The organism is Streptomyces sporangiiformans (assembly GCF_005768555.2).
GTDB lineage: Bacteria > Actinomycetota > Actinomycetes > Streptomycetales > Streptomycetaceae > Streptomyces > Streptomyces sporangiiformans.
This window is the reverse complement of sequence record NZ_VCHX02000169.1, coordinates 1-50,572: the sequence shown is the minus strand read 5'-3', so window position 1 is coordinate 50,572 and position 50,572 is coordinate 1. Positions and strand designations below refer to the sequence as shown.

42 protein-coding genes, 2 pseudogenes and 1 riboswitch are annotated in these 50,572 nt (G+C 69.9%); of the genes and pseudogenes, 32 read left to right on the top strand and 12 right to left on the bottom strand.

The genetic code is table 11. The annotated features are described in order from the left end of the window. Both FGD71_RS29280 and FGD71_RS47555 read right to left on the bottom strand, forming a co-directional pair. Positions 1-2,278, bottom strand: a 2,278-nt coding sequence (locus tag FGD71_RS29280; protein WP_140935969.1) for a Tex family protein, incomplete at its 3' end; no start/stop codon positions are given. Between the two features lie 151 nt (positions 2,279-2,429). Beyond that, positions 2,430-2,573: an LPFR motif small protein gene (locus FGD71_RS47555; RefSeq protein ID WP_162931248.1), complete on the bottom strand. Its 144-nt coding sequence runs from the start codon at positions 2,571-2,573 to the stop codon at positions 2,430-2,432. 250 nt (positions 2,574-2,823) lie between these two features. Between FGD71_RS47555 and FGD71_RS29275 the strand changes: the two genes are divergently transcribed. Beyond that, positions 2,824-3,792: a GlxA family transcriptional regulator gene (locus FGD71_RS29275; RefSeq protein ID WP_119103552.1), complete on the top strand. Its 969-nt coding sequence runs from the start codon at positions 2,824-2,826 to the stop codon at positions 3,790-3,792. Between the two features lie 100 nt (positions 3,793-3,892). Further along, positions 3,893-4,528 carry a DJ-1/PfpI family protein gene (locus FGD71_RS29270; protein ID WP_119103551.1) on the top strand — a complete coding sequence of 212 codons (636 nt, stop codon included), beginning with the start codon at positions 3,893-3,895 and terminating at the stop codon, positions 4,526-4,528. Here the strand turns inward: FGD71_RS29270 and FGD71_RS29265 are convergent. Continuing rightward, on the bottom strand, positions 4,515-5,264 hold the full coding sequence (locus FGD71_RS29265; RefSeq protein ID WP_119103550.1) for an enoyl-CoA hydratase/isomerase family protein: 750 nt from the start codon (positions 5,262-5,264) through the stop codon (positions 4,515-4,517). The genes FGD71_RS29270 and FGD71_RS29265 overlap by 14 nt on opposite strands. A gap of 301 nt (positions 5,265-5,565) precedes the next feature. Between FGD71_RS29265 and FGD71_RS29260 the strand changes: the two genes are divergently transcribed. Next, positions 5,566-6,072 carry an ATP-binding protein gene (locus FGD71_RS29260; protein WP_119103549.1) on the top strand — a complete coding sequence of 169 codons (507 nt, stop codon included), beginning with the start codon at positions 5,566-5,568 and terminating at the stop codon, positions 6,070-6,072. A gap of 13 nt (positions 6,073-6,085) precedes the next feature. On the opposite strand, the gene idi is transcribed toward FGD71_RS29260, so the two are convergent. The 4 genes from idi to galE form a co-directional block, all read right to left on the bottom strand. After that, a complete protein-coding gene (idi, locus tag FGD71_RS29255; RefSeq protein WP_119103548.1) occupies positions 6,086-6,679 on the bottom strand; it encodes an isopentenyl-diphosphate Delta-isomerase in 594 nt (197 codons plus the stop codon). Positions 6,680-6,805: 126 nt separating this feature from the next. Beyond that, complete coding sequence (locus FGD71_RS29250; protein WP_119103547.1) at positions 6,806-8,047, bottom strand: bifunctional class I SAM-dependent methyltransferase/N-acetyltransferase; 1,242 nt, start codon at positions 8,045-8,047, stop codon at positions 6,806-6,808. A gap of 193 nt (positions 8,048-8,240) precedes the next feature. Further along, positions 8,241-9,179 (bottom strand): cation diffusion facilitator family transporter, encoded by a 939-nt coding sequence (locus FGD71_RS29245; RefSeq protein WP_119103546.1) that lies wholly within the window; start codon positions 9,177-9,179, stop codon positions 8,241-8,243. Between the two features lie 147 nt (positions 9,180-9,326). Continuing rightward, the gene (gene galE, locus FGD71_RS29240) at positions 9,327-10,325 is read right to left on the bottom strand and encodes a UDP-glucose 4-epimerase GalE (protein ID WP_119103545.1); all 999 of its coding nucleotides are present in this window, start codon (positions 10,323-10,325) and stop codon (positions 9,327-9,329) included. Positions 10,326-10,617: 292 nt separating this feature from the next. On the opposite strand from galE, the gene FGD71_RS29235 reads away from it, so the two are divergent. The 21 genes and pseudogenes from FGD71_RS29235 (at position 10,618) to FGD71_RS29145 (ending at position 32,179) form a co-directional block, all read left to right on the top strand. Continuing rightward, positions 10,618-12,453 carry a DUF5941 domain-containing protein gene (locus tag FGD71_RS29235; protein ID WP_119103544.1) on the top strand — a complete coding sequence of 612 codons (1,836 nt, stop codon included), beginning with the start codon at positions 10,618-10,620 and terminating at the stop codon, positions 12,451-12,453. Further along, positions 12,450-13,202, top strand: a complete 753-nt coding sequence (locus tag FGD71_RS29230) for a phosphocholine cytidylyltransferase family protein (protein ID WP_119103543.1) — start codon at positions 12,450-12,452, stop codon at positions 13,200-13,202. Before FGD71_RS29235 ends, FGD71_RS29230 begins: the two co-directional genes overlap by 4 nt. After that, positions 13,190-14,251 (top strand): iron-containing alcohol dehydrogenase family protein, encoded by a 1,062-nt coding sequence (locus FGD71_RS29225; protein ID WP_119103542.1) that lies wholly within the window; start codon positions 13,190-13,192, stop codon positions 14,249-14,251. The genes FGD71_RS29230 and FGD71_RS29225 overlap by 13 nt, the downstream gene beginning before the upstream one ends. Further along, positions 14,229-15,011 carry a CDP-alcohol phosphatidyltransferase family protein gene (locus FGD71_RS29220; RefSeq protein WP_119103541.1) on the top strand — a complete coding sequence of 261 codons (783 nt, stop codon included), beginning with the start codon at positions 14,229-14,231 and terminating at the stop codon, positions 15,009-15,011. Before FGD71_RS29225 ends, FGD71_RS29220 begins: the two co-directional genes overlap by 23 nt. Next, positions 15,008-15,901 (top strand): glycosyltransferase family 2 protein, encoded by an 894-nt coding sequence (locus FGD71_RS29215; protein ID WP_119103540.1) that lies wholly within the window; start codon positions 15,008-15,010, stop codon positions 15,899-15,901. The genes FGD71_RS29220 and FGD71_RS29215 overlap by 4 nt, the downstream gene beginning before the upstream one ends. 96 nt (positions 15,902-15,997) lie before the next feature. Next, entirely contained in the window at positions 15,998-16,930 is a 933-nt protein-coding gene (locus FGD71_RS29210; RefSeq protein WP_119103539.1) for an ABC transporter permease, read from the top strand. Further along, positions 16,923-17,726, top strand: coding sequence for an ABC transporter ATP-binding protein (locus tag FGD71_RS29205; protein ID WP_162931247.1), 804 nt, complete (start codon positions 16,923-16,925; stop codon positions 17,724-17,726). The genes FGD71_RS29210 and FGD71_RS29205 overlap by 8 nt, the downstream gene beginning before the upstream one ends. 424 nt (positions 17,727-18,150) lie before the next feature. After that, a complete protein-coding gene (gene hpnC / locus FGD71_RS29200) occupies positions 18,151-19,053 on the top strand; it encodes a squalene synthase HpnC (RefSeq protein ID WP_119103538.1) in 903 nt (300 codons plus the stop codon). Further along, positions 19,050-20,000, top strand: coding sequence for a presqualene diphosphate synthase HpnD (gene hpnD / locus FGD71_RS29195; RefSeq protein ID WP_119103537.1), 951 nt, complete (start codon positions 19,050-19,052; stop codon positions 19,998-20,000). Before hpnC ends, hpnD begins: the two co-directional genes overlap by 4 nt. Further along, complete coding sequence (locus tag FGD71_RS48040) at positions 20,000-20,140, top strand: DUF6380 family protein (protein WP_219925804.1); 141 nt, start codon at positions 20,000-20,002, stop codon at positions 20,138-20,140. Before hpnD ends, FGD71_RS48040 begins: the two co-directional genes overlap by 1 nt. Before the next feature lie 236 nt (positions 20,141-20,376). Then, complete coding sequence (hpnE, locus tag FGD71_RS29190) at positions 20,377-21,732, top strand: hydroxysqualene dehydroxylase HpnE (RefSeq protein ID WP_119103536.1); 1,356 nt, start codon at positions 20,377-20,379, stop codon at positions 21,730-21,732. Further along, a complete protein-coding gene (locus FGD71_RS29185; protein WP_119103535.1) occupies positions 21,729-22,859 on the top strand; it encodes a polyprenyl synthetase family protein in 1,131 nt (376 codons plus the stop codon). Before hpnE ends, FGD71_RS29185 begins: the two co-directional genes overlap by 4 nt. Before the next feature lie 111 nt (positions 22,860-22,970). Further along, positions 22,971-24,980 carry a squalene--hopene cyclase gene (gene shc / locus FGD71_RS29180; RefSeq protein ID WP_119103534.1) on the top strand — a complete coding sequence of 670 codons (2,010 nt, stop codon included), beginning with the start codon at positions 22,971-22,973 and terminating at the stop codon, positions 24,978-24,980. Then, positions 24,977-25,621, top strand: coding sequence for a phosphorylase family protein (locus tag FGD71_RS29175; RefSeq protein ID WP_119103533.1), 645 nt, complete (start codon positions 24,977-24,979; stop codon positions 25,619-25,621). The genes shc and FGD71_RS29175 overlap by 4 nt, the downstream gene beginning before the upstream one ends. Positions 25,622-25,626: 5 nt before the next feature. Then, complete coding sequence (gene hpnH / locus FGD71_RS29170; RefSeq protein ID WP_119103532.1) at positions 25,627-26,649, top strand: adenosyl-hopene transferase HpnH; 1,023 nt, start codon at positions 25,627-25,629, stop codon at positions 26,647-26,649. A gap of 4 nt (positions 26,650-26,653) precedes the next feature. Further along, positions 26,654-27,643: pseudogene (gene ispG, locus FGD71_RS29165) on the top strand (flavodoxin-dependent (E)-4-hydroxy-3-methylbut-2-enyl-diphosphate synthase); the annotation flags it as partial. Between the two features lies 1 nt (position 27,644). After that, positions 27,645-27,883 (top strand): annotated as a pseudogene (locus tag FGD71_RS49180) (flavodoxin-dependent (E)-4-hydroxy-3-methylbut-2-enyl-diphosphate synthase); the annotation flags it as partial. A gap of 153 nt (positions 27,884-28,036) precedes the next feature. Further along, complete coding sequence (gene dxs / locus FGD71_RS29160; RefSeq protein ID WP_119103531.1) at positions 28,037-29,932, top strand: 1-deoxy-D-xylulose-5-phosphate synthase; 1,896 nt, start codon at positions 28,037-28,039, stop codon at positions 29,930-29,932. Then, a complete protein-coding gene (locus FGD71_RS29155) occupies positions 29,929-31,338 on the top strand; it encodes an aspartate aminotransferase family protein (RefSeq protein WP_119103530.1) in 1,410 nt (469 codons plus the stop codon). Before dxs ends, FGD71_RS29155 begins: the two co-directional genes overlap by 4 nt. Positions 31,339-31,424: 86 nt before the next feature. Next, positions 31,425-32,057 carry a helix-turn-helix domain-containing protein gene (locus FGD71_RS29150; protein WP_119103529.1) on the top strand — a complete coding sequence of 211 codons (633 nt, stop codon included), beginning with the start codon at positions 31,425-31,427 and terminating at the stop codon, positions 32,055-32,057. Next, on the top strand, positions 32,054-32,179 hold the full coding sequence (locus FGD71_RS29145; protein ID WP_119103528.1) for a DUF6126 family protein: 126 nt from the start codon (positions 32,054-32,056) through the stop codon (positions 32,177-32,179). Before FGD71_RS29150 ends, FGD71_RS29145 begins: the two co-directional genes overlap by 4 nt. A 50-nt stretch (positions 32,180-32,229) precedes the next feature. Here the strand turns inward: FGD71_RS29145 and FGD71_RS29140 are convergent, their stop codons facing one another. Beyond that, positions 32,230-33,027 (bottom strand): tyrosine-protein phosphatase, encoded by a 798-nt coding sequence (locus tag FGD71_RS29140; RefSeq protein ID WP_119103527.1) that lies wholly within the window; start codon positions 33,025-33,027, stop codon positions 32,230-32,232. 168 nt (positions 33,028-33,195) lie between these two features. On the opposite strand from FGD71_RS29140, the gene FGD71_RS29135 reads away from it, so the two are divergent. From FGD71_RS29135 to FGD71_RS29120, 4 genes are all read left to right on the top strand, one after another. Continuing rightward, positions 33,196-35,265: an alpha-galactosidase gene (locus tag FGD71_RS29135; RefSeq protein ID WP_119103526.1), complete on the top strand. Its 2,070-nt coding sequence runs from the start codon at positions 33,196-33,198 to the stop codon at positions 35,263-35,265. Between the two features lie 302 nt (positions 35,266-35,567). Next, a riboswitch (cyclic di-AMP (ydaO/yuaA leader) is annotated at positions 35,568-35,731 on the top strand. Between the two features lie 2 nt (positions 35,732-35,733). Continuing rightward, entirely contained in the window at positions 35,734-36,687 is a 954-nt protein-coding gene (locus FGD71_RS29130) for a M23 family metallopeptidase (RefSeq protein ID WP_119103525.1), read from the top strand. A 195-nt stretch (positions 36,688-36,882) separates the two neighbouring features. Beyond that, positions 36,883-37,608 carry a DUF6250 domain-containing protein gene (locus tag FGD71_RS29125; protein WP_119103524.1) on the top strand — a complete coding sequence of 242 codons (726 nt, stop codon included), beginning with the start codon at positions 36,883-36,885 and terminating at the stop codon, positions 37,606-37,608. A gap of 122 nt (positions 37,609-37,730) precedes the next feature. Next, positions 37,731-38,516: an SGNH/GDSL hydrolase family protein gene (locus FGD71_RS29120; protein ID WP_119103523.1), complete on the top strand. Its 786-nt coding sequence runs from the start codon at positions 37,731-37,733 to the stop codon at positions 38,514-38,516. Between the two features lie 854 nt (positions 38,517-39,370). On the opposite strand, the gene FGD71_RS29115 is transcribed toward FGD71_RS29120, so the two are convergent. Continuing rightward, a complete protein-coding gene (locus FGD71_RS29115; protein ID WP_140935967.1) occupies positions 39,371-40,210 on the bottom strand; it encodes a hypothetical protein in 840 nt (279 codons plus the stop codon). 125 nt (positions 40,211-40,335) lie between these two features. Continuing rightward, positions 40,336-40,743, bottom strand: coding sequence for a hypothetical protein (locus FGD71_RS29110; protein ID WP_140935966.1), 408 nt, complete (start codon positions 40,741-40,743; stop codon positions 40,336-40,338). Between the two features lie 337 nt (positions 40,744-41,080). Here FGD71_RS29110 and FGD71_RS49745 point away from each other — a divergent pair, with 337 nt between their 5' ends. Next, positions 41,081-44,953, top strand: coding sequence for an nSTAND1 domain-containing NTPase (locus tag FGD71_RS49745; RefSeq protein WP_119103520.1), 3,873 nt, complete (start codon positions 41,081-41,083; stop codon positions 44,951-44,953). Positions 44,954-45,305: 352 nt separating this feature from the next. On the opposite strand, the gene FGD71_RS29100 is transcribed toward FGD71_RS49745, so the two are convergent. After that, the gene (locus FGD71_RS29100; RefSeq protein ID WP_181359301.1) at positions 45,306-45,929 is read right to left on the bottom strand and encodes a TetR/AcrR family transcriptional regulator; all 624 of its coding nucleotides are present in this window, start codon (positions 45,927-45,929) and stop codon (positions 45,306-45,308) included. A gap of 98 nt (positions 45,930-46,027) precedes the next feature. Further along, the gene (locus FGD71_RS29095; RefSeq protein ID WP_119103519.1) at positions 46,028-47,218 is read right to left on the bottom strand and encodes a Glu/Leu/Phe/Val dehydrogenase dimerization domain-containing protein; all 1,191 of its coding nucleotides are present in this window, start codon (positions 47,216-47,218) and stop codon (positions 46,028-46,030) included. A gap of 208 nt (positions 47,219-47,426) precedes the next feature. On the opposite strand from FGD71_RS29095, the gene FGD71_RS29090 reads away from it, so the two are divergent. From FGD71_RS29090 to eboE, 3 genes are all read left to right on the top strand, one after another. Then, complete coding sequence (locus FGD71_RS29090; protein WP_119103518.1) at positions 47,427-48,638, top strand: MBL fold metallo-hydrolase; 1,212 nt, start codon at positions 47,427-47,429, stop codon at positions 48,636-48,638. Between the two features lie 238 nt (positions 48,639-48,876). Beyond that, a complete protein-coding gene (locus FGD71_RS49160; protein WP_240436826.1) occupies positions 48,877-49,176 on the top strand; it encodes a hypothetical protein in 300 nt (99 codons plus the stop codon). A 7-nt stretch (positions 49,177-49,183) separates the two neighbouring features. After that, positions 49,184-50,341, top strand: a complete 1,158-nt coding sequence (gene eboE / locus FGD71_RS29080; RefSeq protein ID WP_119103517.1) for a metabolite traffic protein EboE — start codon at positions 49,184-49,186, stop codon at positions 50,339-50,341. The last annotated feature ends 231 nt before the right edge of the window (positions 50,342-50,572 follow it).

Genomic DNA, 50,572 nt, shown 5'->3' with positions numbered 1-50,572 from the left:
CGCCACCCCCGCCGCGGCCCTGCCGCTGCTGGCCCCGCTGCTGGGGCGGACGGCCGCCCCGCTGGGGCCGGCCCCCACCCTGCTGCCCCTGCGGAGCAGCCTCGTCGTCCAGACGCAGCGTCAGCGAGATCCGCTTGCGTGGGATGTCGACCTCGAGGACCTTCACCTTCACGATGTCGCCGGGCTTCACGACGTCACGCGGGTCCTTGACGAAGGTCTTGGACATCGCGGAGACGTGCACGAGCCCGTCCTGGTGGACGCCGATGTCCACGAAGGCGCCGAAGGCGGCGACGTTCGTGACGACGCCCTCCAGCACCATCCCGGAGGACAGGTCGGAGATCTTCTCGACGCCTTCCTTGAAGGTGGCCGTCTTGAAGGCGGGGCGCGGGTCGCGGCCCGGCTTCTCCAGCTCCTTGAGGATGTCCGTGACGGTCGGCAGACCGAACGTCTCGTCCACGAAGTCGGCCGGCTTCAGCGAACGCAGCGCACCCGTGTTGCCGATCAGCGAGGCGACCTCACTGCCCACCGTCTTCACCATCCGCCGCACCACGGGATACGCCTCGGGGTGCACGCTGGACGCGTCCAGCGGATCGTCACCTTCGCGAATCCGAAGGAACCCGGCGCACTGCTCGTACGCCTTGGGCCCCAGCCGCGCCACCTCCTTGAGCGCGGTCCGCGATCGGAACGGACCGTTCGCGTCGCGGTGCGCCACGATGTTCTCGGCGAGCCCGGAGGAGATGCCGGAGACCCGGGCGAGCAGCGGCGTGGAGGCGGTGTTCACGTCCACGCCGACGCCGTTCACACAGTCCTCGACCACCGCGTCCAGCGATCGCGACAGCTTCACCTCGGACAGGTCGTGCTGGTACTGCCCCACACCGATCGACTTCGGGTCGATCTTCACCAGCTCGGCCAGCGGGTCCTGCAGGCGCCGCGCGATGGAGACGGCGCCGCGCAGCGACACGTCCATGCCGGGCAGCTCCTGCGAGGCGAAGGCCGACGCCGAGTACACGGAGGCCCCGGCCTCGGACACCATCACCTTCGTGAGCTTCAACTCCGGGTGCTTGCCGATGAGTTCACCGGCGAGCTTGTCGGTCTCCCGGGACGCGGTGCCGTTGCCGATCGCGATCAGCTCGACCGTGTGCTCCTTGGCGAGCCGGGCCAGCTTGGCCAGGGACTCGTCCCACTTGTTCTGCGGGACGTGCGGGTAGATGACGTCCGTCGCGACGACCTTGCCGGTCGCGTCGACCACCGCCACCTTCACGCCCGTACGGAATCCGGGGTCGAGCCCGAGCGTCGTGCGCGTGCCCGCGGGGGCGGCGAGCAGCAGGTCGCGCAGGTTCGCCGCGAAGACGTTGACCGCCTCGTCCTCGGCGGCCGTCCGCAGCCGCAGGCGCAGGTCGATGCCGAGGTGCACGAGGATGCGGGTGCGCCAGGCCCAACGGACCGTGTCGGTCAGCCACTTGTCGGCGGGCCGGCCGCGGTCGGCGATCCCGAAGCGGTTCGCGACGATCCCCTCGTACGAGGAAGGTCCGTCCGTCTGCTCCTCGGGCTCCAGGACGAGGTCGAGGACCTCCTCCTTCTCGCCGCGCAGCATGGCCAGGATGCGGTGGGAGGGCAGCTCCGTGAAGGGCTCCGCGAAGTCGAAGTAGTCGGCGAACTTGGCGCCCGCCTCCTCCTTGCCGTCCCGCACCTTGGCCGCGAGCCGGCCGCGCACCCACATGCGCTCACGCAGCTCGCCGATCAGGTCGGCGTCCTCGGAGAACCGCTCGGTGAGGATCGCGCGGGCACCGTCGAGGGCCGCCTGCGGATCGTCGACGCCCTTGTCGGCGTCGACAAATGCGGCCGCCGCGGCCAGGGGCTCGACGGCCGGGTCACTGAGCAGCCCCTCGGCCAGCGGCTCCAGACCCGCCTCGCGCGCGATCTGCGCCTTCGTCCGCCGCTTCGGCTTGAACGGCAGATAGATGTCCTCCAGACGCGCCTTGGTCTCGGCACCGCGGATCCGCGCCTCCAGCTCGTCGGTGAGCTTGCCCTGCTCACGCACCGACTCCAGGACCGCCGTCCGTCGCTCCTCCAGCTCCCGCAGGTAGCGCAACCGCTCCTCGATCGTGCGCAGCTGCGCATCGTCGAGCATCTCGGTCGCTTCCTTGCGGTAGCGGGCGATGAAGGGCACCGTCGAGCCGCCGTCGAGCAAATCGACGGCAGCCTTGACCTGCCGCTCCCGTACGCCGAGCTCCTCGGCGATCCTGCCTTCGATGGACCCTACGAGGGGTGTCGTCACGATCCCGTACCGCCTTCTTCACTGAGGTTGCGCGGCAATTGTGGCAGGTGACACCGACAACGGGGGATCAGGGCGGCCTCACGGCACACGAAAGGCCGGGCACACCGTCGGTGCGCCCGGCTACGACGGCGGTTCGCGGTCACACGAGTGGTCACACCCGGCGGGCCCGCCCGGCGCGTCGCGTCGAGTGGGAGGCACCGCCGAACAGCCGGGCCAGCACCCGGAACGGCAATGTCACGACCGTGGCGAGCGCGCCTCCGATCTGCCTCAACACGTCTGCGATCGCACGGAACACGTGTCTTCCCCTTTCGTTTCCGGCCCTTTGGTCCGTGACCGGTGGCGTCCGGGTACCTCGGAGTCGGGTCCCGAATCCCGGGCCGCCCTGGCCGACCGTGACGTACACGGACGCACGCGCGCGTGCGTGCGTCCCCGGCCCTCAGCTCTTGCCGATCACCTCGCCGGCGGGTCGGGTGAGATTCGTGATGGCAGGAAAGGTGGGTTACTCGTCATTGCGGACGTCACGCTGCCCGCCAAGAATCGAGACCATGGCGCACCGAACCGTCCTGGTCGTTCTCTTCGACGGCGTACAGAGCCTCGACATCACGGGCCCCGTGGAGGTCTTCGCGGGTGCTGCCACATATGTCGGCGACTCCGGGAGCACGTACCGCATCCGCACCGCCTCACTCGACGGCGCACCCGTACGCACCAGCAGCGGTCTGACCCTCACTCCGGATCACGCGCTCGCCGACGCCCCGGCCCCGCATACCCTGCTCGTGCCGGGCGGGCAGGGCACCCGCGCACCCGACCCGAGCCTGATCGAATGGCTGCGCGTACGCGGCCCGCGCGCGCGGCGCCTGGTGTCCGTCTGCACCGGCGCGATCCTGCTCGCCGAGGCCGGCCTCCTGGACGGGCGCCGGGCGACGACCCACTGGGGCTACTGCGAGACCCTCGCCCGTCACCACCCGGCGATCGAGGTCGACCCGGACCCCATCTACGTACGCGACGGGAACGTGGCCACCTCGGCGGGCGTCACCGCCGGCATCGACCTCGCCCTCGCGCTCGTCGAGGAGGACCTCGGCCGCGAGGTGGCGCTCACCGTCGCCCGCCACCTGGTCGTCTTCCTGCGCCGTCCGGGAAGCCAGGCCCAGTTCAGTGCCCAGCTCGCCGCTCAGACGGCCCAGCGCGAACCGCTCCGTGAGGTCCAGCAGTGGATCACCGAGCACCCCGGCGAGGATCTGACCGTCGAGTCCCTCGCCGCCCGCGCCAGCCTCTCACCACGCCACTTCGCCCGTGCCTTCCAGGCGGAGACGGGCATGACCCCGGGGCGCTTCGTGGACCGCGTGCGCCTCGAGCACGCCCGCCGTCTCCTGGAGGACACCGCCGACGGTGTCGAGGAGATCTCCCGCGCCTGCGGCTACGGCACCCCCGAGGCGATGCGCCGCGCCTTCGTGCGCACCCTCGGCGCGGCCCCGGCGGAGTACCGCCGCCGCTTCCGCCCCGCGCTCACCCCCTGAAGCCACCGCTCACCCCCTGAAGCCACCGCTCGCCCGCAGAAGCCGCCGAGCGCCCCGCCGAAGTCACCGGATCACCCGCCGAACCCACGAAAGGCCTGCGATGCAGATAGCCATCGTCCTCTTCGACCGCTTCACCGCCCTCGACGCCGTCGGCCCGTACGAGACCCTCGGCCGCCTCCCGGACGCGGAGACCGTCTTCGTCGCCGAGCGCACCGGCCCCGTCCGCACGGACACCGGTGCCCTGGCGATCACCGCCGACAAGACCCTGGCCGAGGTTCCGAGCCCCGACATCGTCGTGGCCCCCGGTGGCCCCGGCCAGACCCCGCAGATGGAGAACGAGGTGCTCCTCGACTGGCTGCGCACCGCCGACGCCACGAGCGCCTGGACGACCTCCGTGTGCACCGGCTCCCTCCTGCTCGCCGCGGCCGGACTGCTGGGCGGCCGTCGCGCCACCTCGCACTGGCTGGCGCTCGACTTCCTCAAGCGGTTCGGCGCCGAGCCGACCGGAGAGCGGGTCGTGACCGACGGCAAGTACGTCACGGCGGCCGGCGTGTCCTCCGGCATCGACATGGGACTCACCCTGGTCGGCAGGATCGCGGGCGACGAACACGCGCAAGCCGTACAGCTGTTGACGGAGTACGACCCGCAGCCGCCCTACGACGCGGGGTCCCCGCGGAAGGCACCCGCGCATCTCGTCGAGGAGTTCCGCTCGAAGAGCCGCTTCATCCTGGCGTAGTCCAGGTGAAGTCCGGCTGCCGGCGCTCCAGGAAGGCGGCGACTCCCTCCGCGGTGTCGCCGCTCGCGCGCGCCTGCTCCGCCCAGTAGGCGTCCCGGTCCGTACGGCCGTTCGCGAACTCCTTCGCCGCGGCCTGCGTCAGCTGCGAGCGTGCTGTCAGTACCCGAGTGAACTCCGCCACGCGCTTGCCGAGTTCGCCGTCCGGCAGCACCTCGTTCACGAGACCGGTCCGCAGCGCGTGCTCCGCGTCGATCAACTCGCCCGAGAACAACAGGTACTTGGCGGCGGACGGTCCCACCAGGGACACCAACCGCCGGGTGGAGGAGGCCGCGTACACGATCCCCAGCTTCGCCGGAGTGATCCCGAACAGCGCGCCCTCGTCCACGAAACGCAGATCGCACGCCGCCGCCAGCTGGCACCCGCCGCCCACGCAGTAGCCGCGCACCGCGGCGAGCGTCGGCTTGGGAAAGGCGGCGAGCGCGTCCTCGGCGCGCACGGCCAGCCCTTGCGCCTGGGCCGAGGAGCCCCGCAGCGCCGAGATGTCGGCCCCGGCGCAGAAGGTCTCGCCCTCGCCGGTGAGTACGAGCGCACGCACGGCGGGGTCGGCGGCCAGCACGTCGAGCAGGGGCGGCAGCGCCTCCCACATACCGGCCGTCATGGCGTTGCGCTTCGCCGGATGGTGGATCACGACGGTGGCGACCCCGTCGGCGACGCTGTGCAGCAGCTGCGGCTCCATGAGCCGGATGGTATCCGCACGCTCGAACGCACGATCAAGAGGGACGGTCGCACGATCAAGACAGACGGTGCCGTGCCGTCGGCACCGTGACGTTGGTCTCGTCCTGGGCCAAACCGTACAACCCGAAGAGTCTGAATTCGACACAAGAAGGGCAGCGGCGGTCTCTCGTCCGACCGTGTCGTACATGGACGGTCGGAAGCCGTCGATACTCGCTGACTTCTGTTCAGTTCCTCGGTCGGGACAGCGCGTTACCAACACTCGACGTGTGGTGACAATCGAGCGCAAGGGTAGGGACCGGACGATGGACGATCATGGGCGTGGGCCCGGCCCACGCCCTGAAGGCGGCGGGGACGTACCACCCGCCGGGGCACCGCCTGGCCCGCTGCCGTACGAGGGCGTCTGGCGGTTCACCGCTCCCGCCGTCGACGTCTCGGTGCCGCAGGCGCGGCACGCCGTCCGTGACCTGCTGGCCCGGCAGGGCGTGCCCATCTCCGACGACCTCGCCCAGGGGCTCCTGCTGATCGTCTCCGAGCTGGTGACCAACGCCGTCCGGCACGCGGCGCTCCTCTCCCCGATGCTGGCCGTGGAGGTCGCCGTCGGTGCCGATTGGGTGCGCGTCTCCGTCGAGGACAACCACCCCTACCGCCCGACCGCCCTGGAGGCCGACCATGGGCGGACCGGCGGCCGCGGTCTGCTTCTGGTGCGGGAGATCGCGGCGGAGGCGGGCGGCGTGTGCGACGTCGAACACACCGCGAGCGGCGGCAAGGTGATCTGGGCCGCCCTGCCGCTCAAACCCGCACAGGCCTGACAAGTGCCGGCGGTCACCAGCCCGCGGACGAACCCGTCAGCTCCCTGATCGCCGGGCGCGCCGCGTCCAGGACGGTCATGAACCACGCGGAGAACGGGTCCCGCGCGTGCCGTTCCGCCAGCTCGGCGGCCGTCACGAAGGCCGTCGAGCCGACCTCCTCCGCATCCGGCCGCAGCGGAGACTGCACCATGCCCACGAACAGGTGGTTGAACTCCTGCTCCACCAGCCCCGAGTGCGGGTCCGGGTGGTTGTAGCGGACCGTGCCCGCCTCGGCGAGCAGCGACGGAGAGACACCGAGCTCCTCGTACGTGCGCCGCGCGGCGGCCGCGAAAGGTGCCTCACCCGGATAGGGGTGGCCGCAGCAGGTGTTGGACCAGACACCGGGGGAGTGGTACTTGCCGAGCGCGCGCTGCTGCAGCAGCAGCCGGCCCTGCTCGTCGAACAGGAAGACGGAGAACGCCCGGTGCAGCTTCCCGGGTGGCTGATGGGCGGCGAGCTTCTCCGCGGTGCCGATCGTCGTGCCGTCCTCATCGACCAGTTCCAGCAAGATGGCTTCGGCGGTGCCGGTGGACGAACTGTGCGTCGCGGTGGCAGGAGTGATCGGCATACCCATCCTTCGCATCGGTCTTCGAACCTCAAGTCTGCCGTAAGAAACCGCTACTCCTGGCACCACGCGGTGTCCCGCATGTCCGGTTCCGCCGCGCGGACGAACCGGACATGCGGGAGCCGTCGATCAGACGCCGAAAGCGGCCGGATACTTGATCGTGCCCGTCGGCACCGGCGCGGAATCGCCCAGGACAAGTGCCATCATCGCCTCGTCCGGGACCTCGAACCCGGCCCGGATGCCGTACCCCGAGGCGGGCATGAAACCGAACCTCGGGTAGTACTCGGGATGGCCGAGCACGAGCACCAGCCGCTCCCCACGCGCGCGTGCCGCCCGCAGCACCGCGCGTACGACGGCCGCTCCGGCGCCCCGCCGCTGATACGGCGGCCGCACGGCCACGGGCGCCAGGGCGAGCGCCGGCGCCCCGTCGACATGGCAGCGGGTGATCAGCGCGTACGCCGCGACCGTGCCGTCCGGTGCCTCGGCGACGTACGAAAGTCCCGGCAGCCACGCCCCGGAGTCGGCGCGCAGCGCGTCCACCAGGTCCGCCTCCGCCTCGGTCGGGAAGGCCGCGGCGTTGACCGCGTGCACCTCGGCGCGATCGGCGGTGGTCTCCGGACGGGTGAGCCAGCCGGGCGCGCCCTCCGGCAGCCGCAGTACGTATCCGGTGTAGCCGTACTCGTCGCCGTGCTCCCGGCGCAGCGTGATCTCCTCGCGGGCACCCGCCACGGCCTCGGCCATGCCCGGCACGGCGAGGTCCGCGGTGTCGGCCTTGGCGCCCAGCGGGCCGTAGTACTCGTCCCAGTCGGACTCCGGCTGGGGGTGCACGCCGATGACGGTGTATCCCGCGGCCTCGGCGGCCCGGCTGTTTCCCTCGGTCGTGCGCAACTCGCACTGGCCTTCCCAGAAGGCGCGGGCCCGGGGCGAGGGCGAGTCGGTGGTCCACACGCCCTCGGTGATCACCAGAGTGCCGCCGGGCGCGAGGAGGCGCCGCCAGGAGCGCAGCGCGGTGTCGAAGCCGATCGAGTAGGCCGAGCTCTCGGCCCAGACAAGGTCGAACGAGCTGTCGGGGCAGGGGAGTTCGCCCATGTCCGCGTTGAGCGTGCGGATCGAGTCGGCGAGCCCGCGCGCCTCGGCGGACGCCCGCAGCTCGGCGATGAACGGCTCGTGCAGATCGACGGCGGTCACCTCCGCGCCCGCCTCGGCGGCGAGCAGCAGCGCGGCGCGGCCGGGCCCGCATCCCAGGTCGAGTACGCGCGGCCGGGCGGGCAGTGGGCCCGCGAGCGAGAGGAGGTGACGGGTGGTGGCGTCGGAGCCGGGGCCCTGGCGCGGAAGTCCGTGGTGCAGGGTGAAGAAGGCGTTGTCGGTCAACGTGAAAACCCTTGAGTGAAGGGCCCGGCCGACGATTCCCTGAACGTCAGCCGCGGGCCCGGGAGATGGGGATGCCTGAGTCGCTGCGCACAGCAGCGCCGAACGCGACAGTCATCAACCCACCTCCTCGATCGCCGGCCACGGTAGCACCGAGACGGATGACTCCGCCCGGCAATTGCTGCCCATCGGGGCTTCAGTGGCAGAGCCTCGCCTCGTGCTCCGCATGTCCGCCCGGTTCCAGCTGAAAGGTGCAGTGCTCCACGTCGAAGTGATCCCCGAGGCAGCTCTGCAGTTCGTGCAGCAACTTCTCGTGGCCGATGGCGCTGAGTGTCCCGGAGTCCACGACCACATGCGCGGAGAGGACGGGCAGCCCCGAGGTGATCGTCCAGGCGTGCAGATCGTGGACGTCCTCGACACCCGGGAGCGCCCGGATGTGGGACCGCACCTGAGCCATGTCCACGTTCTCGGGAGCTGCCTCCAGAAGCACGTTGAGCGTCTCGCGCAACAGCTTCCAGGTACGCGGCACGATCATGAGAGCGATGACGATCGAGGCGATGGGGTCGGCGGCCTGCCAGCCCGTGGCCATGATGAGGACCGCGGAGACCAGCACGGTCAGCGAGCCCAGCGTGTCGGCGAGCACTTCCAGGAACGCGCCGCGCACGTTCAGGCTGTCCTTCTGGCCCCGCATCAGCAGCGTGAGCGAGATCATGTTCGCGACCAGACCGATCAGGCCGAATATTACGGTCAGTCCGCCCTTGGTCTCCGCCGGCGCCACGAAACGCTCGATCGCCTCATACAGGACGTACCCGCCGACGCCGACCAGCAGCAGACAGTTGGCGAGCGCGGCGAGGATCTCGGCGCGCGCATAGCCGAAGGTGCGGCTGCCGCTCGGTGGCCGGTTGGCGAAGTGGATCGCCAGCAGCGCCATGGCCAGGCCCAGCGCATCCGTCGTCATGTGTGCGGCGTCCGCGATGAGCGCGAGCGAACCCGTGAGGATGCCGCCGACGATCTGGACCGCGACGACGGTGAGCGTGATCGCCAGCGCGGCGCGCAGTCTCCCTTGGTGGGCGGCTGCCGCCGTGCCCCCCGCGGCGACGCCGTGCGTATGACCGTGGTCGTGTCCTGCCCCCATGAAAACCGCCCTCCCGGATCGGCCCCGAAACCCTTTCGGCGGCCCCCAGTGAACTACCGGTGGGGGGTATGTGCAACGCGGCACTGAACACCGTTGTCATATGCTCTGACCTGCGGAAACGATCCGCAGGTCAGAGCACTGGCGTGATCAGCCGGAGTGATGGAGGCGCCAGCCCTGCCAGGCCGACTCGACCATCTCGCGCACCCCGCGACGCGCGGTCCAGCCCAGTTCCTCGGCGGCGCGCGCGGCCGAGGCGACCGCGCGCGGGGCGTCGCCCGGGCGGCGTGGTTCGACGAGCGCGGCGCGGGTGTCGCCGGTGACCTCGCCGATGAGGGTCACGAGTTCGCGTACCGAGACACCCTCACCGCGGCCGATGTTCACCGTCAGGTCGCGCGTCGCGTCCGTGGCGCCCGTCACGCCTGGGGTGCCCGTCGCGGCCAGTCGCCTGGCCGCCGCGAGGTGCGCGTCGGCGAGGTCGGCGACGTGGATGTAATCGCGTACGCAGGTGCCGTCCGGCGTCGGATAGTCGTCGCCGAAGATCCGCGGGGCCTCGTCGCGGGTGAGCCGGTCGAACACCATCGGGACCACGTTGAAGACGCCGGTGTCGGCCAGTTCGGGCGCGGCCGCCCCCGCGACGTTGAAGTAGCGCAGACAGACCGTCGCGATGCCGTGCGCCCGGCCCGCCGCCCGCACCAGCCACTCGCCGGCGAGCTTCGTCTCGCCGTACGGGCTCATGGGGGCGCACGGGGTGTCCTCCGTGATGAGCTCCACATCCGGATTGCCGTAGACGGCGGCGGACGACGAGAAGAGGAACCGCCCGATGCCCGCCTCGGCGACCGCGTCGAGGAGGGTCGCGAGGCCGCCGACGTTCTCCTGGTAGTAGCGCGCGGGCTGTGCGACGGACTCGCCGACCTGCTTGCGGGCGGCGAGATGCACCACACCCGTCACCGTGTGTTCGGCGAACGTCCGCTTCAGCAGATCACCGTCGAGCGATGAGCCCTGTATGAGAGCTATGTCCGACGGCAGTCGGTGTGCGACGCCGGCCGAGAGATCGTCGAGCGCGACGACCCGCTCTCCCGCGTCGGCCATGACGCGTGCCACATGCGCCCCGATATATCCAGCTCCACCTGTGATCAGCCATGTCATGGTCGTTCACCCTATGCCGGGCCCATCGGTTCCGGTCCGGAGTGCGAACCTTGCCCCGGAAAGTTCTGTTCTGCGTCCGCGATTTGGGGCGCGGGCCCCGGATCCACGATGATGATCGCAGCAGGCGCAGCACTCAGCCCGTGCTGATCGGGCCGTTAACGGGCGGTGAACGGCAGCTTCTCATCATCCGATAGCCTCTGCCGACACGCCGCCCGGCCGCCCCCGGCCTGGGTGCCCCATCACGCACATGCCCGGCGCCATGGACGCGTCGGAACCCAGGGAGTGAGTTCGTCTGTCGACCGCCATCCTCACCGGTCAGCCGGTTCCCGGATCGTCCCTCGAGGGCGATCTGCGGTCGCTCGGCTTCGACGTGCGGGTCGCCACCGACGCGGCCGACGCCGAGACGCTCCTTGCCGCCGTGCCCGCGGACCAGCGGGTCGCCGTCGTCGACACCCGCTTCGTGGGGCATGTCCACGCTCTGCGCATCGGGCTCACCGACCCCCGCTTCGACGCCTCCGCGATCCCCGGAGCAGTGACCGTCCGGCCCGCGGCCCGTTCGGCGCTCGCCCGCGCGCTGCACGCGGCCGCCGGTGACGCGTCGAACGGCTCCGTGGTGGTCGGCATCGTCGCCGACCGCGTCGCGGAGCTGCTCGACACCACCGAACTGCACCGCCCCGATCTCGGCGAACTCGTGGCCGCCGTCCCCCGGGACCCCCAGGCCCGCAACGAGGCCCGCCAGTCCGTGGTCGCCATCGACGACGAGGCGATCAGGCTGCGTACGGCCGTGAAGTCCCGCGACGGCTTCTTCACCACGTACTGCATCAGCCCGTACTCCCGCTACATCGCCCGCTGGTGCGCCCGCCGCGGTCTGACCCCGAACCAGGTCACCACTGCCTCGCTGTTCACCGCGCTGATCGCGGCCGGCTGTGCGGCGACCGGCACCCGCGCCGGCTTCGTCGCGGCCGGTCTGCTGCTCCTCTTCTCCTTCGTCCTGGACTGCACGGACGGACAACTCGCCCGCTACTCGCTGCAGTACTCGACGCTCGGCGCCTGGCTCGACGCGACCTTCGACCGCGCCAAGGAGTACGCCTACTACGCGGGCCTCGCCCTCGGCGCCGCCCGCGGCGGCGACGACGTATGGGCCCTCGCCCTCGGCGCGATGATCCTGCAGACCTGCCGGCACGTCGTCGACTTCTCCTTCAACGAGGCGAACCACGACGCCACCGCCAACACCAGCCCCACGGCTGCCCTGTCGGACAAACTCGACAGCGTCGGCTGGACGGTCTGGGTGCGCCGGATGATCGTGCTGCCCATCGGCGAGCGCTGGGCGATGATCGCCGTGCTCACGGCGGCCACGACGCCTCGTATCACCTTCTACGCACTGCTCATCGGCTGTGCGCTCGCGGCCACTTACACCACGGCGGGACGCGTGCTCAGGTCGCTGACCCGCAAGGCACAGCGCACCGACCGCGCGGCCCAGGCACTCGCCGACCTCACGGACTCCGGCCCCTTCGCCGCGGCCTTGACCCTCCCCCGCGCTCGGCTTCGCTCGCGCGGGGGGACCCCCACCGCTCCCGGCGCCGCGAGCCTCGGCCCGGCCTACGTCGCGTTCGCCGCCGGAGCCCTGGTGGTGCTGGTCTCCTGGCTTGCCCCGTACGGCAGTTGGTGGCCCGTCCTGGGCGCCGCCGGGTACGTACTCCTGTCGCCCGTGGCCCTCGCGCGGCCCCTCAAGGGCGCCCTGGACTGGCTTGTTCCGCCGTTCTTCCGGGCGGCCGAATACTGCACCGTACTGATACTGGCCGCCAAAGCCGAGGTGAACGGAGCCCTGCCCGCGGCTTTCGGCCTGGTGGCCGCCGTCGCCTACCATCACTACGACACGGTGTACCGCATACGCGGCAACACCGGCGCACCGCCGCACTGGTTGGTGCGGGCGATCGGCGGGCACGAAGGCAGGACGCTGCTGGTCACCGTTCTGGCCGCGCTGCTCGCCGCCACTGATTTCACGTTCGCGCTCGCGGCGCTCGCCGCGGCCGTGGCACTAGTGGTGCTCGTGGAGAGCATCCGCTTCTGGGTGACCGCCCACCGACGTGGCGCACCCGCCGTACACGATGAAGGAGAACCCGCATGATCGGCCTCGTGCTGGCGGCCGGCGCCGGACGGCGTCTGCGCCCCTATACCGACACCCTGCCCAAGGCACTGGTGCCGGTGGGACCCGAAGGCGACGAGGACAGCATCACCGTGCTCGACCTCACTCTCGGCAACTTCGCCGAGATCGGCCTGACCGAGGTCGCGATCATCGTCGGGTACCGCAAGGAGGCCGTCTACGAGCGCCGCGAGGCGCTCGAGAAGAAGTACGGCGTCAAGATCACCCTGATCGACAACGACAAGGCCGAGGAGTGGAACAACGCCTACTCCCTCTGGTGCGGCCGTGACGCCATCAAGCACTCGGTGATCCTCGCCAACGGCGACACCGTGCACCCGGTCTCCGTGGAGAAGACGCTGCTCGCCGCGCGCGGCGACGGCAAGAAGATCATCCTTGCCCTCGACACGGTGAAGTCCCTCGCCGACGAGGAGATGAAGGTCGTCGTCGACCCCGAGAAGGGCATGACGAAGATCACCAAGCTGATGGACCCGGCCGAGGCCACCGGTGAGTACATCGGCGTCACCCTCATAGAGGGTGAGGCTGCCGACGAGCTCGCCGACGCGCTGAAGACGGTCTTCGAGACCGACCCGCAGCAGTTCTACGAGCACGGCTACCAGGAGCTCGTGAACCGCGGCTTCCGCATCGACGTGGCCCCCATCGGCGACGTCAGCTGGGTCGAGATCGACAACCACGACGACCTCGCCAAGGGACGTGTGATCGCGTGCCAGTACTGACGAGGCTCATCCCCTCGCCGGTCGTCGTCGACATCCGTCCGGGCGCCCTGGACGATTTGGCGGGGGTCCTCGCCGACCAGCGCATCTCGCACTCCGGCAAGCTGGCCGTCGCGATCAGCGGCGGCTCCGGGGCCAAGCTGCGTGAGCGGCTGGCTCCGGCCCTGCCGGGCGCGAGCTGGTACGAGGTCGGCGGCGGCACCATCGACGACGCGATCAAGCTCGCCGACGCCATGAAGTCCGGGCACTACGACGCGGTCGTGGGTCTCGGCGGCGGCAAGATCATCGACTGTGCGAAGTTCGCCGCGGCGCGTATCGGCCTCCCGCTGGTCGCCGTCGCCACGAACCTCTCGCACGACGGTCTGTGCTCGCCCGTCGCGACCCTCGACAACGACGCGGGCCGCGGCTCCTACGGTGTACCGAACCCGATCGCGGTCGTCATCGACCTCGACGTGATCCGCGAGGCCCCGGTCCGCTTCGTGCGCTCCGGTATCGGCGACGCCCTGTCCAACATCTCCGCGGTCGCGGACTGGGAGCTCGCCAACCGCGAGCAGGGCGAGGCGATCGACGGTCTGGCCGCCGCCATGGCACGCCAGGCGGGCGAGGCCGTGCTGCGGCACCCGGGCGGCGTCGGCGACGACGCCTTCCTCCAGGTGCTCGCCGAGGGACTGGTGCTCACCGGCATCTCCATGTCGGTGGCGGGCGACTCCCGCCCGGCCTCCGGCGCCTGCCACGAGATCAACCACGCCTTCGACATCCTCTTCCCCAAGCGTGCCGCCAGCCACGGCGAGCAGTGCGGCCTGGGCGCGGCCTTCGCGATGTATCTGCGCGGGGCGCACGAGGAGTCGGTGTACATGGCCGAGGTGCTGCGCCGCCACGGGCTGCCCGTCCTCCCGGAGGACATCGGCTTCACCGTGGAGGAGTTCGTCCAGGTCGTGGAGTTCGCACCGAAGACCCGGCCCGGCCGTTACACGATCCTCGAACACCTCGACCTCAACACCGATCAGATCAAGGACGCATACGCCGACTATGCCAAGGCCATCGGTAGCTGAACTGCGCCCCGTCGTGCACCCCGAAGGGGTGAAGGACCGGCGCAGTGGTGAGCACTGGGCGGGACGCCTGTACATGCGAGAGATCTCGCTGCGCTGCGACCGGTACCTGGTGAACACCAGGATCACGCCCAACCAGCTCACATATCTGATGGTCGTCGCGGGCATCCTGGCGGGCGCGGCACTCCTCGTGCCCGGGCTCGCCGGGGCGCTCCTCGGCGCCGTCCTCATCCAGATCTACCTGCTGCTCGACTGTGTCGACGGCGAGATCGCCCGCTGGCGGGGCCAGACCTCGATCACCGGCGTCTACCTGGACCGCATCGGCCACTACCTGTCCGAGGCGGCCCTCCTCGTGGGCTTCGGCCTGCGCGGCGCCGACCTGTTCGACGGCTCCGAGAGCCCCGAGTGGCTGTGGGCCTTCCTCGGCACGCTGGCCGCGCTCGGCGCGATCCTGATCAAGGCCGAGACGGACCTGGTCGACGTGGCCCGTGCCCGCAGCGGACTGCCCGCCGTCAAGGACGAGGCCGCCACGCCCCGCTCCTCGGGTATCGCCGTGGCCCGCCGGGCCGCGGCCGCGCTCAAGTTCCACCGCCTGGTCGGCGGTGTCGAGGCCAGCCTGTTCATCCTGTTCGTGGCGATCCTCGACCTGGTGGGCGGCGACCTGTTCTGGACCCGTCTGGGCATCGCGGTCCTGGCCGGCATCGCGATCCTGCAGACCCTGCTGCACCTGGTGTCCATCCTGGCTTCGAGCAGGCTGAAGTGAGCACGGGCATGAAGATCGGCGCGGTGATCATCACCATGGGCAACCGCCCCGATGAACTCCGCGCCCTCCTCGACTCGGTCGCCAAGCAGGACGGCGACCCGGTCGAGGTCGTCGTGGTCGGCAACGGCTCCCCGGTGCCGGACGTCCCCGAAGGCGTCCGCACCATCGAGCTGCCGGAGAACCTCGGCATCCCGGGCGGCCGCAACGTCGGCATCGAGGCGTTCGGCGCCGGCGGCGCGGACGGCTATGACGTCGATGTGCTCCTCTTCCTCGACGACGACGGCCTGCTCGCCCGCCATGACACCGCCGAGCTGTGCCGCGAGGCCTTCGAGGCCGACCCGGAGCTCGGCATCATCAGCTTCCGCATCGCCGACCCGGACACCGGTGTCACCCAGCGCCGTCACGTCCCGCGCCTGCGGGCCTCCGACCCGCTGCGCAACTCGCGTGTCACCACCTTCCTCGGCGGCGCCAACGCCGTCCGCACGAAGGTCTTCGCCGAGGTCGGCGGCCTGCCCGACGAGTTCTTCTACGCCCATGAGGAGACCGACCTCGCCTGGCGGGCCCTCGACGCGGGCTGGATGATCGACTACCGCTCGGACATGGTGCTGTACCACCCGACGACGGCCCCCTCGCGGCACGCGGTCTACCACCGGATGGTCGCCCGCAACCGGGTCTGGCTGGCGCGCCGCAACCTGCCCACCCTCCTGGTGCCGGTCTACCTCGGCGTCTGGATGCTGCTGACCCTGGCCCGCCGCCCCTCGCGACCTGCTCTGAAAGCCTGGTTCGGCGGCTTCAAGGAGGGCTGGACGACCGCGTGCGGCCCCCGCCGTCCCATGAAGTGGCGTACGGTATGGCGCCTGACGCGACTGGGCCGACCACCCGTCATCTGACAAGCTCGATATCTGAGAGCATGCGGCCGTACCCGGTCCCGGGATCCTGCCCGGGGCCGATCCGGCCGCGCACTTTGAGGACGAAAGTTTCCACTTGTGAGTGAGACAACGCATGACGGCGGAGGAGTCGCGGTGAGCGCCCCTCCGTCGCCCGATGACGGGCTCTCCGCGGCGAACCTCGCCGCCAAGTACGGGCTCGCCGTGAGCGGTGCCCGGCCAGGACTCGTCGAGTACGTCCGCCAGCTCTGGGGACGGCGTCACTTCATCCTCGCCTTCTCCCAGGCGAAGCTCACCGCCCAGTACAGCCAGGCGAAGCTCGGCCAGCTGTGGCAGGTGGCCACGCCGCTGCTGAACGCGCTCGTGTACTTCCTGATCTTCGGCCTGATCCTGGGCGCCGACCGTGGCATGTCCCAGGAGGTCTACATCCCGTTCCTGGTGACGGGTGTGTTCGTCTTCACCTTCACGCAGAGCTCGGTGATGGCGGGCGTACGCGCGATCTCCGGCAACCTCGGTCTGGTGCGGGCGCTGCACTTCCCGCGCGCCTCGCTGCCCATCTCGTTCTCGCTGCAGCAGCTCCAGCAGCTGCTCTTCTCGATGCTCGTGCTGTTCGCCGTGGCGGTCGGATTCGGCAGCTACCCCAGGCTGTCCTGGTTGCTGATCCTCCCGGTCCTGGTCCTGCAGTTCCTCTTCAACACCGGCCTCGCGATGATCATGGCCCGGGCGGGCGCCAAGACCCCCGACCTCGCACAGCTCATGCCGTTCGTGATGCGCACGTGGATGTACGGGTCCGGCGTCATGTTCTCCATCCCGATCATGCTCGAAGGCAAGCCGGAGTGGATCGCCGATGTCCTCCAGTGGAACCCGGCCGCCATCTACATGGACCTGATGCGCTTCGCACTGATCGACGGCTACGGCTCCGAGAACCTGCCCCCGCACGTGTGGGCGGTCGCCGGTGCCTGGGCCGTCCTCGTCGCCATCGGCGGGTTCGTGTACTTCTGGAAGGCGGAGGAGCGGTACGGCCGTGGCTGAGCAGAACACCACCGGGCCGGACACCGAGTCCCGGATCCCCACTGTCATCGCGGACGAGCTGCACATCGTCTACCGCGTCAACGGAGCCAAGACCGGCAAGGGCAGCGCCACCGCCGCCCTCAGCCGCATACTCAAGCGCGGCTCCGACGACGCGGCGCGGGGTGTCCGCAAGGTGCACGCCGTTCGGGGCGTCTCCTTCATCGCCTATCGCGGTGAGGCCATCGGCCTGATCGGCTCCAACGGCTCCGGCAAGTCCACCCTGCTGCGCGCCATCGCGGGACTCCTCCCCGCCGAGAAGGGCAAGGTCTACACCGACGGCCAGCCCTCGCTCCTCGGCGTCAACGCGGCGCTGATGAACGACCTCACGGGCGAGCGGAACGTCATCCTCGGCGGCCTCGCGATGGGCATGTCCCGCGAGCAGATCCGGGAGCGCTACGAGGAGATCGTCGACTTCTCGGGCATCAACGAGAAGGGGGACTTCATCACGCTCCCGATGCGCACCTATTCCTCCGGCATGGCGGCGCGCCTGCGTTTCTCCATCGCGGCCGCCAAGGACCACGACGTCCTGATGATCGACGAGGCCCTCGCCACGGGCGACCGCAAGTTCCAGAAGCGCTCCGAGGCCCGCATCCGGGAGCTGCGCAAGGAAGCCGGCACCGTCTTTCTGGTGAGCCACAACAACAAGTCGATCCGCGACACCTGTGACCGCGTCCTGTGGCTGGAGCGTGGCGAGCTGCGCATGGACGGCCCGACCGACGAGGTCCTCAAGGAGTACGAGAAGTTCACGGGGAAGTAGGCCCCGGCACCACCTCTGGGCCCCGCCGGAACGCCTCCGGCGGGGTCCTGCCGCGCAACCGGAACGCCTCCGGCGGAGTCCTCTCGGGCAAAGAGGCGCCCAGGGGAGATCCACTGGGCAAAGAACGATCCAACTCTCCACCACATTAGGAATCTTGGCGGCAATCGGTGTGTTGTTGTGATGTGCAGGACACCCTGACGCGTCATGTCACGTTGTACAACGTAAGCTGTACCGGTGCTGATTCGCGGCAAGTAGGGCGATAATGCGCGACACCGGCACTGGCGTGTCGCGTCAGTGGCCGGGCGGCGTGTCCGAAATGGGATGTATTGGGTCGGCAGTGTAGAACGGGAGATGTGACGGCAATGGCTACGGGAACTCTCCAGCTCCACAACGCGTGTGCCGTCCGCGTACCGGGCAGCGAGCGGTGACGGCAGCCGGGACGGCGCGCGCCGGCGGCCCGGAGCGCACCACCCTCGACAAGGCCGCGGGCGAGAACTTTCCCGTGGCGCCGTTCTTTCTGCCCAAGCCCTGGCGCGCCGATCTCATGGCCGTGTACGGCTTCGCCCGTCTCGTCGACGACATCGGTGACGGCGACCTGGCGCCCGGCGGCGCCGATGCCCGCCTCCTCGGGGTGTCTCGTGAAGAGGCCGAGGACCGGATGGTCCTGCTCGACGCCTTCGAGGCCGACCTGCGCAAGGTGTTCGACTCGACCCCGCGTCACCCGCTGCTGCGCCGCCTCCAGCCGACGGTCCGTCGCGCCGGCCTCACCCCCGAGCCGTTCCTCGGTCTGATCGCGGCCAACCGTCAGGACCAGCTGGTCAAGCGGTACGAGACCTACGACGACCTGCTCGCCTACTGCGAACTGTCCGCCAACCCGGTCGGCCGCCTCGTCCTCGCGGTCACGGGCTCCTCGACCCCTGAGCGCGTCCGCCGCTCGGACGCCGTCTGCACGGCCCTGCAGATCGTCGAGCACCTCCAGGATGTCAGCGAGGACCTCGGGCGCGACCGCGTCTATCTGCCCGCCGAGGACATGAAACGGTTCCATGTCCAGGAGGCGGATCTCGCTACGGCCACAGCAGGCGCGTCGGTGCGCGCACTGGTTGCATACGAAGCAGAACGTGCCCGGAACCTCCTGAATGAAGGTACCCCCCTGGTGGGTAGCGTCCACGGCAGACTCAGGCTGCTGCTCGCAGGGTTCGTGGCGGGGGGAAAGGCGGCGATCCACGCGATTGCCGCCGCCGAATACGACGTACTTCCCGGCCCGCCCAAGCCCGGCAAGCTCCGGCTGCTGCGTGAGGCGGGCGTGACTCTGCGAGGAGAGGGGTGATCCGGACCGTGGAGTCTCCATCGCACGTGTCCGCACCGGTACTCGCCGCATACAGCTACTGCGAGGCAGTGACCGGACAGCAGGCCCGTAACTTCGCGTACGGCATCAGGCTCCTGCCGACGCCCAAGCGCCGCGCGATGTCGGCGCTCTACGCGTTCTCGCGGCGTGTCGACGACATCGGCGACGGCGCGCTCGCACCGGAGGTCAAGGCGGCCCGTCTGGAAGACACCCGGAAGTTGCTCGCCCGGGTCCGCGACGGCTCCGTGGACGAGGACGACATCGACCCGGTCGCGGTCGCCCTCCGTCACGCGGCGGACCACTTCCCGATCCCGCTCGGCGGCCTCGACGAACTCATCGACGGCGTCCTGATGGACGTACGCGGCGAGACCTACGAGACCTGGGAGGACCTGAAGATCTACTGCCGCTGTGTGGCGGGGGCGATCGGACGGCTCTCGCTCGGGGTGTTCGGCACCGAACCGGGAGCGCGCGGAGTCGAGCGTGCGCCCGAGTACGCCGACACGCTCGGCCTCGCGCTGCAACTCACCAACATCCTCCGGGACGTTCGCGAGGACGCCGAGGGAGGGCGCACCTATCTGCCCGCGGACGATCTCGCGAAGTTCGGCTGCTCCGCCGGGTTCAACGAGGCACGTCCACCGGCCGACTCGGACTTCGCGGGCCTCGTGCACTTCGAAGTGCGAAGGGCCCGCACGCTTTTCGCGGAGGGCTACCGACTGCTGCCGATGCTGGACCGGCGCAGCGGCGCCTGCGTCGCCGCGATGGCCGGCATCTACCGACGTCTCCTCGACCGCATCGAGCGCGAACCGGAGGCGGTTCTGCGGGGCCGCGTCTCGCTGCCCGGGCGCGAGAAGGCGTACGTCGCCGTGCGCGGCCTCTCCGGCCTCGACGCCCGGCATGTGTCCCGCCGGCCCGTCAGGAGGCGCGTCTGATGGACACCCTGGGCCACGGTGACGCAGCTCCCGGGAAACGGCGCGCAACCCTCCGGTCGGCGACGGCGTCCCTGACTGCGACGGCCTGCCGTGCACCGTTCCATCACCACGGCCGGGCCGCGGGGGAGGGCGCACGATGAGCGACACCACACAGCCCGAGGGGCTAGACGCGGAGAGCCCAGGCTGTTCCGCGAGTGAGCCGAAGGGGCGCGCCGGTGTCGAGGACGCATGGGGGTCCCCCCTGCTCGAGCGAAGCCGAGAGCTTGGGGGGGCGCGGAGGCCCGACGAAGGAGGGTCGAGCACGGTCGCGGCCTCGACACCGGCTGTAGCGCCCCGGAGGCGAACCGAGCCTCAAGAAAAGAGGACAGCCGTCGTCGTGGGTGGAGGTCTCGCGGGGATCACCACCGCCCTTGCGCTCGCCGACGCGGGCGTACGTGTCACGCTGCTCGAAGGCCGGCCGCGGCTCGGCGGACTCGCCTTCTCCTTCCAGCGGGGCGTGCTCACCGTGGACAACGGCCAGCATGTGTATCTGCGCTGCTGCACCGCGTACCGCTGGTTCCTCGAGCGCATCGACGCAGCGGCGCTCGCGCCCTTGCAGGATCGTCTCGACGTGCCCGTTCTCGACGTGACGAAACCCGCGGGGGGCCGGCTCGGCAGACTACGACGCGACGCGCTGCCCGTACCGCTGCATCTCGGGCGCAGCCTCGCCACCTACCCGCATCTCTCGCTCGCCGAGCGCGCCAAGGTCGGACGTGCCGCGCTCGCGCTCAAGGCACTCGACCTCGCCGATCCCGCCCTCGACTCCGAGGACTTCGGCAGCTGGCTGACCCGGCACGGTCAGTCGGCGCGTGCCGTCGAAGCGCTGTGGGACCTCGTCGGAGTCGCCACCCTCAACGCGGTCGCCGGCGACGCGTCGCTCGGGCTCGCCGCGATGGTGTTCAAGACCGGCCTGCTGTCCGAACCGGGCGCGGCCGACATCGGCTGGGCACGCGTCCCGCTGGGTGAGCTGCACGACCGGCTGGCCCGCAAGGCGCTCGACTCCTCGGGCGTCCGTACCGAACTCCGTACCCGCGTCACCTCCATCTTGCCCAACGGGAAGGGCCGTTGGAGCGTTCAGGTTCCCGGCGAGACGCTTGACGCGGAGGCGGTCGTCCTCGCCGTACCACAGCGCGAGGCGCACGATCTGCTGCCCGAAGGCGCACTCGACGCGCCCGAACGGCTGCTGGAGATCGGCACCGCGCCGATCCTCAACATCCATGTCGTCTACGACCGCAAGGTGCTCAAGCGGCCCTTCTTCGCCGCGCTCGGCACCCCGGTGCAGTGGGTCTTCGACCGCACCGAGGCGTCCGGGCTCTCGGAGGGCCAGTACCTCGCGCTGTCGCAGTCGGCCGCTCAGGACGAGATCGACGAACCCGTCTCGGCGCTGCGCGAGCGCTATCTGCCGGAGCTGGAGCGGCTGCTGCCCGGCACGCGCGGCGCCGAGGTCAGGGACTTCTTTGTGACCAGGGAGCGTACGGCGACGTTCGCCCCCACCCCAGGCGTCGGACGGCTGCGGCCCGGCGCCCGCACCAAGGCACCCGGCCTGTACCTGGCCGGGGCGTGGACCGCCACCGGGTGGCCCGCGACCATGGAGAGTGCGGTCCGCAGCGGTGTCAGTGCGGCGGGCGCCGCGCTGAGCGCCCTGGGCCGGCCCCGCGATCACCTCTTCGAACTCTTCGAGGAGGCGGCGTGAAGCTCGATCTGAGCGCGGCAGGCTCCCGCACTCCCAGTACCGCAACAAGAGGAGAGACTGTGCCCACTGTGCCCCCGGCATCGAAGGCTGCCGACGCGGTGGACGTGACCGCGCTCCTGGAGCGCGGCCGGACCCTGGCCACACCGGTACTGAGGGCGGCCATCGGCCGCCTGGCACCCCCCATGGACACTGTCGCCGCCTACCACTTCGGCTGGATCGACGCCGAGGGCAACCCCGCGGAGGGCGACGGCGGCAAGGCCGTGCGCCCCGCGCTCGCCGTACTGTCCGCGCAGGCCGCCGGTGCCGCCCCCGAGGTGGGCGTGCCGGGTGCGGTCGCCGTCGAGCTGGTGCACAACTTCTCGCTGCTGCACGACGACCTGATGGACGGCGACGAACAGCGCCGCCACCGCGACACCGTGTGGAAGGTGCACGGCCCCGCCCAGGCCATCCTCGTCGGCGACGCCCTGTTCGCGCTGGCCAACGAGATCCTTCTGGAACTCGGGACGGTCGAGGCGGGCCGTGCCACGCGCCGCCTCACCACCGCCACCCGCGCACTGATCGACGGTCAGGCGCAGGACATCTCGTACGAGCACCGCGACCGGGTCACCGTCTCGGAGTGCCTGGAGATGGAGGGCAACAAGACGGGCGCCCTGCTCGCCTGTGCCTGCTCCATCGGAGCGGTGCTCGGCGGCGGTGACGACCGCACGGCCGACACGCTGGAGAAGTACGGATACCACCTCGGCCTCGCCTTCCAGGCCGTGGACGATCTGCTGGGCATCTGGGGCGACCCGGAGGCCACCGGAAAGCGGCCGTGGAGCGATCTGCGTCAGCGCAAGAAGTCCCTGCCGGTCGTGGCCGCGCTCGCGGCGGGCGGCCCGGCCTCCGAACGCCTCGGCCAACTGCTCGCCGAGGACGCCAAGAGCACCGAATTCGAGAACTTCTCCGAGGAGGAGTTCGCCGCGCGAGCCGCGCTCATCGAGGAGGCGGGCGGCCGCGAGTGGACCGCCCAGGAGGCGCGCCGCCAGCACACCATCGCCATCGAGGCGCTCGACACGATCCACATGCCGGAAGAGGTACGGGCCCAGTTCGTGGAGCTGGCCGACTTCGTCGTCGTACGAAAGAGATGATCACTATCGGTCGAATAAACCTCGCGTAGTCGCCGGCCGGTCCTGCGGGAGAAGCGGACCGGCCGACGGCGGACCCACAGCAGAGACATGCCACTGCACGAAGGGGAAGCCATGACAGCGACGACCGACGGAAGCACCGGGGCCCTCCCGCCCCGCGCTGCCTCGGCCAGCGAAATCCACACCACGACTCCCACGGCGACCGGGGCAGCCGATACCCGAGACGCCGCCGCGCGCGCGATACAGCGCGCCACCGATTTCCTGCTGTCCACTCAGGCCCCCCAGGGCTGGTGGAAGGGCGACCTCGAGACGAACGTCACGATGGACGCCGAAGACCTGCTGCTGCGCCAGTTCCTGGGCATCCGCGACGAGAAGACCACGCACGCCGCCGGCCTCTTCATCCGCGGCGAGCAGCGCGAGGACGGCACCTGGGCCACGTTCTACGGCGGCCCCGGCGAACTCTCCACCACCGTCGAGGCATACGTCGCCCTGCGGCTGGCCGGTGACGCGCCCGACGAGCCGCACATGGAGAGGGCGGCCGCGTGGATCCGTGACCAGGGCGGCATCGCCGCGGCCCGGGTCTTCACCCGGATCTGGCTGGCCCTGTTCGGCTGGTGGAAGTGGGACGACCTGCCCGAACTTCCCCCGGAACTCATCTACTTCCCGAAGTGGGCCCCGCTCAACATCTACGACTTCGGGTGCTGGGCGCGGCAGACCATCGTGCCGCTCACCGTCGTCTCCGCGAAGCGGCCCGTACGTCCCGCGCCCTTCCCGCTCGACGAGCTGCACACCGACGCCCGCGACCCCAACCCCGTCAAGCCGCTTGCCCCGGTGGCGAGTTGGGACGGGATCTTCCAGCGGCTGGACAAGGCACTGCACGCGTACCGCAAGGTCGCGCCGCGCCGGCTGCGCAAGGCCGCGATGAACACAGCCGCCCGCTGGATCATCGAGCGGCAGGAGAACGACGGCTGCTGGGGAGGCATCCAGCCGCCCGCCGTCTACTCGGTCATCGCGCTGCATCTGCTCGGCTACGACCTCGAACACCCGGTGATGCGCTCCGGGTTGGAGTCCCTAGACCGGTTCGCGGTGTGGCGCGAGGACGGGGCCCGGATGATCGAGGCCTGTCAGTCGCCGGTGTGGGACACCTGCCTGGCGACCATCGCGCTCGCCGACGCCGGCCTGCCCGCCGACCATCCGCAGCTCGTCAAGGCGGCGGACTGGATGCTCGGTGAGGAGATCGGCCGGCCCGGCGACTGGGCCGTACGCAGACCCCAGCTTCCGCCCGGCGGCTGGGCGTTCGAGTTCCACAACGACAACTACCCCGACATCGACGACACCGCCGAGGTCGTCCTCGCGCTGCGCCGCGTCAAGCACCACGATCCGGAGCGCGTGGAGAAGGCCATCGGGCGTGGAGTGCGCTGGAACCTGGGCATGCAGTCGAAGAACGGCGCGTGGGGCGCCTTCGACGTCGACAACACCAGCGCCTTCCCCAACCGGCTGCCTTTCTGCGACTTCGGCGAGGTCATCGACCCGCCGTCCGCCGACGTCACGGCGCACGTCGTGGAGATGCTCGCCGTCGAGGGGCTCTCCCATGATCCCCGCACCCGCCGGGGCATCGAGTGGCTGCTCGCCGAACAGGAGGCGGACGGCTCCTGGTTCGGCCGCTGGGGGGTCAACTACGTCTACGGCACCGGGTCGGTGGTGCCCGCGCTCACCGCCGCCGGGCTGCCCGGCTCGCATCCGGCGATCCGTCGGGCGGTGGCCTGGCTGGAGACGGTGCAGAACGACGACGGCGGCTGGGGCGAGGACCTGCGCTCCTACCGCGACGTCGCCCAGTGGAGCGGCCGGGGCGCATCGACCGCCTCACAGACGGCCTGGGCACTGCTCGCGCTGCTCGCGGCGGGGGAGCGGGAGTCCAAGGCCGTGGAGCGCGCGATCACCTGGCTCGCGGAAACCCAGCGGGCGGACGGCTCCTGGGACGAGCCGTACTTCACCGGCACCGGCTTCCCGTGGGACTTCTCCATCAACTACCACCTCTACCGGCAGGTCTTCCCGCTCACCGCGCTCGGCCGGTACGTCCATGGCGAACCGTTCGCCGGCCGGCAGGCGACGGAGAGTCGATGAGTACGACACCCGCCGCCGCCCCGCTGCTGATCGCCTGCGCGCTCGGCATCGAGCGTCTGGCCCTGCGCAGCGGCGACCGCGGCGGCGGTGCGGACGGCCCGGTCACCGTGCTGCGTACCGGCATGGGCCCCATGGCCGCCGAGCGCGCGGTCACCCGGGCGCTCGCCGATCCGGCGCTGGCCGACGCGGCCGTCCTGGCCACGGGCTTCTGCGCCGGACTGGCGCCCGGCATGCACCCCGGCGATCTGGTCGTCGCCGAGGAGACCTGCGACGCGCGCGGACGAACCCCGTGCGTGGGAACCGACCTGCTCGTGAAGGAGCTGGTGCGTGCCGTGCCCCGGCACACGGTCCACACCGGACCGCTCACCGGTTCCGACCACGTCGTCCGCGGACACGAGCGGTCGGATCTGCTCGCGACCGGTGCCATCGCGGTCGACATGGAGTCGGCGGCCACGCTCCACAGCGCCGTCCGCGCGGGCGCACGCCCGGTTGCGGCCGTACGAGTGGTGGTGGACGCTCCAGAACATGAACTCGTCCGGATCGGCACGGTGCGCGGTGGAATATCAGCCTTCCGTGTTCTTCGTGCCGTTCTCCCCGCTTTCTTCGAATGGCACCGTAATTTGCTGCTCCCCAGGAGGTGAGCCAGATGGCCATGCCGCTTCGCCAGACCATCAAGGTGGCGACGTATCTCGCTGAACAGAAACTCCGGAAGCGGGACAAGTTTCCGCTGATCGTCGAGCTCGAACCGCTTTACGCGTGCAACCTGAAGTGTGAGGGCTGCGGCAAGATCCAGCACCCGGCCGGAGTGCTCAAGCAGCGCATGCCGGTGGCCCAGGCCGTGGGGGCGGTGCTGGAGTCCGGTGCCCCGATGGTGTCCATCGCGGGCGGCGAGCCTCTGATGCATCCTCACATCGATGAGATCGTGCGCCAGCTGGTGAGGCGGAAGAAGTACGTCTTTCTGTGCACCAATGCCATGCTGCTGCGCAAGAAGATGGACAAGTTCAAGCCATCGCCCTATTTCGCGTTCGCTGTGCACATCGACGGTCTGCGCGAGCGGCACGACGAGTCCGTTGCCAAGGAGGGTGTGTTCGACGAGGCGGTGGAGGCCATCAAGGAGGCCAAGCGGCGTGGCTTCCGGGTGACGACCAATTCGACGTTCTTCAACACCGACACCCCGCAGACGATCATCGAGGTCCTCAACTTCCTCAATGACGACCTGAAGGTGGACGAGATGATGATCTCGCCTGCGTACGCCTACGAGAAGGCACCCGACCAGGAGCACTTCCTCGGTGTGGAGCAGACCCGCGAGCTGTTCAAGAAGGCCTTCGCGGGCGGCAACCGGCGGCGCTGGCGGCTCAACCACTCGCCGCTGTTCCTCGACTTCCTCGAGGGCAAGGTCGACTTCCCGTGCACCGCGTGGGCGATCCCCAACTACTCGCTCTTCGGCTGGCAGAAGCCCTGCTATCTGATGAGCGACGGGTACGTCACGACGTACAGGGAACTCATCGAGGAGACCGACTGGGACGCCTACGGCCGCGGCAAGGACCCGCGCTGCGCCAACTGCATGGCGCACTGCGGCTACGAGCCGACCGCGGTCATGGCCACCATGGGCTCGCTGAAGGAGTCCCTGCGCGCCGTCCGTGAGACCGTCTCCGGAAACCACGGGTGACGTCGTGACCGCCATTTCCTTGGGTGTCCCCGAGGTACCGGTCCGGCCGATCGCGGAGCGCCGTCTCTCGCGGCGTATCCAGGTCGGCCCGGTGGCGGTAGGGGGAGGCACGCCGGTGTCCGTGCAGTCGATGACGACGACCCGTACGTCGGACATCGGCGCCACCTTGCAGCAGATCGCCGAGCTCACGGCGTCCGGCTGCCAGATCGTCCGGGTCGCCTGCCCCACGCAGGACGACGCGGACGCGCTGGCCACCATCGCCCGCAAGTCGCAGATCCCGGTGATCGCGGACATCCACTTCCAGCCGAAGTACGTGTTCGCCGCGATCGAGGCGGGCTGTGCGGCGGTGCGGGTGAACCCCGGCAACATCAAGCAGTTCGACGACAAGGTGAAGGAGATCGCGCGGGCGGCCAAGGACCACGGCACTCCGATCCGGATCGGAGTCAACGCCGGGTCGCTCGACAAGCGGCTGCTGAAGAAGTACGGCAGGGCCACACCCGAGGCGCTGGTCGAGTCGGCCCTGTGGGAGGCGTCGCTCTTCGAGGAGCACGACTTCCGGGACATCAAGATCTCCGTCAAGCACAACGACCCGGTGGTGATGGTGGGCGCCTACCGCCAGCTGGCCGCCGCCTGCGACTACCCGCTGCACCTGGGGGTGACCGAAGCCGGCCCCGCCTTCCAGGGGACCATCAAGTCGGCGGTCGCCTTCGGTGCGCTGCTGAGCGAGGGCATCGGGGACACCATCCGGGTGTCCCTGAGCGCGCCGCCCGCCGAGGAGGTCAAGGTCGGCATCCAGATCCTGGAATCGCTGGGGCTGCGGCAGCGTCGGCTGGAGATCGTGTCGTGCCCGTCCTGCGGCCGTGCCCAGGTGGACGTCTACAAGCTGGCCGACGAGGTCACGGCCGGTCTGGAGGGTATGGAGGTGCCACTGCGCGTCGCGGTCATGGGCTGCGTCGTCAATGGCCCGGGCGAGGCCCGTGAGGCCGACCTCGGGNGCTGCGTCGTCAATGGCCCGGGCGAGGCCCGTGAGGCCGACCTCGGGGTCGCCTCCGGCAACGGCAAGGGGCAGATCTTCGTCAAGGGCGAGGTCATCAAGACCGTGCCCGAGTCGAAGATCGTCGAGACCCTGATCGACGAGGCTATGAAGATCGCCGAGCAGATGGAAGCGGACGGCTCCGCGTCAGGCGAGCCGGGGAGCACAGCGCCGGGGAGGCCCTCCGTCACTGTGAGCTGACTGCGTCTTCCCGGGGGCCGTGACATCGGCGGCCGCCGCCGCGAGCCCCCGGACCCCCCGCCGGAAGCGCAGCACATGAGAGGTGCCTGCCCGGCGTGGAGGCAGACGACGCAAGTCCGAGTGGAACGGCACGGACCGAGAGGGGGCCCGAGCGTGACGATTCTGGAGAGTATCCGGGGACCACGTGACCTGAAGGCGCTGTCCGAGGCAGAGATCAGCCAACTGTCCGAAGAGATCCGGGAGTTCCTGGTGCACGCGGTCGCCAGGACCGGAGGTCATCTGGGGCCCAACCTGGGGGTGGTGGAACTCTCCATCGCGCTCCACCGGGTCTTCGAGTCGCCCGTCGACCGCATTCTGTGGGACACCGGCCACCAGAGCTACGTACACAAGCTGCTGACGGGACGACAGGACTTCTCCAAACTGCGCGGCAAGGGCGGCCTGTCCGGTTACCCGTCGCGTGAGGAGTCCGAGCACGACATCATCGAGAACAGCCACGCCTCCACCGCGCTCGGCTGGGCCGACGGGCTCGCCAAGGCCCGCGAGGTACAGGGCGAGAGGGGGCACGTCGTCGCGGTCATCGGGGACGGCGCGCTCACCGGCGGCATGGCGTGGGAGGCGCTGAACAACATCGCGGCCGCCAAGGACCGGCCGCTGATCATCGTCGTCAACGACAACGAACGCTCGTACGCGCCGACCATCGGCGGGCTGGCCAACCATCTGGCGACGCTGCGGACCACCGACAGCTACGAGAAGGTACTGGCCTGGGGCAAGGACGTGCTGCTCCGTACGCCGGTCATCGGGAACACGCTCTTCGAGTCGCTGCACGGCGCGAAGAAGGGGTTCAAGGACGCGTTCGCGCCGCAGGGCATGTTCGAGGACCTGGGCCTGAAGTACGTGGGTCCCATAGACGGGCACGACGTCGCGGCCGTGGAGTCGGCGCTGCGGCGCGCGAAACGGTTCCACGGGCCGGTCATCGTCCACTGCCTCACCGAGAAGGGGCGCGGTTGCGAGCCCGCGCTCGCGCACGAGGAGGACCACTTCCACACGGTCGGCGTGATGGACCCGCTCACCTGCGAGCCGCTCGCGCCCTCGGGCGGCCCCACCTGGACCTCGGTGTTCGGCGACGAGATCGTGCGGATCGGTGAGGAGCGCGAGGACGTCGTGGCGATCACGGCGGCCATGCTGCATCCGGTGGGGCTGGCGAAGTTCGCGGAGCGGTTTCTCGACCGGGTGTGGGACGTCGGCATCGCCGAGCAGCACGCCACGGTGTCCGCCGCCGGGCTGGCGACGGGTGGTCTGCATCCGGTCGTCGCGGTGTACGCGACCTTCCTCAACCGTGCCTTCGACCAGCTTCTGATGGACGTCGCGCTGCATCGCTGCGGCGTGACCTTCGTGCTCGACCGGGCCGGTGTCACGGGAGTGGACGGTCCCTCGCACAACGGCATGTGGGACATGTCCATCCTGCAGGTCGTGCCGGGGCTGAGGATCGCCGCGCCGCGTGATGCCGACCAGCTGCGGGCCCAGCTGCGCGAGGCGGTGGCCGTGGACGACGCCCCGACGCTGCTGCGCTTCCCCAAGGAGTCCGTCGGACCGGCGGTCCCGGCGGTCGACCGCGTGGGCGGTGTGGACGTCCTGCACCGGGCCGAGCGGCCCGAGGTGCTCCTGGTCGCCGTCGGCGTGATGGCGCCGGTGTGCCTCCAGGCGGCCGAGCTGCTGGCGGCGCGGGGCGTCAACTGCACGGTCGTGGACCCCCGTTGGGTCAAGCCTGTCGACCCCGCGCTGCCCGGCCTCGCCGCCGAGCACCGCATGGTCGCCGTCGTCGAGGACAACAGCCGGGCCTCCGGCGTGGGCGCGGCGGTCGCCCTCGCGCTCGGCGATGCCGAAGTCGACGTTCCCGTACGGCGCTTCGGCATTCCGGAGCAGTTCCTCGCGCACGCCAAGCGCGGGGAGGTGCTGGCCGACATCGGGCTCACGCCCGTCGAGATCGCGGGACGGATCAGCGCGGGTCTGGCCACCCAGGAGCACATGTCCAAGGAGAAACAGGAATGACGACCGCGGAACCCTCTGCGCAGTCCGAGGAGTTCGATCTCGGGAGACTCCTCGCCGCGCGGGGAGCCGAGCGCTACGAACTCCACGCACGCCACCTCAACCACCAGCTCCCGCGCATGCTGCACACCATCGGCTTCGACAAGATCTACGAGAGGGCCGAGGGCGCGCACTTCTGGGACGCGGACGGCAACGACTACCTGGACATGCTCGCCGGATTCGGGGTGATGGGCCTGGGCCGTCATCACCCCGTCGTCCGCAAGGCGCTGCACGATGTCCTCGACGCCTCGCTCGCCGACCTCACCCGCTTCGACTGCCAACCGCTGCCGGGCCTGCTCGCCGAGCGACTCCTCACCCACAGCCCGCATCTGGACCGGGTGTTCTTCGGCAACAGCGGTACGGAGGCCGTGGAGACGGCGCTGAAGTTCGCCCGGTACGCGACCGGGAAGCCGCGCGTTCTGTACTGCTCGCACGCGTTCCACGGCCTGACCACCGGCTCGCTGTCCGTGAACGGCGAGTCAGGGTTCCGCGACGGCTTCGCGCCGCTGCTGCCCGACACCGCGGTTCCACTCGGCGATCTGGACACCCTGGCCAAGGAGTTGAGGAAGGGCGATGTCGCCGGGCTGATCGTCGAGCCGATCCAGGGCAAGGGCGTGCACGAAGCGCCGCCCGGATATCTGCTCGCCGCCCAGGAGCTGCTGCACCGGCACAAGGCGCTGCTCATCGCGGACGAGGTGCAGACGGGCCTCGGACGCACCGGTGACTTCTACGCCTACCAGCACGAGGACGGTGTCGAGCCGGACCTGGTGTGCGTGGCGAAGGCACTGTCCGGCGGCTATGTGCCCGTGGGCGCGACCCTCGGCAAGGACTGGATCTTCAAGAAGGTCTACTCGTCGATGGACCGCGTCCTCGTGCACTCCGCGAGTTTCGGATCCAACGCACAGGCCATGGCCGCCGGCCTCGCCGTGCTCTCCGTGATGGAGAACGAGGAGATCGTCGCGAACGCCCGCGCCATGGGAGAGCGATTGAGGTCCCGGCTCTCCGCGCTCGTGGACAAGTACGAGCTGCTCAGCGAGGTACGCGGCCGGGGCCTGATGATCGGCATCGAGTTCGGCAGGCCGAGGTCGCTGAAACTGCGCAGCCGCTGGACGATGCTCCAGGCCGCGCGCAAGGGCCTGTTCGCGCAGATGGTGGTCGTGCCGCTGCTCCAGCGGCATCGGATCCTCACTCAGGTCTCGGGTGACCACCTGGAGGTGATCAAGCTGATCCCGCCGCTGATCATCGGCGAGCGGGACGTGGACCGGTTCGTGGACGCCTTCACCGAGGTGATGGACGACGCGCACCACGGTGGTGGGCTGATGTGGGACTTCGGGAAGACGTTGGTGAAGCAGGCGGTGGCGAACCGCTGAGAGGCGGTGGCCGAAGCCGCTGTCGGTCTTTTGCCTCAGAGGCAACAAATTTGCCGCTGGGGCAAGCCTCTGACTGAATCGGAGGCATGACGCCTGCCGAGGGTACGAACCCTGCCGAGCCGGAGGCGGCCGACGCGCTGCCCGCCGTCGCGCCGCAGCTGCGTGAGCTACGGCGCCGCGCCTCACTCACCCTGGAGACAGCGGCCCGTACCGCCGGGCTGTCGCCCGCCCACCTCTCCCGTCTGGAGACCGGGCGGCGCCAGCCGTCTCTGCCGATGCTCCTCGCGCTCGCCCGCACCTACGGTACGACCGTCTCGGAGCTGCTCGGCGAGACGGTCGCCGACCGGGACGCCGTCGTGCGCGCCGCCGACATGGAACCCACGCGGGCCGGCGGCTGGACGTACTGGCAGGCCGGCGCGGCGGGGCGGGGCATGCAGTCCCTGCGCGTGCACGTCCCGTACGGGGCGCAGGGCGACATCGTGCGTGTCCACCCGGGCGAGGAATGGCTGTACGTCCTCAAGGGACGGCTGCGGCTGCGTCTCGCCGACACCGCGCATCTGCTCGCGCCCGGCGACAGCGCGCACTTCGACTCGCTGACCCCGCACCGGATCGCGGCCGCGGACCGGGAGGGCGCCGACCTGCTCTTCGTACACACCCTGCTGCAGAGCCCCACGGCCACGCTGTGCCTGGGCCCGACGTCCACAGGAGACGACGTATGAGCAACATGGAAGAGAAGCTGCCGCGTGGTCTGTGGGTGCGGCTCATCATCTACGTGGCCGTCGGGCATCTCTTCGCGGCCTTCATCTACCTGCTGTTCACGCTCGGCGCGCAGAACCGGTAACGCGGGGCCCGGCATCGACGTGGTGCCGAGCCAGACGTGGCGCCGGTGCGTCAGTCCAGGAAACGCTGCCGCAGCCGCTCCCGTGTCTTGGGGGTTACGCCGAGGGCCTGCTCCAGATAGGCGTCGAATCCGCCCCAGGTCTCCTCGATCGTCTCGAACGCCGCCGCGAGATATTCGGCGCGGGCGTCGAAGAGGGGGTTGAGCAGCTCCATGACCTCGGGTGAGTAGCCGTCGGCCGCGGTGCTGCTGCGGCGTACCTTGTAGCGCCGGTGCGTGGCGTTCGACTTCAGATAGTCCGTCGTGACGGCCTCGCGCTCGACACCGACCGCGAGGAGAGTCACCGCGATGGAGATGCCCGCGCGGTCCTTGCCCGCCGCGCAGTGCATGAGCGCGGGCACGCTGTCCTCGGCGAGCGCGTGCAGCACCTGGCTGTGCTCGGCAGTGCGCTCCTTGATGATCTCGCGGTAGGACCTGATCATCCGGTTCGCGGCCCTGCCGTCGGAGAGGATCGAGCGCAGCTGGTCCAGGTCGCCGTCGCGGACCATCTTCCAGAACTCGGCGCCGTGCGCCGGGTCGGTCAGCGGCAGGTTCACATTGCGCACGCCCGGCAGGTCGACGTCCGGGCCCTCCAGCCTCTTGTCCGCGGCATTGCGGAAGTCGAAGATCGTGTGCAGGCCCAGTGAGGCGAGGAACGCGGCGTCGTCCTGCGTCGCGTGCGCGAGATGGCCGCTGCGGAACAGCCGTCCGTACGCCACTCGTCGGCCGTCCACCGTCGGCAGGCCGCCCACATCGCGGAAGTTCCGCACTCCGGTCAGCTCGGGCTCGGTCGACGGGACCTGCTGCGTCACGGGGGCTCCTCCCATTCGGCGGCCGACGCTGTTGTCGGCGGGGCGCGTTCTCGACCATACGACATAGATTCCTGGGGCAATGAGTTGTCCACAGGCGTTGCATCCGAGGCACATGCGATTGGATGATGTTCGGGCTTGAGCGCGCTTGTTCGGATCTGTGAGGGTTTGATGATTGAGATCAGCGAGACCGGTCGCACGTGGCTTCTGTCGGGGCCTACGAGCAGTTATGCCCTCCGGGTCACTGACGAGGACGAGTTGACGCATCTGCACTGGGGGCCGCGCATCGCGCTCGCGGATGCCGAAGCGCTCGCCGCCCACCCCGGTCCGCAGTACTGGCCCTTCGAGTCCCCGCTCGACGGATACGAGGAGTACCCGGTCGAGGGCGGCCCCCGCTTCGTGCGGCCCGCGCTGTCCGTGCGCACGGACGAGCGGCGCGGCACGGAGTGGCGCTTCGAGACGTACGAAACGGACGGCGACGAACTGCGCCTGCGCTTCTTGGACGCGGGGCTCGGTATCACGCTGCACTACCGGATGCGCCATGACGTGGTGGAGCGCTGGGTGACCCTCGTCAACGAAGGGCCCGCCGTCGAGGTCCTGCGCGCCGACTCCGCCACCTGGACGCTGCCCGAGCGGGACGGCTGGCGGCTGTCGCAGCTGCACGGGCGTTGGGCGGCCGAGTCCCGGCTCGTACGAACGGACCTCACCTACGGCGAGAAGGTCATCGGCAGCCGGCGCGGCCACACCGGCCATCAGCATCTGCCGTGGGTCGCGCTCGACGAGGAGGCGACCGAGGAGCGCGGCGAGGTGTTCGGGTGCGCGCTCGCGTGGTCCGGATCGTGGCGGATCGCCGTGGCCCAACTCCCGGACGCGCGCGTGCAGATCACCGGCGGGGCCGGCTACGACGACTCGGGCCTGGTGCGGCTGGCGTCGGGGGAGAGCTTTGTCACGCCCGTCTTCGCGGGGCTGTGGAGCGACGGCGGCTTCGGCGGTGCGAGCCGTGCCTGGCACGCCTACCAGCGGGCGTATGTGATTCCGGACGCCGAGCAGGACCGGCCCGTGCTCTACAACTCGTGGGAGGCCACGGAGTTCGACATCTCCGAGGAGCAGCAGCGGGCACTCGCGCGTCGGGCGGCGGCGATGGGCGTGGAGCTGTTCGTGGTCGACGACGGCTGGTTCGGGGCGCGGACCAGCGACCGTGCCGGGCTCGGGGACTGGACGCCCAACGTGGACCGCTTCCCGGCGGGACTCAAGCCCCTCGCCGACGATGTGCACGCGCTCGGCATGCAGTTCGGCATCTGGGTCGAGCCGGAGATGGTCAACCCGGACAGCGAGCTGTACCGCGCGCATCCCGACTGGGTGCAGTTCCAGCCGGGGCGCAGGCGCACGGAGTTGCGCAATCAGCTGGTCCTGAACCTCGCGCGCGAGGACGTTCAGGAGTACCTGTGGGAGCGACTGGACGAGCTGCTGTCCAGCGCGCCCATCGACTATGTGAAGTGGGACTTCAATCGCTGCTTCACGGACGCCGGATGGCCGGACGAGCCGTATCCGCAAAGGCTGTGGGTCGATCATGTGCATGCGCTGTACGGCCTGTTGGACCGTTTGCGGTCCGCGCATCCGGGTGTCGCCTTCGAGTCCTGCTCGGGCGGTGGCGGCCGGATCGACCTCGGGATCATGGCCCGTACGGACCAGGTGTGGACCTCGGACAACACCGATCCGCTCGACCGGCTCGCCCTTCAGCACGGCTTCAGTCAGCTGCACCCGGCTCGGGTCATGGCCGCCTGGGTCACCGACAGCCCGAACACGCAGCTCAACGGGCGCGTCAGCTCGTTGCGCTTCCGATTCGTGAGCGCCATGGCGGGGGTCCTCGGCGTCGGCGGAGACCTGACCGAGTGGAGTGAGGAGGAGCTCGCCGAGGCGCGGGAGTGGGTGGAGCTCTACAAGGAGATCCGGCCCGTCGTGCAGCGCGGCGACCTCTACCGGCTGCGGGCGCCGGAGGGCGGGCTGAGCGCGGTGCAGTACGTCCACGGGGACCGGGCCGTCGTCCTTGCCTGGCTGCAGGCCCAGCGCCATGGCGAGCCCGTCGGGTCGGTGCGACTGCGCGGACTCGACCCGACTGCAGTGTACGAATGCCTCGAAACGGGCGAAGTACACCGAGGTGCGGTGCTGTTGCATCAGGGGTTGCGGACGGGGTTGCGCGGTGACCTCGATGCGGCAGTTTTCCGCCTGCGTCGTATGTGAGTGTTATGTCCACATTGGTGGCCTTCATTCAAACTCGCCCTGGAATGGAGGCCACTGGGTCGGTAGGCCGTGAGCAGCGTCATATTCGTGACGGTCCGCTGTCGCCATGTTCACGTAATTCAACTGTGTTCTCGGGGATTTCGGGAATTCACGGAGATCGGCAATTGACGCACCGTGACCGAGATATCGGTCAAGGATCAAGAGAATGGGACACATAGGCAACCCAAAGCTTGTCCCTGTGCGTCTTGTTCGCTTACGTTCGCCACCAATCCGGACGGACGCCCAATCCTGCCGCCGCCCGGAATCCGCACACACTGACCCGTGTACGGCAGGAGCGGGGGACCCACAGGTACAACGCCTGTTCCGGTCTCCGGAACTGGCTAGGGGTAAAGCCGCGCGAAAACGTGGCCGGGCATCTCCAGCTCGCACCCGACAGCTCACCTCGCAGGCGCCGGAGAGGAATTCGCCATGCCCGCGAAGGGTAAGCACCGCCGTCCGAAGTCCCAGCGTCTCACCCGCTCGATCGCCGTCGCCGGAACGGGTGGCGCCGCGCTCGCGCTGCCGCTTCTGGGGGCGACCGGCGCCCACGCCGCTACTCCCGAGACCGCCCCTGTATCTGTTTCCAAGAAGGCCGAATCCTTTTCGGAGAAGGCCGCCAAGTCCGCTCCGGTGGCGGCCCAGAAGAAGGCCGCGAACCGCACGTACACGGTGAAGAAGGGTGACTCCCTCTTCAAGATCGCCAAGGCGCAGCACGTCAGTGGTGGCTGGAAGAAGCTCTACGCGGACAACCGCCGGGCCATCGGCGACGATCCGGCGCTCATTCACCCGGGCCTGAAGCTGGCGATCGGCAAGAAGGCCGCCTCCAGTTCCGGTGCAGTCAAGAGCAAGGCCGCCGGCTCCGGTGCCGCCAAGAGCAAGGCCGCCGACTCGGGTGCCGCCAAGAGCAAGGCCGCCGCCCCGTCGTCCGCGACGACGACCACGGCTGCCAAGCCGGCGGACTCGCCGAGCACTTCAAGCGGCTTCACCCTGCCCGTCGCGGGTGCGGGCGTCGGCACCCCGTACCACCTGGCGGGCTCCATGTGGTCCAGTGGCTACCACACCGGTGTCGACTTCGTGGTGCCTACCGGTACCTCGCTCAAGGCTGTGGGTGCGGGCACCGTCGTCTCCGCCGGCTGGGGCGGCGCGTACGGCAACCAGGTCGTCATCAAGCTCAACGAGGGCCACTACGCGCAGTACGCCCACCTGTCCTCCCTCTCCGTCTCGGCCGGGCAGTCCGTGACCGAGGGGCAGCAGATCGGCCTCTCCGGCGCGACCGGCAATGTCACCGGTCCGCACCTGCACTTCGAGATCCGCACCACTGCGAACTACGGCTCGGACGTGGACCCGGTGGCGTTCCTGCGCGCGCACGGCGTCACCGTCTGACACCTCCCGCACAGCGACGGGGACCACTCGGGCAGCCGAGTGGTCCCCGTTCCGCGTGCTGGGGGATCGACAACGGTGGCGGTCTGCCGTCACAGTGGTCATGGTCTCGGCAAGCGCTTTCTATCGCCTCGGCGGCGAGGACCTGCGACTGCGCGTCCCCGTGATCGCCATGACCCGTCGTACAGAAGGAGTCCGATGACGACCCGCAGAGCCTTCGGGACCCTGGTGGCCGGTACCGCCCTCGCGGCCGCCCTCGTCCCCGCGCAGAGCGCGAGCGCGACGGTCCGCCACCGCCGAGGACGGCTCATCGCCCGCGACGACTTCCGGCACGGCCTTGGCCAGTGGGTCACCGAGCTGCAGGACGGCGGCAACGTCACGGCGTCCCGCGGGGTCCTGGAGATCGACGTACCCAGCGGCGCGACCATCTGGTTCAGGCGGCCGATCGAGGGGCGGCGGCCGTACGTCCTCGAGTACACCGCCACGCCGGTCTCCGCCGCGGGCGTCAACGACCGGGTGTCAGACCTCAACAACTTCTGGAACGCCGTCGACGTCCGCTCCCCGGACGACATCTTCGCCACCGAGCGCCGCGGCGCGCTCGACGAGTACGACTACCTCAAGACGTACTACTCCGGCTATGGAGCGAACTACAACACGACCACGCGGCTGCGCCGTTATGTGGGCGACGCGGGCGTCCGTCCGCTGATCCGCGACTACACGGAGCCGTTGCTGGTGGCGAACGAGCCCCACCACGTGCGGATCGTGTCGAACGGCTCGACGGTCCAGTGGTGGAACAACGGGCGGCTCGTCTTCGACTACCTCGACCCGGAGCCGTACACGAGCGGGCACTTCGCGTTCCGGACCGTGTGGAGTCATTTCCGGATCACGGACTTCCGGGTGTGGGAGCTGTGTATTCCGAGTTGACCAACACTTGACGCGTGGCTTATCTCACCGCCCGTCAACCCCTTATTACGGTCGCGTAGGTCACACCGAAAGGTGAATCATGGCCCGATGTGGCAGACGATTCGAAGAATGACAGCAGATCAGTGATCGGGTCGTACGTGGCGGTGGGGGACAGCTTCACCGAAGGCGTGGGCGATCCGGGCCCCGATGGGGCGTTCGTGGGATGGGCCGACCGGTTCGCGGTGCTCCTCGCCGACCGGCGGCCCGAGGGCGACTTCGGGTACACGAACCTGGCCGTGCGGGGGAAACTGCTCGACCAGATCGTCGAGGACCAGTTGCCCCAGGCCAAGGAACTCGCCCCGGACCTCGTCTCCTTCTGCGGGGGCGGCAACGACATCATCCGGCCGGGCAGCGACCCCGACGAGGTCGCCGAGCGCTTCGAACGGGCCGTCGCGGAACTCACGTCGGCCGTCGGCAGGGTGCTCGTGACCACCGGCTTCGACACCCGTGGCGTACCGGTGCTCAAGCATCTGCGCGGCAAGATCGCCACGTACAACCTGCATGTGCGGGCGATCGCCGACCGGTACGGCTGTCCCGTGCTCGACCTGTGGTCGCTCAAGACCATCCAGGACCGGCGGGCCTGGGACAACGACCGGCTGCACCTGTCGCCGGAGGGCCACACGCGTGTCGCGCTCCGCGCCGGACAGGTCCTCGGCCTGGAAGTGCCCGCCGATCCCGACCAGCCCTGGCCGCCTCTGCCGCCGCGCGGCACCCTCGAGGTGCGGCGCGACGACATCCACTGGGCGCGCGAGTACCTGGTGCCGTGGATCGGGCGACGGCTTCGGGGAGAGTCCTCCGGCGACCGTGTGGTGGCGAAGGGCAACCTGTCGCCGTACGACATCAAGATGCGGATCGAGTCGGTGGTGTGAGGGGCAGGGGCAGGGGGAGTTGGGCCCGGCCTCAGAAGCTGTGTCACATCTCCTTTCTGCAGGTCCCAGGGCCATGAGGCATGGTGATACCTCGGTTTGCCGTTCGGGCGGGCGTCGCATGGGCGTGCAGCCGAACGGCAGTGGAGGGATCTTCAGGCGGCTGTCGCGAGGGTGTCCGGGACCGCCTCGGTGCGGCGGAGCTGCCGGGCCGGACGACGGGACATGAGGGTGATGAACGCCCACTGGATGTGGGCTTCGGCGTGGGACATCAGGCGTTCGTAGGCGTCCCCGGGACGGGGAACTCCGCATCTGCCGCCAGTGCCGCGACCGGCAGGCGGTCGAACAGAACACCGCCGGCGCCTTCGCCGACGGCATCAGCGGACCCCCGCACCCACGGCACAACCGCGGACCGGTATCGCCGTCCGCGACCACGACCGGCCTCAGCCGGGGTGCCCCGTCCCTACCCATGCAGTCACCGTACGACCGGCAGGCAACGACGACTGCCGAGCTGGGACCGTCCAATAAGCCGAAACGGCCCGCCAGATATACTGACGAGCCGTCACGAGGGTTCAGACTGATACCAGAGGTACAGGAACCTGCCCATAGATCGTTCGCGCTCTGACGGTTCTGCTTCCCGTCGCTCGATGTGATGGATCGGCGCTCACTGCCTTCCTCATACGCCGCGTGCGTCCGTACATTCGGGACTGGTCAGTGGCACTGCGGAAGGTCCTCGTTGATCACCTGGGCTGTCGGCTCGAGCCGACAGCCCGGCACGCCGCATTTCGTCGGTGAGCCCTTCTACGCCTGGGCCCAGGAGCGCGGCGCACCCCTGGGCTGAAGAAGCACAACGCTTCTCAGGGCGACGTACTGTCCAGCACGGCCCTGGCGTTGGCCATCCCCTTGTGCAGTGCCTTCTGGATCGCCTGGAGCGGGTGCATGTGGGCGCGGATCGCTTCCTTCTCGTACGCCGCCTGCACCGCCTGCTGCACACCAAGGTAGTTGACGTCGAGTTGGCAGCGCACGCTGGCAACTGCGACCCTGCGTTCCAGCGTTCCCACCGTCTTGGTGGCCCACCGCCGGTCGGTGGCGGCCTGCCCTGGGGTATCGAAGGCAAGATGGTGGCGGTCCTTCATACAGGCGCTCCAGCGCCGGGCTGCCTGGACGACTTGATCATCGCGCAGTGCCCGTTCGTACGCCTGGTATTGCAGGGACAATGTGAAGTTGTTCGTCGCACCGAAGTCGCCGAGCCGCTGTCCCTTGGGGCCCACAGGCCAGGTGATCCCGGCGGCCAGCCGGGCGTCCGCGGTGGCGCGGCAGCCGCCGGCCGGTACTGGCTTGCCGCGGTAGCTGGCGACCCGGCCGGTGAGCACCGCCACCGTCGCGGAACTGGGCTGCGACCGCGGTGGGGCTATGGTCTTCGTCCGGCTGCTGGGAAGCTGTGGGTAGCGGGTGTAGTGGAAGCCGTGCTTCTGCGCCAGGCGCTCGTCGAGCAGCTGCCCCCGGCGCCAGCGGGCCTGCTGGAAGCCCGAGAGGGGGACTTCCCCGGTCGCGGCCAGACCGAAGCCGCGCAGGCAGTCGTTCGCGAGCCGCATCCGGGCGCGGCCCAGCGCGGCCTCCTGCTTCGCGTCCGGTAGATAGGCGTCGAGCGGCAGACGAGCAATCGTCCCGGCAACCGGAGTGGGGGTGCCGGCCACCGGCGGCATCGCGGGAGCTGACGCGCCCCCCGTGGTGCATCCCGTAACGCAGCCGAGGACAGCCAGGGAAAGCAGCGCGTGTGGGCGCCACCGGAGCACCCACACCCGCCGCCCAGCGCACTTGATCACGAGATGCCGACAGTCCAGCCGGCGGGCGCGGTGCAGTACCGCACGTTGGCACCGGTGCTGTCGCCCAGGCAGGTCTCCACCTCGACGAACCGGTTCTCCTCGATGTCGTGGCTGTCGCCGTCGCAGTCCCCCGTGGTCTCCTCCCGGACGCTCTCTATGAACGCGCCCGCAAAGTAGTAGAGCTGACCCCAGACGTAGTAGTTGTCGGTGTGCAGGTCGCACGCCTGAATGATGTCTCCGTTAGCGATGAAGCGCGCCCTACCACCGGTTGGGCTGGGATCTGTCGTGTAGGCATACGGGCTGTTTTCTCCGGCGGCCGCGGTCGGCGCCATGGCGAGAGTGCCACCCAGCACCAGGGCGGCGGACGCGCCGACAAGCGCGACACCCCGATTGAGCAAGCGCATGGTCATCTCCTTGTCAGATCAGATTGCTCGAGATCGCTGCACGCCACACACCGTGAGGCGGCACCCTTCTCGGTCTGGTTTCCTCGACTGCAAGTCCAGGCTGGGCCCCAACGACGGGCCTAGTAGGGGAACGCCGGCCCGCGGGCCAGGGCGGCCGTTGGGGGCGTCCTGGATCGAGTTCACCGGGGTCCGGGTTGTTGCACAGCCGTGTCCCGGGCGTGAAACAAAGCAGGTCACAAGCCCGGGTTGGCGAGATGGCGCCTTTCACGGCGGTGGCGCGCGTGTTGGGATGAGACGCCGCTGCTGCTCACGCGGACGGCACGGGGAAGGAAGCGATATGGGGCGTCCGGAGACGGACCTCGATCCGGGGCTGGGGCCGGTGCAGCGTTTTGCGTTCGAGTTGCGCAAGCTGCGTCAGGAAGCAGGCGGCATCACCTACCGCCAGATGGCCCGGCAGGTGGAGGTCTCGGTAACCACCCTGTCGAGAGCGGCCGCAGGAGAGCAACTGCCCTCCCTGCCGGTGGTCTTGGCCTATGTGCGAGTGTGCGGCGGCGATGAGCAGGAGTGGGAGCGGCGCTGGCGCGAGGCGGTCACGGAGCAGGCCCGGGCGGCCGACCTGGTGGCGGACGAGACCGTCCCTTCCCCCTACCGTGGCCTGGCCCGTTTCGACGTGGGCGATGCGGAGCTGTTCTTCGGCCGGGACGAGATGACCGATGCGCTGGCCCGCACGGTGGCGGAGCACCGCGTGGTCGCGGTCTTCGGGCCGTCCGGCAGCGGCAAGTCATCCCTGCTGCGGGCGGGGCTGATTCCCCGCCTGCGCAGCCTCGACGGACCGCACCGGCCGGCGGCGGTGCGGATCCTCACCCCGGGCGAGCATCCGCTGCGCACCCACGGCACAGTGTGCTCACCAGCCCCGGGCGAGCAGGACACCTGGCTGGTCGTGGACCAGTTCGAGGAGGTCTTCACCCTCTGCCACGACACCGCAGAGCGGGCCGACTTCCTTGCCCGCCTGCTCGCCGCCGCAGAGCCCGCAAGCCGGCTGCGCGTCGTCCTCGGGGTACGCGCCGACTTCTACGCCCACTGCCTAACCCATCCTGAACTGGCCGCAGCCATACGGGAGTCCACCGTGCCGGTGGGGCCCATGGGTGCCGACGCGCTGCGCGCGGTGATCGTCAAACCGGCCCAGGCGCACGGGCTGATCGTGGAACGCGCCCTGACCGTTCGCCTCGTCGACGAGGTCGCCGACGCGCCTGGCGGGCTGCCGCTGCTCTCGCACGTGCTGCTGGAGACCTGGCGCCGCCGCCGTGGCAAGACCATGACCCTGACCGGCTACGAGGCCGCCGGGGGCCTGGACGGGGCGATCGCCAAGACCGCCGAGGACCTGTACGACACATTCACTGAAGGCCAGGCGGCCGCGGCCCGCCGGGTGCTGCTGCGCCTGGTCGCCCCCGGCGACGGTACCCCCGACACCCGCCGACCCGCCGAAAGGGGAGAACTGCAAGGCGCCGGCCAGCAGGAGACCGGCCAGGTGTTGGAAGCCCTCGCCCGGGCGCGCCTGCTCACCCTGGATGACACCAGCGTCGAGATCGCCCACGAGGCTCTGCTGAGCGCGTGGCCGCGGCTGCGCGGGTGGATCGAAGAAGACCGTGACCGCCTGCGCGCCCACCGGAAACTGACCGAGGCGGCACGCGCCTGGGAGGAACTGGGCCACGATGCGGGCGCCCTGTACCGGGGCAGCCGCCTGGCCACCAGCCAGGAACACTTCGGCGACGCGCCTCCCGGAGACCTGACCCGCCTGGAGCACGCCTTCCTCACCACCAGCCTCGCCGCGCGCGAACAGGAACAACGCGCTGCGGCCCGTACCAGCCGACGCCTGCGCCGGTTGAGAGTGGGCTTGTCCCTCATGATGGCGCTCGCCTTTGTCGCGGGCGCGATCGCGTGGCAGCAGAGCGAGTCCGAGAAGCGGGAGCGGTTGCAGGCCGAGGCCCGCAGGATCGCGGCTCTGGCCGAGAGCCTGCGGGCGACGGACCCGGTCACCGCGATGCGGCTGAGCATCGCTTCCTGGACTCTGGCCGACCTCCCCGAGAGCCGCTCGGCGCTGATGAGCGCCGCGGTGCAGCAGGAGCAGGACGCTTTCACCGACCCAGATACCGATCCGGCCGTCGTGCGCTACCTCAGCGGCGACGGCCGCACCCTGGTCAGCGCCGGAGCGAAGCAGGCCGTGACGTGGGACGTGCGCACCCATCAGCGGACCGCTTCGTTACCCGGGCTGAGCGGCAACCTTGCCCACGCCGGCGTGATGAGCCCCGACCTGCGAAGACTCACTCTGCTGAACCGCGACGGCAAGGTGAGGATCTGGGACATGCGGGCCGGCCGTATCGAGGCGCAGCGTCTGCCGGCCGCCGACGGAGCCGAGATCAGTCCGAGCGGCCGCACCCTCGTCCTGTACAACACCCGAGGATCCCAGGCGGCAATCCAAATCCGGGACATGCAGACCCGGCGCGTGCTACTGGAGCGCCGCATGGACAGCGTCCTGCCCCAGCTCGGCCCCGGGGAACCATACGATGTCTCGGACTGGGCCATGCGGCGGCTGCACCAACAGCGCTGGGTAAAAAACTACCCATTCCCCGATGCTCAGGTGAGCGCGGACGACCGTCTGATGGCGCTGTGCCTGCCCGGCACCCGCCTGCAGATCTGGGACATCCCCCGGCGTCGCAAACTGCCGTCCAAGTGGGCCCCCAAGACGACCGCCGCCAACTGCTCCGAGGAAGACTTCCAGTTCACCCCCGACAGCCGACATGTGGTCCTGCGCGGCCCAGCAGGAATCCGCAGCTGGGAAATCGCTTCGGGCCGGGAACTCCCCAAGCTCCAGCACGAGGGACTGGAAGATCTCGAGTTCAGCCCGGACGGCAGGTTCATGGCCGCCACGGACCCCGACGAGGTCCTGTTGTGGCGGACCGATGCGCCCGCAGCACCTGTCTTCCGGTATCCGCACTCCGACGAGACAGTCAGTGAACTCAGGCTGGACATGAAAGAGCGCCGCATCCGCTATTTCGCCGGAGGGTCCCAGACCGTGGTGCGCTCCCTCTCCCTCGACGGCGTCGTCGACTCCCGCTGGCAGAGCCGGCCCGCCGCATCGGCCTCCTTCAGCCCGGACGGCAGCACACTCGCCATCGCCCACCAGGACACCGATACCGGTCGGGCGCAGATCCAGTTGCACGACGGCCGTAACGGCAACCACATGGCCAGCCTGCCGTCGGCCGCCTGCCCCATTCCCCCCGAAGGGCGGCAAAGTCCCCTGCCCTGCCCCGTGCACATGGCCTTCCGCTCCGATGGACGCGTCCTCGCCTACGGCGTCAGCCACCCGACCCAGTCCGTCCCGCCGGAGAGGCTGTCCCTGTGGGATGTTCCGGGCCACCGCATCACCAAGTCACTGACGGTGACCGGAACCGACCCCGACAACCCCAGCCTTCCCGCAATGGCCGTCAACGGCCTCACCTTCCACCCAGAAGAAACGTCGCTGGTGACCTCCCGAATACCAGAGGACGAACGGCTCGAATTCTGGAACCTGCGCAGCGGGAACAAGACCCGCGAAATCCACGGCATCGGCGGTGAAACCCTGGCGGTGAAACCCGGCGGACGCATCCTGGCAACCGACCACGGCCAGTTCCTCGACCTGCGGTCCGGCCGGATCACACGCCGCGCACTCACCTCCGGCACGACGACGGCACTGGCATTCAGCCCGGACGGCACGTACCTCGCAGCAGGCGACGAATCCGGTCAGGTAACCGTGTGGGACGGCGACGCCCACGAGCCCCTCGGCATCCTTCCCGCGTCTCCGGTCCGTGACGGCCCGCCCAGGCGGGCGGTCAGTGACGGCCCGCCCAGGCAGGTGTCGGAACTGGCATTCTCCCCGGACGGACGCACCCTGGCCGCCGCCGGCGATGACGGCACACTGCGGCTGTGGGACACCGACTCCAGCCGCCCCATCGGCTCCGCCCTCCCCACCCCAGGCACAGCCCTCCTGTCCCTGGCATTCAGCCCCGACAGCAAAACCCTCTACGCGGCAGGCGAGCACGTACCGCTGCAGACATACGACATCACCACAGGCCAGGCAGCCACCCTGGCATGCGACCGCGCCGGGGCAGGCCTGACCCCGGACGAATGGCGCACGCACATCCGCGACATCCCCTACCGACGGACCTGCTGATCAGCCGCTGGCAGATGACCACAGCCCGGACGGCCACACCCTGGCTACCGGCATGTGCCACGTCCCAAAGTGAGCCCGTGATCGGCCGATCGTTATTGGCATGCCAGGCTCAGACACAGGCTCTCAGGGCAGCTGAGGGGTGCGGGGCAGGAGACCGAGCCTCCCAGTTGCCTGGCGCAGGTCACGGTACTTGGTCGAGGAAGTGGTCCAGGGCCTTTAGTTCCGGCGTCAGGTTGTCCATGCCGGGTGGGACAGTGATCTCCTCGTGCCAGGCGCCGGCGCGATGTGAAGGCGCCTGCGGAAGACGTACCCTCCTGTGGGATCCGGCGGTGGTGACGCCCGCCGGTGAGGCTCACCGGCGGCCCGGGGCCGTCAACGCCTCGCGCTCCAGGCCGAGTTCGCGGGCGAGTGCCTCGTCCACCCACTCCTGTGTACGGGTCCGGGACACCGCGCCCTGGTACGCCGTCATCTGGACCGCGAGACCGTCGAGGAGCGCGGTGAGGCGCAGCGCCGTGCCCATGGGATCCGGGCAGCGGAACTCGCCCGCGGCCACGCCCTCCGCGATGACCTCGGCGATCGCGGCCTTCCACTGGCTGTCGAGGTCACGCGTGACGTCCCGCAGCGCCGGCTCGCGCAGGGCCGCGGCCCAGCCCTCGATCCACAGGCGCCAGCCCTTGGCCTGACCCGTCGGTGCGTACCAGCGGACGGCCGCCCGCAGCCGGCGCAGCGCCGTCGTGCGGCGGCCGAGCAGCTTGCGCAGATGGGCGAGATCTCCCTCGGCCGCGTATCCGAACGCGGCGGCGACCAGCTTCTCCTTCGTCGAGAAGTGGTACAGCACCAGCGCGTTGCTCACCCCGAGCGCGGTCGCCACGTCGGCGATCCGCACGGATGTCACGCCCCGTGCTTCGATCTGCTCGATGGCGGCCCGCAGCAGTTCCTCACGCCGCTCCGCCACGCTCAACCGCACCCTCGCCACGCTGCCTACTTTAAGGCTCGGTTCGCCTCCGGGGCGCGCCGGTGCCGGAGCCCGCTGTTGCCGTAGCGCGCCGTTGCTGACTCCTGGTCCAGTCAGCGTCACCGATACCAGCCGAACCGCTCGGAGATCACGGGCAGCCGGTCCGCGACGATGGCGTGCGCGGCAGCCCGCGGTGTCGTCCCGTCGGCCTCCGCGCGGGCCAGCATCCGGTCGATCAGGTCCCGCATCGAGCGGCGTGTATACGTGAACGCCTCGTCCGCGTCGGCCCCGATGTCCCCGAACAGCGTCCACCACCACCAGGCGTTGGTCCCGGAGTTGACGACGACATCCGGCAGGACGGTGACCCCACGCGCGGCGAGCCGTTCCTCCGCCTCCGGCAGTACGGGCATGTTCGCGGCCTCGACGATCCAACGCGCCGTGACCCGCGCCTCGTTGGCGGTGTCGATGGCGTACGAGACGGCCGCCGGCACCAGCACCTCGGCATCGGCGGACAGCCAGGCGTCACCGGGCAGTTCGCGGTCGGCCGGACGCAGCGCCGTGCGGTCGACGGTTCCGTAGGCGTCGCGGGCGGCGAGCAGCGCCTCGATGTCGAGTCCCTCGGGGTTGCCGATCGTGCCCTTCACATCGGCGACGGCCACGATCGAGAGCCCCGCGCGCGCGAGGAACCGTGCGGTGGCCCCGCCCATGGTGCCCAGCCCCTGGATGGCCGCCCTTGTCTCCGTGTACGGCTGCCCGGCCCGGTCCAGGGAGGCGAGGACGGATTCGGCGACGCCGCAGCCGCCGACCAGTTCGTCGAGACCGATGCCATCCACCTCGACCGCGAACGCGTCCGCCAGCCGCCGCCGCGCCGTCGGCTCGTCGTCGAGCAGCGGGTACACGGCCTGCACGGAGGAGACGAGTCCCGCCTCGGCGGCGGCCCGGTCGACGACGTCCTGGGTGAGGCCGAGGTCTTCGCCGGTGGTCCAGAGGGTTTCGATGTACGGGCGCATGGCGCGCAGGTAGCGCACCAGGAGGTCGTACGCCTCGGGGGCCCGGGGATCGCAGTCGATGCCGCCCTTGGCGCCGCCCAGCGGAACGTAGCGGCCCTCGGGGTTGTAGTGCAGGGCTTCCTTCATGGTCATGCCGCGGGCGAGTCCCGCGACCTCGTTCAGCGTGCAGCCGTCCCGCATCCGCAGCCCGCCGCTGGAGACACCGCGGACGAGCCGGTCGACGACGAGGTGTCCCTGGCGGCCGGTGACATGATCGGTCCAGGTCAGCGACATCAGAGGGCTGCTGTCGGGGGCCGGCATGAGGTCTCCTCGGGAAGGCTGACGCGACTGGCTGATCACGCGATTACTGAACAGTGAGTCAGTGTGGGAAGCGGGTCGTGGAACTGTCAACGTTGCTGAACGGATATTCAGTAAGGTCTGTTGTGCATCGCGCTGTCATGCGCCCGACCCGGCGCTGTCGGTGGCGGAGCCCATAATGGAAAGCCAGACGACTCCACCTGGAGGTACCGTGACCGGTTTCCGTGCCCTGAGCTCCGGGCTCCGCGCGCTGCAGCCCGCCGCCTTCGGCGCGGATCCCGCCGGTGAGCGCATGGAGCGCATCCGCAGATCGCCGAACTTCGTGGACGGAGTCTTCCGGAATCCCGAGGCTCCCCGGAGCCCGTCCTCCGGCTCGATGCTCGAGTTCGCGAAGGTCTTCTTCCGCAAGGAGGAGCGTGCCCGGCGAGCCCCGTCCGGCACGGTGCCGGTGCACGCCACGACGCTGGCCGACCTCGCCAAGCCCCCGGCCCATGGTGTGCGTCTGACCTGGATGGGGCACTCCAGTGTGCTCGCGGAGATCGACGGTCACCGTGTGCTCTTCGATCCCGTCTGGGGCGAGCGGTGCTCACCGCTCAGCTTCGCCGGGCCCAAGCGGCTGCATCCGGTGCCCCTGCCGCTGGCCGCGCTCGGCCCGGTCGACGTGGTCGTCATCTCGCACGATCACTACGACCACCTGGACCTGCCCACGATCAAGGCCCTGGCCGGCACGGACACGGTGTTCGCGGTGCCGCTCGGCGTCGGCGCCCACCTGGAGCACTGGGGCGTCTCGGCGGACCGGCTGCGCGAGCTGGACTGGAACGAGTCGACGAAGGTCGGCGGACTCTCCCTGACGGCCACGCCCGCACGCCACTTCTGCGGCCGTGGCCTGCGCAACACCCAGCACACGCTGTGGGCCTCCTGGGCCGTGGCGGGCGACGAACACCGGATCTACCACAGCGGCGACACGGGCTACTTCCCCGGCTTCCGCGACATCGGCGCCGAGCACGGCCCCTTCGACGCCACGATGATCCAGATCGGCGCGTACAGCGAATACTGGCCGGACATCCACATGACGCCCGACGAGGGCATGCGGGCCCACCTGGACCTCCAGGGCGGGCGGCCCAGCGGCGTGATGCTGCCGATCCACTGGGCGACCTTCAATCTCGCGGCGCACCCCTGGTCCGAGCCGGGCGAGGGGACCATCACCGCCGCCCGCTCGGCCGGCGCACGGATCGCGCTGCCGCGCCCCGGTGAGCCCTTCGAGCCGACCGCCGAGACGGTTCCGTCCGAGCCTTGGTGGCGCGGCGTGGCTCTCACGCCGAAGGGCGGGTGGCCGGCGGACGAGGCGACGGCGACGGTCAGGACTTCGGTCGGGGACACGGCGGAGGGCACCGGAGAGCCCGAGGCTGTTCCGGCGGGCTGAGGGCGACATCGCCTGACTCGCACAACGCGGCCAGTTCGCGGGGGAGATGAATGGCTGCGGCAGCAACCGTGAGCGGGCGTACGGGAGTTACGGAACGCCGCGCGGAACCCCTGCTCAAATTCCCACTGTCTACTCCTGGTTGACCGTTCCAGAAAGTGGAAATCAGTGTCGTCTTTGTCACTCGTCCTACCTGACAGTAGCTGACTGAGAGTTCAAGCACCGTGAGTAAAGTGCGGTCATGAAAGATCGGAAAGCGGCTCTCCGCTTCGGATCCCGGTCTGCCGTGCACCTCGCCGACCCTGCCCTCCTCGTTCGGGCACCGGCCGCGCTGAGTGTCCCCGGTGACGTGATCGCGGGAGCAGCCGCCGCCGAACGCCCGTTGGGCGTCCGCACACTCGGAGTCACCGGATCGTCCGCCTGCCTCTTCGCCGGCCACGGGCGGAGCGACCGCCTGGAGCTGGATCCCGCGCTCGACGAGGTCAAGCCCGACGAGACGTCCACCTTCCAGGGCAACTCCGCACGGCGCGGGGGAGCGTGAGCGGCCCATGCGCTTCATGCATCCCGACGGCTCCACCGTCCACCTCGGCTACTGCAGCAACGTCCATCCGGCGGAGAACCTGGACGCTGTCATCGATCAACTCGCCCGCTACGCCGAACCCGTACGGGAGCGGCTCGAGGTCGACCGGCTCGGCATCGGCCTGTGGCTGGCCCGGGGCGTCGTCACCGAACTCGTCGCCGACGCGGGTTCGCTCACACGCCTGAAGACCGAACTGCGGGCCCGCGGCCTGGAGACGGTCACCCTCAACGCCTTCCCGTACGCCGGATTCCACCAGGAGGTCGTCAAGAAGGACGCGTACGTCCCCGACTGGGCGGACGAGGGCCGACTGCAGTACACCCTCGACTGCGCCCGCGTGCTCGCTGATCTCCTTCCCGACGACGCCGAGCGCGGCAGTATCTCCACGCTGCCGTTGGCCTGGCGTTGGCCCTGGCCCGGTGAGCGTGCCGAGGCCGCCCGCCGTGCTCTGGACCGGCTGGCCGTGGGACTCGCCGGGCTCGAGGCGTGGACCGGCCGCCGCGTCCGGGTGGGCTTCGAACCGGAACCGGGCTGCGCCGTCGAAACCACCAGCCAGGCGGTGCGGGAGCTGGGCGGCCTCGATCCGGACCGGCTCGGCGTCTGCCTCGACGCCTGCCACCTCGCCGTGCAGTTCGAGCACCCCGCCGCGGCGCTGCGGCGGCTCGCGGACGCCGGGCTGCCCGTGGTCAAACTCCAGGCATCCTGCGCCGTCGAGGCCCTCGACCCCGCTGACCCCGCCGCCCGCGCGGCGTTGCGACGGCTCGCCGAACCCCGGTTCCTGCACCAGACCCGTACGGCGACCGCCGACGGCGTCCACGGAGTCGACGATCTTCCGGACGCCCTGGACGGCAGACTGCCCGCCGACACCGGCTCGTGGCGCGTCCACTTCCACGCCCCGCTGCACGCCGAAGCCGCACCGCCCCTGCGTACGACGGCCGGCCATCTCGCCCGCGTCCTCGCCGGACTGCTCGAACCGCTCTCGGCCGACTGTGACCACATCGAGGTCGAGACCTACACCTGGTCCGTGCTCCCCGAGCCGCCCGCCGATCTCGCCCGCGCAATCGCCGCCGAACTCGCCTGGGTCCGTGACCGGTTCACCGAACTGGGCCTGAAGGAGGACCGTTCCTAGACGGGGGCGGGTTTCCCCGGATGGGATGCCCGAGGGCGCGTCGCCCGACCGCGATGCTCGCCGCATCGTGCCGGGACGGGACTGACGGACAGCTGAGGACAACACGGCGGGTGACCGCCCGAGGGACAGGGCGGAGTGCGTCGTGGAGCGGGAAACCGTCCCGGCAGGGTGCTGACGGACCCGGAGCGGGCGGTCGGCGAGGGCCGAGGGGTGAACTGCCCCTCGGCCCTC

Coding starts and splice junctions, on each gene's coding strand:
- idi (WP_119103548.1), bottom strand. CDS start 6,679: ATGCCGATCACTCCTGCCACCGCGACGCACAGTTCGTCCACCGGCACC.
- FGD71_RS29265 (WP_119103550.1), bottom strand. CDS start 5,264: ATGGAGCCGCAGCTGCTGCACAGCGTCGCCGACGGGGTCGCCACCGTC.
- FGD71_RS29150 (WP_119103529.1), top strand. CDS start 31,425: ATGACGCCTGCCGAGGGTACGAACCCTGCCGAGCCGGAGGCGGCCGAC.
- FGD71_RS29260 (WP_119103549.1), top strand. CDS start 5,566: ATGGACGATCATGGGCGTGGGCCCGGCCCACGCCCTGAAGGCGGCGGG.
- FGD71_RS29230 (WP_119103543.1), top strand. CDS start 12,450: ATGATCGGCCTCGTGCTGGCGGCCGGCGCCGGACGGCGTCTGCGCCCC.
- FGD71_RS48040 (WP_219925804.1), top strand. CDS start 20,000: ATGGACACCCTGGGCCACGGTGACGCAGCTCCCGGGAAACGGCGCGCA.
- FGD71_RS29125 (WP_119103524.1), top strand. CDS start 36,883: ATGACGACCCGCAGAGCCTTCGGGACCCTGGTGGCCGGTACCGCCCTC.
- FGD71_RS29270 (WP_119103551.1), top strand. CDS start 3,893: ATGCAGATAGCCATCGTCCTCTTCGACCGCTTCACCGCCCTCGACGCC.
- FGD71_RS29175 (WP_119103533.1), top strand. CDS start 24,977: ATGAGTACGACACCCGCCGCCGCCCCGCTGCTGATCGCCTGCGCGCTC.
- FGD71_RS29110 (WP_140935966.1), bottom strand. CDS start 40,743: ATGCGCTTGCTCAATCGGGGTGTCGCGCTTGTCGGCGCGTCCGCCGCC.
- FGD71_RS49745 (WP_119103520.1), top strand. CDS start 41,081: ATGGGGCGTCCGGAGACGGACCTCGATCCGGGGCTGGGGCCGGTGCAG.
- FGD71_RS29275 (WP_119103552.1), top strand. CDS start 2,824: ATGGCGCACCGAACCGTCCTGGTCGTTCTCTTCGACGGCGTACAGAGC.
- FGD71_RS29130 (WP_119103525.1), top strand. CDS start 35,734: ATGCCCGCGAAGGGTAAGCACCGCCGTCCGAAGTCCCAGCGTCTCACC.
- FGD71_RS49160 (WP_240436826.1), top strand. CDS start 48,877: ATGAAAGATCGGAAAGCGGCTCTCCGCTTCGGATCCCGGTCTGCCGTG.
- FGD71_RS29220 (WP_119103541.1), top strand. CDS start 14,229: ATGCCAAGGCCATCGGTAGCTGAACTGCGCCCCGTCGTGCACCCCGAA.
- galE (WP_119103545.1), bottom strand. CDS start 10,325: ATGACATGGCTGATCACAGGTGGAGCTGGATATATCGGGGCGCATGTG.
- FGD71_RS29155 (WP_119103530.1), top strand. CDS start 29,929: ATGACGACCGCGGAACCCTCTGCGCAGTCCGAGGAGTTCGATCTCGGG.
- shc (WP_119103534.1), top strand. CDS start 22,971: ATGACAGCGACGACCGACGGAAGCACCGGGGCCCTCCCGCCCCGCGCT.
- eboE (WP_119103517.1), top strand. CDS start 49,184: ATGCGCTTCATGCATCCCGACGGCTCCACCGTCCACCTCGGCTACTGC.
- FGD71_RS29135 (WP_119103526.1), top strand. CDS start 33,196: ATGATTGAGATCAGCGAGACCGGTCGCACGTGGCTTCTGTCGGGGCCT.
- FGD71_RS29095 (WP_119103519.1), bottom strand. CDS start 47,218: ATGCCGGCCCCCGACAGCAGCCCTCTGATGTCGCTGACCTGGACCGAT.
- hpnH (WP_119103532.1), top strand. CDS start 25,627: ATGGCCATGCCGCTTCGCCAGACCATCAAGGTGGCGACGTATCTCGCT.
- FGD71_RS29245 (WP_119103546.1), bottom strand. CDS start 9,179: ATGGGGGCAGGACACGACCACGGTCATACGCACGGCGTCGCCGCGGGG.
- FGD71_RS29145 (WP_119103528.1), top strand. CDS start 32,054: ATGAGCAACATGGAAGAGAAGCTGCCGCGTGGTCTGTGGGTGCGGCTC.